Origin of the sequence: Acinetobacter sp. BMW17, from assembly GCF_001592855.1 — a bacterium.
GTDB classification, from domain to species: Bacteria; Pseudomonadota; Gammaproteobacteria; order Pseudomonadales; family Moraxellaceae; genus Acinetobacter; species Acinetobacter johnsonii.
Window position 1 is genome coordinate 57,371 of sequence record NZ_LSOD01000045.1, and the last position, 57,671, is coordinate 115,041.

A 57,671-nucleotide genomic window follows, 5' to 3' on the forward strand; every position below is an offset into this window, starting at 1 on the left:
CCAATCTCAGCATCGAGCAGATGGATGTGATTGAACTGAATGAAGCCTTTGCAGCACAGGCACTGGCCGTTACCCGTGACCTAGGTCTGGCAGACGATACGACCCAAGTGAATCCAAATGGCGGTGCAATCGCGATTGGTCATCCACTGGGTGCATCGGGTGCACGTTTGGTGACAACAGCTCTAAACCAGTTAGAACAAACGGGTGGCACGTATGCCTTGTGTTCGATGTGTATTGGGGTCGGTCAAGGCATTGCAATGATTATTCAGCTTGTTTAATCCTCCTTCTAATCTGACGTGGTGTTTCTGCTCATAACGCTTTTTGCTGAGAATAACAGTGGAAACACTCAAAATTTTTAATGAATTAAGGAAAAGCATATGCCAAGGTTTACTTCAAACAATGCCGAAATTCACTATCAGACCTTTGGTGACCCCAAAAATCCTGCGATCGTTTTTTCAAACTCGCTAGGCACAAACTTCAACATGTGGAAACCACAAATTACTTTTTTCCAGAAAAACTATTTTGTGATTTGCTATGACACTCGCGGGCATGGCCAGTCTTCCGCACCTCAAGGGCCTTATGATATTGAACAACTTGGTCTAGACCTGATACATTTATTGGATCATTTAAACATTGAGAAAGCCATTTTTTGCGGTATCTCAATGGGCGGACTTACAGGTCAGTGGTTAGTTATTCATAAACCTGAACGTTTTCACCGTGCCATTGTATGTAATACCTCAGCCAAAATTGGCAATGAACAAGCATGGAATGATCGCGCGTCGTTAGTACGTACCCAAGGTCTAGAACCCATTGCATCGACGGCTGCGAGCCGTTGGTTTACCGAACCCTTTATCCAAAGCAACGCAGCAACTGTAGCAGCGCTTTCAAACGACTTAGGTGCTGGCAGCCCAGAAGGTTATGCGAGTTGCTGTGAAGCTTTGGCTAAAGCGGATTTACGTGAAAAACTCGAAAGTATTCACGTACCTTTACTTGTTATTGCTGGGCTTAAAGACCCCGTAACAACAGTCTCAGATGCACAGTACATGGTGAATCACATCCGAAGTAGTGCCCTATTTGAAATCGATGCCTCTCATATTTCAAATATCGAACAGCCCAAAGCCTTCAATCAGGCCATTTTAGATTTTATTGCTTAATGGTCTAGATCTGAACTCAAAACAGCCCTACATGGGCTGTTTTTTCTTACCTATTTAAAGAAAGCGATAGGAATGCGTAAAACTCATCATTAAAAAGATAATGGCTTTAGCTCATTCTGTTTTTCATCTTAAAATCATTAAAACTCAAAAATTGTATATAAAACAAACTGAAATTATTATGATTTCAAAATCATATCTTCGGAATTTCACTTATTGCCAATCCTAAACTCACTAGATCCCATCATGTAAAGCCGAATCTACACAGCTAAAATGAGCAAAATAGCCAATCGTTTTCTTTTATAAATTTTCTCGCACAGCAAAAGCCAATACTCAACAAGAGGATATTTTTTCAGTACTTTCTACTACTCAGCAATTTTTCTACAGTCTTTTGCTTATTTAACGGCAAAGTTTCTCAACCAAAAGGATGCTGAAAAGCACCGTTAAAAACCTGAATTTTTCTCTTACTGTTTCAAGTTTTTCAGTTTTTTGCTAAAAGTTAATGACATCAGCTAAATAGATGTTAACAACAGACAAAAGTGTTCATCTACACTTTAATGTAACAAGTTAATGTTTTAATTGATGAAAGTGATATTTTCCAGTTCAATGTTGATCCAATAAAGCTTAGTAACTGAATTGATCATGGTCGTCAAGCCAGCCAAAATAGATAGAGTAAATTTATCAGATCATCTCCAGATACAAACCATATCAGACTCCAGTTTTATTTTGATATACACTTTAGCCATATAAGAATTAATCTAGATCTGATGCAGAGTGAGCTACCGACTAAGAAGTCTGAGTTGCCCTCTTTTCAAGACTTGAGTTGTACCTGTGGCACAAAACGAAAACAAATCTGCTGCTTTTGGTCAATTTGGCTTACAATGTAAAAAAGAGTAATAATCCGAAAATTTGTAATCTTTTAACATTGCCAATTCCTTGCAAAATTTACATTATATTGCCGAAGTTTGGCACTAAGCATCTACGTCAATTCAAACAAACTATAAAAAAAATGTAGAACTTTATGCCATAATACGCAAACTTTGCAGCCATCTTGCAAAGATTTATTGCAATTTATAAATGGAGCAAGCTAAATGAGTTCGACCATTTTGGTTATTCATGGACCGAATCTAAATTTGCTAGGAAAGCGCGAACCAGAAGTATATGGTTCTCTAACGCTGAACGACATCAATCAGCAACTCATTGCACAAGCTGAAAATGCTTCAATTTCTCTCGACACTTTCCAAAGTAATTGGGAAGGTGCCATTGTCGACCGTATTCATCAAGCCCAAGCGAATGGCGTCCAATTTATTATTATTAACCCTGCTGCACTCACGCATACCTCTGTTGCTCTACGTGATGCCCTGCTTGGTGTAGCCATCCCATTTATTGAAGTTCATTTATCGAATGTTCATGCGCGTGAAGCGTTTAGACATCATTCATATTTATCAGATAAAGCCGTTGGCGTTATTTGTGGCTTAGGTGCTCAAGGTTATAGCGCTGCGCTCAATTACGCTCTCACTAAAATTCAACCCTCTACGCAATCATAATTAGGAATACTGTCACATGGATATTCGTAAAATCAAGAAACTCATCGACCTGATGATTGAATCTGACTTACAAGCGATTGAAGTTAAAGAAGGCGATCAATCGATTGCGCTGACTCGTCGTAGTCCAGTTGTTGCAGCTGGTGCTGCTGTTGCTATGGCAGCTCCTGTTGCTCAAGCTCCAGCGGCTAAAACACCACGTGGTGCTGTAGAAACCTCTCCAATGGTTGGTGTGTTTTACGCGGCTCCAAGCCCAGGTGAAGCGCCATTTGTTAAAGTTGGTCAAACCATCACTGCTGGTGAAACACTTGGTATTATCGAAGCAATGAAAATCATGAACCCGATTGAAGCAACGCAAAGCGGTGTGGTTGAAGAAATTTTAGTGAAAAACGGCGAAGTGATCCAATTCGGTCAACCATTATTCCGCTACCGCGCGTAATAGACGGGGACTTATAATGTTGCAAAAAGTTTTAATTGCAAACCGTGGTGAAATTGCCCTGCGCATCACCCGTGCCTGCAAAACTTTAGGGATTAAGACTGTAGGGATCTATTCAGATGCCGACAAAGACTTAATGCACCTACGTTTTGTAGATGAAGCAGTATGTATTGGACCGGGTGCAAGCAGCGAAAGCTACTTGAATATTCCTGCCATTATTACAGCGGCTGAAATTTCAGGTGCAGATGCCATTCACCCAGGTTATGGCTTCTTATCAGAAAATGCTGAATTTGCTGAAATTGTAGAAAACTCAGGTTTTATTTTTATTGGACCACGCCCTGAACATATTCGTTTGATGGGTAACAAAGTTTCTGCGATTACTGCAATGCGTAAAGCAGGTGTTCCAACTGTACCGGGTTCTGCAAATGCGGTTACACCGCAAAATGCACTGGCTGAAGCTAAAGAAATTGGCTTCCCATTGATCGTGAAAGCTGCTTCTGGTGGTGGTGGTCGTGGTATGCGTATTGTAGAACGTGTCGATACCCTGCTTGAATCCGTTCAAGCCGCACAGCGTGATGCTGAAATGTGGTTTGGCGATGACACGGTGTATATGGAACGTTTCCTACAAACACCTCGTCACGTTGAAGTCCAAGTTCTTGCCGACGGTAATGGCCACGCGATTCACCTCTATGACCGCGACTGCTCTTTACAGCGTCGCCATCAGAAAGTGTTAGAAGAAGCGCCAGCGCCAAATTTACCTGAACAAGCACGTGCTGACATTTTAGAAGCTTGCGTAAATGCTTGTAAATTAATGCAGTACCGCGGTGCAGGTACATTCGAGTTCTTGTTTGAAGATGGTGAATTCTTCTTTATTGAGATGAATACACGTGTTCAAGTTGAACACCCTGTAACTGAAATGGTGACAGGTATCGACATTATTGAACAACAGCTCCGCATTGCTGGTGGCTTAGGTCTTGAAATTGAACAAAATCAAGTTGAAGTCAAAGGCCATGCGATTGAATGCCGTATCAATGCTGAAGATCCAACGACCTTCTTACCTTCACCAGGTAAAATTGAGAATTTTTATGTGCCAGGTGGTGCAGGTATTCGTCTTGATTCACATATCTATCAAGGCTATAGCATTCCGCCCTACTATGACTCGATGATTGCAAAGCTGATCGCACACGGTAAGGATCGTAAAACATCACTTGCTCGCATGCGCCAAGCACTTGATGAAATGATTTTGACCGGTATTAAAACCAATATTCCATTGCATAAAGATTTGATTCTTCAAGATGAAAAATTCTGTGAACAAGCGATGGATATTCACTACCTTGAAAAGCACTTGTTAAAGCAAATTGAAGGCAATCAAGATAAGTAATTGTCTTGATCCTTAAATAAAAAAACCGCGATAAATCGCGGTTTTTTTATTTGTAAAACAACTAATTAAGGTAGTACACGACGTAGTGTTGCAAAACATTGTTGTGCCTTATCATTGGCACAAAAATTAATGGTCGATGGACTTTGCCATTTCACAAAATACTGAGACATTTCACCAGTCTGATCTTCTTGAGACCCAGAACAATCCACTTGGTTATTGTCAAATTTGACCTGTAAAATTAAAGCAGGCAGTTGCACATTTTTATCGGTAGATGGCTGGTAATCATAAATTCCCGTAGACCATTCTTCCCCACTTTTAATCACAACATCACTATTACTTTTAAAATTATAGTATTCAACGCATTTACGATTATTTGGAATTTCCATTCCCCATAAGCCCACAATTTCAGGGCGAGTCGTTACACGAATATTATTTTGATTTGATGCTTGAGTATCCTCAGCCTGACTTGGCGTATTTGCCATAAGCACTGATGAAGTTAACATGAATAACATGCCGAGTAATGTTTTTTTCATACAAGCCATAATGTTTTTTAAGCGTCCCACTAAATTAGCATATTTTGATTCAAAACATCATTTTATAACCATTTCATAACAATCTATTTTTTGCTATGCATTGCAATCTTAATTTAACAAAACGATTTATTGTCAGCACTAGACAAATCCTACTTTCAGAATCAAAAAAGACCGCTTAAGCAGTCTTTTTTGTATGTCGTGATATTTGAATTTAAGCTACCGGTGCCAGTGTAAACAGCACCTGACCTGTTTTTACCGTTTGCCCTTTTTCAATGGTAATGGTTTCAACCTTCATCCGCTCAGGTGCAATAATGGGAATTTCAATTTTCATGGCTTCAATCACGGCCAAAGTTGCCCCTTCTTCCACAATGTCTCCAGAGGTACATTCAATTTTCCAAATAGAACCCGGCATATGCGACTCGACTGCACAGCCACCTTCAGGAATTTGAATTTCACTGTCGTCTAACACCGCATCTAGACTATCAGAAACATGTTCAGCCAAACCTGCCTCATGCCAACGACGGCGTTCATATTCAAAGTTCGTTTGCTGTACCGCTTTAAAACTTGAAATGGATGCTGCATTTTCAATGAGGAAGTCATTGTATTCTTTTAGATTTAAAACCCCATCTTCTACACGAAGCTTTAAGCGCCCCGCTTTAAAGTCTTCCCGCATTTGCATCAGTTCTGTTTCAGACACTTCGTAAAATTTAATTTGATCAAAGAAGCGCAGTAGCCATGGTTTTTCTTGTTCAAAGTCTGGATTTTTGCGGTAACGACTCCACATTTGGGTTGTACGTCCAACAAACTGATAACCGCCCGGGCCTTCCATACCATAGACACACATATATGCGCCACCAATACCGACTGCATTTTCAGGCGTCCAAGTGCGTGCAGGATTATATTTGGTAGTTACTAAACGATGACGTGGGTCCAGCGGCGTTGCCACAGGTGCACCCAAGTACACATCCCCCAAACCCATCACCAAATAATTGGTGCTGAATACGATATCCTTCACTGCTTGCTTTGAGTCTAGACCATTGATACGACGAATAAACTCAATATTGTCAGGACACCACGGCGCATCTGGACGGACTGTTTGCATATAACGTTCAGTCGCCAACTGAGTTTGTGAGTCCTCCCAAGCCAAAGGCAAATAGACTGTGCGCGAAGGCACTTCCATTGCGGTCACATCAGGCAATTCACTTTCTGCTTGCTGTAAAAGGCATAATAAATGTTTTTGATCTAGCACCAATGAATCAAAATGAATTTGCAGTGAACGAATACCCGGTGTTAAGTCTATAATCCCTTCGATACTTTGGTCTTTAACCCATTGCATTAAAGCATGAATACGGAAGCGTAAATTGAGATCTAAAACCAACTCTCCATATTCAACCAACAGATAACTATTACCTGCGGGACGATAGCTTACATCAGGTCTAGCGTTCTCACCTTTTAATGTCGCTAAAACGGCATCTGATAAGGTCTCCATTTCAGCATGAAGGCTTGGAGAAAATTCTACATTTTCAGTCGTATCCGCTGTTAACGCTGCGCTATATTTTTGATTTAATACTTGTGCTTGATCATAAGAAATTGGGATAAATTTAACTTTATCGCCCGCTTTAAGCTGACCAATTTTCCATAGTTCTGAGCTAACCACCACCGCAGGACAAACAAAACCACCCAAGCTTGGACCATCGGGTCCTAAAATAATTGGCATATCTCCAGTGAAATCAATCGCGCCAATGGCATAAGCATTATCATGAATATTCGAAGGGTGCAGCCCTGCCTCACCACCATCGGTACGTGCCCATTCAGGTTTTTCACCCACTAAACGAATGCCTGTACGGCTTGAGTTAAAGTGAATTTCAAATTCTTGCTCAAAGAAGCGCTCAATATCTCGTTTGGTGAAAAAGTCTGGCGCACCATGCGGTCCGTACATCACTGCAATGTTCCAAGTCTGGCTAAAGCTCGGCACCTGTGCTGCACTAAGTGCAACAGTTTCTACCGAGCTATAAGCCGTAATAGGCAACATATCTCCAATGAGTAAATTGCGTCCTGCATGACCACCAAACTGACCTAAAGTAAAAGTCGCTTGCGAGCCTAAGTATCTAGGTACATTAAATCCGCCTTTAATGCCAATATAACTGCGACAACCTGTGGTGATTTTACCCGTTTTAAGAATTTGCCCTTTTTTAACATTAAAGGTCTGCCACATGGCAACATCAACACCATCCAATGTCGCAAGCATGTCGCCACCCGTAATCACGATTTGACTATCACAGTGAAACTTTAAAGTTGGGCCTTGTAATGTACATTCTAACGCCGCGTTATTAAATGGATTCCCCAATAGTTGATTGGCTACATTTAACGATAGTGGATCAATCGCACCTGATGGTGGAACACCAACATCCCAATAACCCAAACGACCCGCCACATCTTGTATTGACGTTTGAATACCGGACTGTAATACCTCAACTTTTTGGGTTTTCCACTCAAAAGTATTTAAGAAACGTGTAGTCTGTGTCCCTGCTTTAAACACTTCACAGTCAATAATATTTTGTAAATACTCAAGATTGGTTTCAATTCCTGCCACTGAGGTTTTTGCCAAAGTATCGCTCATGGCCTGAATTGCACTTTCACGGTTCTCGCGGGTCACAATGATTTTGGCAATCATCGGATCATAAAAGGAAGACACATTTGAACCCGTTTCTACCCATGTTTCATTACGCGCTTGTGGGTCAAACTCGACATAGGTCAGTAAGCCAGCACTGGGTTGAAAGTTCTTAATTGGATCTTCGGCATATAAACGGACTTGGATCGAATGGCCTTTAGATCTAAGCACCTCTGTTGGTGCAGTCCAGTCACCACTACCTAAAGTGACCATCCATTCCACAAGGTCTACACCAAACACTTGTTCAGTCACGCCATGTTCAACTTGTAGACGTGTATTCACCTCTAAGAAATAGAATTGCTGGGTGTCAGTATCCATCACAAATTCAACCGTACCTGCCGAACGGTAATTCACCGACTGCATCAACTCAACGGCAACAGCTTGAATATAAGCACGTTGTTCATCATTTAAATGTGGTGCAGGAGTTTCCTCGATTACCTTTTGGTTACGGCGCTGTACTGAACAGTCCCGCTCTCCCAAAGCCAGAACCAAACCTTGACCATCACCAAAAATTTGGACTTCAATATGACGCGCATTTTCCACAAACTTTTCTAAATACAAACCTGCATCTTTAAAGTTCGCTTGTGCCAAATAAGATACCGTTGCATAAGCATCTTTAAGCTCTGCTTCATTCCACACCAAACGCATACCAATACCGCCACCACCTGCGGTACTTTTCAGCATCACGGGATAACCGATACGCTTTGCTTCGATCAGTGCTTCCGCTTCGTCTGCTAAAAGTTGGCTCCCCGGTAACAATGGCACGTTCGCCTGAATGGCAAGTTCGCGCGCAGTATGCTTTAAGCCAAAACTACGCATTTGTGCAGAATTCGGCCCTAGAAACACAATGCCCTGTGACTCGCATAAATCACAAAACTCCGCATTTTCAGATAGGAAACCATAGCCCGGATGAATGGCTTCAGCACCTGCTTCTTTCGCGACCTGTAAGATTTTTTCAATATTTAAATAACTTTGACTGGCTGGGCTATCACCAATAAATACCGCTTCATCAGCCAAAGTCACATGTAAGGAATCACGATCTGCTTCTGAATACACCACAACAGACTTAATGCCTAAATTCTTTAATGTACGAATTACTCGGCAGGCAATTGCCCCACGGTTAGCAATGAGAACTTTTTTAAACATGCTGATTACTCCTTGCCTTCATGTACAATCAGTTGAATTTTAGTCGGGTTATAGGCATTACAGGGGTTGTTCAGTTGTGGGCAGTTAGAAATCAGCACGATGAGATCCATCTCTGCTTGAATTTCAACATATTTACCCGGCGCCGATATTCCATCGTCAAACTTGAGATGCCCATCACTACTCACGGGTACATTCATAAAGAAGTTAATATTCGGCCCAATATGACGAACATTTAGTCCATGTTTTTTCGCGATAGGGTGCAAAGCCAAAGCTGTCATAAAGTTATTACGGCAACTATGCATCGGAAATGTGTCATGTGCATAACGTACGGTGTTACTCTCACATGAACAAGCACCGCCCAAGGTGTCATGACGACCACAGTTATCATCATGGATCGTGGCGATTTTGTTGCCATAGTTGGTATATAGAGCTGTGCCTTTTTCGAGATAAATCTGCTGATTAATGGCTAAAGTATCGGTTGCGCTGTAACGTTCTTCAGGATTGTTCGCAGAAATAAATAAAGTATCGACTGCTTGGTTGCCTTCGAGGTCAATAATGCGGAAATATTGCCCTTTCTGGACTTCACACATCCATGCCTCACCCGCTGGACATACTTCATTTAAAACGGTTTGATCAAATGCTTGTAAACTGGTCATGCGTATTCTCCTTGGGCTTAAGCAGCATCAAATGCGTAATAACGTGCGTTGTTTTGAAAACCGCGTTGGTTTTGTGGGCATGAGTCACGACAGACATCGTGTACTGCTAAAGTGGAGGCTTTGAATAAGCGCATTTGAATATCGGCAGGCTGATACTTTGCTGCTTGGCTCAAACTATGTGGCGCAGCAGATAAGAACACCAGACAGTCCATCTCAAAACGCAGTTCAATAGTTTGATGGGTATTATCGACATCGATATAAGATAAGTTGCCTGCATCATCAGGGCGAACTTTAGAGAATAGGTTGACCGTAGCTGACAGGTCGGCTTGACCTAATGAATACTTGGTCATTTCAAGTAACAGGCTGTCGCGTCCACTCCGAAACATCTCATTTCGTGTATCTTGGAAAGTTTGAGTGCCGAATTGTTTTTGGATCTGTTCTGTGCGGCTCGGACCACTTAAGGCATCATTCCAACCATGATCATCGTGAACAATTGAGGCCATAACCCGACCTAAGTCTGAATACAACACATGTCCTGTACTTAGAAATGCTGTGTGCTGTGCCTTTAAGCTATCGGGCATATTAAAGCGTTCGAGCTTGTCTTCGCTGTTGACACAGAAAAGTGAAACGTTGGCTTGTGCTCCCAATGCTTGGAACTGTAAAACGGTGCCGCGTTGAATACGCCCAGACCAGTGATGCCCACCCGGTAAAAGTTCAGTCCATAGTGCGTTATCGTCGTGATAAGTTATTGTGCTCATGCGCCTCTGCCTAAATCGTAACTGTTTACCTCCCGGGCTTTTATCCCTCCGTGTAGCTCTTTCGAACCGTGAACTCTCGGTCGCAGACATACATAAAATAGATATGTATCGGAACCCTAGATCACTCTTTCAGATTAGACGATGCAAAGGCTGTGCCAATTTAGTATTACGATTTTTAAACTTCGTAACACTATTTATGAGCAATAAATGGGCACTTTAGATTTCAAGCACGCATATTTTTGCTATGCGCACTAAAAAGCATCAAACTTTAAGAATTACTTCATTAAAATTTCATGGAACATGTGACGCAGCCACTGATGACTGGTTTTGTGATGACAAGACATATGCCAATACTGTTTCACCCCATAACTTGGGAAGGCAATTGGCGCATTGAAGATCTTTAAATTGCCACGTGAAAGCAGCACTTCACTTAAATAATACGGGACTGTCGCAATTGCATCGGTTTCTTGTACCACCAAGCCTACCCCTAAATAGCTCGGTAAACGCATTAAAATGTCACGTTTTAGTTCTAAATTAAGCAGTTCGTTTTCAATATGGTAATGCCCCATGCCCGCATCAATATCGATATGTGACTCAGCCAAGTACTGTGCTGTGCTGATACTGTCACCTGTCAAACGCGGATGATCTTTGGCAGCAATCACCACATAATACTGCTCGAACAGTTGCTGTTGATAAAAGCCATTTTCCAATTGAGGTAAAAAACCCAGCGCCAAATCAATCTCACCATTTGCCATTTGATAACTGGTTTCAGAGGTGATCGGACGGATATTCAAACGAATATGCGGCGCATGTTTCTTTAAGTATTGCGAAATTTTCGGCAACAACACCAAATGTGAAACATCGGTCATGGCCAAACTAAACTGTTGCTGTGAAGTGGCTTGGTCGAAATCAATCGTAAAGTTATTGATGATTTCAACCTTGTTTAAAGCCTCACTGACCAATGGAAATAACTGTTTCGACAGCTCAGTCGGCACCATTTCATTGCCAATCCGCAAAAATAACGGATCATTATAATGTTGGCGAATTTTATTCAGAATGTTACTCACCGTCGGTTGACTCATTTCTAAATGATCAGCCGCCAGTGACACACTTTTAAACTTATAAACGTAAAAAAAGATACTGAGTAATTTACAGTCCAGTTCAAACACGAAAAAAATGTTCCTTATATGTATGGTGATGGTAGACGATCCATCATCTACCCATTATAGCGATGATCCAATGCTCAAAACTTACTTTTATAAGCATCTATGTCTAATATCAGACGTTTCAGCAATATAAGTACATTAATTATACCTTTAGTTATACTGAACAATGGATGCTTTTCCTGAAAGTATATGTCTCTTAATCTGCATGTATTTTACAAAACAAAAAAGGCCCGAATCAATCGAACCTTTGATGAAATCAACCATGCCGAATTATAGCTATTTAAATCATTTTCTTCACAGGCATAGCTAAGAATATTTACAGTTTTAGTCCAGCAGCTCGACGGCAATAGCAGTCGCCTCACCACCACCAATACATAAAGCAGCTACACCCTTTTTCCCACCAGTACGTTTCAAGGCATGCAGTAAAGTCACGATAATACGTGAACCAGACGAACCCAATGGATGACCAAGTGTACAAGCGCCACCATTCACATTGACTTTAGCAGGGTCTAAATGAAAACCATCAATTGCAAGCATTGTGACCATCGCAAATGCTTCATTGACTTCCCACAGATCTACATCACTCGCAGACCAGCCTGCTTTGGCTAAAACTTTCTCAATGGCACCTACAGGGGCAATGGTGAACTCAGATGGATGCTGGGAATTACTTGCATAAGCCACAACTTTTGCCAATGGCTTAAGACCACGTGCGTCAGCCACTTCGGATGAAGTTACAACCAATGCAGAAGCACCATCCGAAATAGAACTCGAATTTGCCGCGGTAATCGTGCCGTCTTTTTTAAATGCCGGACGTAAAGTTGGAATTTTATCCACTTTGGCATTGAGCGGCTGTTCATCTTGATCAACCACAACATCTCCTTTACGGCTACTCACCGTCACAGGCACGATTTCATCTTTAAAGAAACCACCTTGAATCGCAGCAACGGCTTTATTTAAAGAACCAATGGCATACTGATCTTGCTGCTCACGGGTATAGCCTTTTTTATCTGCCATTTCTTGAGCAAGTACACCCATCGACAAACCTGTTTCAGCATCTTCTAAACCTTCTTGGAACATGTGATCGGTGGTTTTACCATGTCCCATACGGTAACCCGCGCGTGCTTTTTCAAGTAAGTACGGCGCATTTGACATTGACTCCATACCACCGGCCACTACAATCTCAGCTGAACCCGCTTTAATCGCATCAGCCGCTTGCATGACGGCTTTCATACCAGAGCCACAAATTTTATTGATAGTTGTTGCACCCGTTGAGTCAGGTAGACCCGCCATACGCATTGCTTGACGTGCAGGGCCTTGTTTTAAACCTGCTGGAAGTACACAACCAAAGATCACTTCATCCACATCGGTCGGCTGTAAGCCAGAACGGTTTAACACTTCTTTAATTGTCACCGCACCAAGTTCAGGTGCGGTACAGCTTGACAGTGAACCTTGAAAACCACCCATTGCTGTACGTACACCGTCTACAATAACAATCATTTTCTATTTCATCCTTTTTTGCGGTTTATTTGCTTTAAGCCTAATTAAGAGACTTAAAAACATTCCCTATCTATTTTTTCATATTACAAAGGGGTTAATCGTTTCAGATCTTATTTTAATGTTTTTAATAGTGCTACCGTCTCAAAGCAAGTCATCTATAAAGACATTAAAATAAACACACGTGAATAAGACATCGATCCATACGACAGATGATCTATTTATCAACCCGCACTGCATTCGAGGCCTTAGCACTAAAGGTTCTCGTCTCTAAGAACACAGTGGCTATACTGACAATAGTGTAAAAATCACGAAAAAGGAATGCAATGGCCCAAATTTGATCTCTAGAGATCAGATTTATTGACAACGAAATGCGAAAATGCACCTGTATTTATTTCTATTGTTGAACAAGTGGATATTTTTAAAACGATTGTAGTAATATCCAAGACCTTAGTTGAATTTTCATTTTCAACCAAGTTCAATAGCCTCTCTATAGTTCTCATGGAATACACTGGAATAAGCCAATGACTTCAGTACGCCAACAAAATTTTCTATTACGCAAAGAGAAAATTTTAGCCATGGCTGAGACTTTATTATTAGACAATAATCAAGACATCACCTTAAGCGAATTAGCAACGGAACTCGATATTGCGAAGGGTACGATCTACAAGCATTTCAAAAGTAAAAATCAACTTTATTTAGAGCTGATTATCTTAAATGAAACTCGCCTGCTAGAGATTTCTCAAAAGCATAACAATGATATTAAAACGTATGTTTCCGAATACATGCTTTATAATATGTTGAACTCGAACCGTACGATTTTACTGCACGTTATTGAAGAACGTTTAACCAATAACGAACGTAAACTCAAAGAACTTTTTGAGAAGCTCTATCAAATACGTGAGCAACGTATTATCGAAATTAAAGACATGACCTCTGACTACTTAAAGTCTTTAGACAGCGCAATGTCCATTCGTGACTATTTATCTTATGTATGGACAGTGACCTACGGTGCGTCATTGTTACTCAATTCAACGCATTATCAAAAATCAATCGGTTCACGTGAGCGTCTGATTAAACTGTATGTCAACCAAGCCCTCATGACACCCGATAAAATTTCACATGCAGCCCTTTAAGTTTCTAAACGGTATAAAAAAAGCTAAACATTTTATGTTTAGCTTTTTTTTCATACAGCAAATTAGTCTGCAGAAATATCTTCAAACAAAACTGAAGATAAATAACGTTCACCACCATCAGGTAAAATCACCACAATGGTTTTACCTGCATTTTCAGGGCGTGCTGCAAGTTCAGCTGCTGCTGCCATCGCGGCACCACTTGAAATACCCACCAAAATACCCTCTTGGCTTGCTGTTTTACGCGCCCAATCAATTGCTGTTGCAGCATCAATTGGCATCACTTCATCGACCAAGTCCAGGTCTAAGTTTTTAGGAATAAAGTTAGCGCCAATGCCCTGAATCTTATGTGGTCCAGGCGTCAAAGTTTCACCACGTTTGGTTTGACCAATAATCGGTGATTCAGCAGGTTCTACCGCAACTGAGTACAGGGCTTGTTTTTTTACTTTTTCAAAATAACTTGAAATCCCTGAGATCGTACCGCCCGTCCCTACACCTGCAACTAAAATATCAACTTTACCGCCTGTTGCTTCCCAAATTTCTGGGCCAGTCGTTGCTTCATGAATAGCTGGGTTTGCTGGGTTTTCAAACTGTTGTGGCAAAAAATAAGTGTCTGGATTTTCATCCAACAAACGCTGTGCTTCTTCTACCGCACCGCGCATCCCTTTTGCAGGGTCGGTGAGAACCAAGTTCGCACCCAAAGCTTTCATCACCTTGCGGCGTTCGATACTCATGCTTGATGGCATAGTTAGAGTTAACGCATAACCTTTTGCAGCAGCAACGAATGCCAAAGCAATGCCTGTATTGCCACTGGTTGGTTCGACAATGTGCATTCCCGCTTTCAGCACACCGCGTGCTTCCGCATCCGCAATCAGCGCAGCCCCAATACGACATTTTACTGAAAATGCAGGGTTACGGCTTTCAACTTTGGCTAAAACGGTGGCTGGACTTTGTATAATTCGGTTAATACGAACCAATGGTGTGTTACCAATCGCTTCTGCATTATTACTATAAACCGCTATCCCTAAATTATTAGGCGTTGGAAAAGCTGAGTCAGTACTCATACCAATGTTTCCTATGTTGTTTTTAATGATCCACTCATTATCATACCCTGATTTTTAAATGCAAACTGACATTTGGTCGGGCTTATGTTTTTATTTGATAAATAAATCACTTAAACAGAAAAAGCATGAGTTTTCCCATGCTTTTCTCCCGCGCGACCAGCTTAAACGAGCCTTACACTATTCCACTTTTCTAACTGTGTAACGGCCGCGCTAAAATCTACTTGTGCAGCCTGTTCTCGATCTGTTTTTAAGAACAGTTCTTGTGCCATTTGAAAAATAGGTGTTTTCATCTGTCCTTCTTCGGCCAGATCCACCGCAATACCAATGTCTTTTTGCAACAGGTTTAAAGCAAAAGTTTTTTGAAAAGTGCGGCTCAAAACTTTTTGCGCCATCACCGTTTCAGACATGGTACTTTTACCACTGGAGTGATTAATACAACTCAATGCTCTAGCTAAGTCAACGCCTTGATGCTTCAAAATAGACATGCCTTCAGACAGTGCCCATAAATGCGTTGCCATAAGCGTATTATTTACCGCTTTGACCGCAAAGCCTGCACCACTTTCCCCGACGTATTCAATCAGCCCCGAAAATGCCTGAATAATAGGTTTTGCCCTTTCAAATCCAGCGATATTACCACCCACCATAACCGTCAAAGTACCGCGTTCAGCACCAATGGTTTGACCCGAAACAGGTGCATCTAAGTAAGTTACTCCACGTGCTGCCAAATCAGTGGAAATTCGCTGCGCAGACTCAGGCACGCCACTGGTACAATCCACCCATAAACTTCCAGATTTGGGTGGATGTAACGCAATTAACGCTTCAACATCTGCACTGGTCGGTAAGCATGAAAATATCACACCGGCTTGCATCGCTTGTTGAAGTTCAACCTGCAAAGTACCAAAGGTTTGCGCATGTGAAGACGCTTTTTCCGCTGTGCGATTCCACACCCAAACAGGATGACCCAGTTTTGGCAAATGGGAGGCCATGTGCCAACCCATTGCCCCAAGTCCTATAAATGCAATATTTAGACTCAAAACGTACTCCTAACTGTGTGCAATAGTGCTATTAATTTGATCGTCCGACTTTTCTACGACTGGCTCTTTCTCACTGCCTCGGTTCAAGAAAAGATTAAGCAGAATGGCTGCTAGTGTTGCAGTGCCAATACCACCTAGGTCAAAACTACCAATTTGTAAGCTGTAATTACCAGTTCCCATAATCAGACACACTGCACCAATCATTAAAGTACTGTTCTTGGTCAAATCAATTTTGTTATCGACCCAAATTTTTGCGCCAGCAACGGTAATCAAACCAAAAACCACAATGGATGCACCACCCAAGAGTGCAACGGGAATTGTGCTAATCACTGCGCCAAACTTAGGCGAAAGCCCCAGTAAAATCGCAAATACACCTGCAAAAACAAAGATTGTGGTTGAATAAACTTTAGTGACTGCCATCACTCCAATGTTTTCAGCATAGGTGGTCATCCCTGTGCCACCAACTGAAGCAGACAGTGTGGTACATACGCCATCTGCAAAGAAACCGCGCCCCATATAAGGAGACAAATTTTTCCCCGTCATCGCCGATACAGCTTTGAAATGTCCTAAGTTTTCCGCCACTAAAATAATCGCAACGGGTGCAATCAACATCATGGCGTTTACATCAAAGGTTGGGCTGTGGAAAGTTGGTAAACCAAACCATGCTGCTTGACCGACTTTTGCAAAGTCAATTGCAGTACCAAAACCCATGACATTAGTGAGTAAAAAATAAATAAAATACGATGCAACTAAGCCTAAAAGTAGCAGTAAACGGCGCACCATACCTTTGGTAAATACCGCAATGACACTGATACAAATAATCGTGATTAACGCCATCCAAGAGTCAAACTGATTGGCTGACACACTTTTGATCGCAACTGGTGCAAGGTGTAAGCCAATAATCATCACGATGGCGCCTGTCACAATAGGTGGCATCAGCTTTTCAATCCATGCCGTACCAGTGCGTATCACAATTAAGCCAATTAACGCGTACAACACTCCACACGCAATGGTTCCACCCAGTGCTAAAGAAAGATTTGGGTTTGCTCCAACACCTGTATAACCCGTAACTGCGACCACTGCTCCAATGAACGCAAAGCTTGACCCCAAATAACTTGGCATACGTCCACCGGTCATGAGGAAGAAGAGTATCGTACCAATGCCTGTAATGAAGATCGTTAGATTCGGATCAAAGCCCATCAGCAATGGGGCAAGTACGGTTGCACCGAACATGGCAAAAGCATGTTGTAACCCCAAAATAATGCTTTTTCCTGCGGGTAAATATTCATCTGTTTGCACAGGCGTTGTATCTAAATCGCCTTGATAAGGCTCAAATTTTGGAAACCACGATTCTTTTGTTTGCATGGGTTTCCCCTCCTTGTAAAAGTAGGAATTTTTGAATTAGCACATTGGTAATGGCTCACAGTAACCACGGTTAAAATACATCAGCGCATTTAGTCCATAACTTTGCTTCATGGCTTTGACTTGGCAAAACAGCACGTCATGGCTACCTACAGACATAGTCTGTACCACTTCACAATCAAAGCTCACCAAGGCATCCTCCAATACAGGTGCATTGGTCAACAGTGTGGACCATGTGCCTTGAGCAAAACGTTCGGGCATTGGCGTTTTCCCCCCAAACAGATTAGATAAGTGTTGTTGCTGACTCGACAACGTGTTTACACATAACACTTGATTGGTTTTAAACGTCTCAAACACCGAGGCTGAACGGTTTAAACACACCAACAACGTTGGCGGTGTATCGGTCACACTACATACTGCCGATGCCGTAAAGCCTGCCTGACCTGCCCCTCCATCTGTTGTAATCACATTGACCGCAGCCCCCAGATTCGCCATACCTTGACGAAACGTGTGTTGATCCAGCATCGACTCACCCATTGCCTCTGGTGCTTTGTTATTCAGCATGGTTTCAACTTGATCTTGATTCATCAGTTTTGCATTCATCGTATTCTCCATGCCCTAAAAAATCGTATATCAGGGCATTAAAATTTGATTATTCCACTTAAGCCACATGTGCAACCGAAGCGATTTCAACCAAAGCCTCTGGCTTGACCAGTCCAGTCTGTACGCAATAGCGTGCAGGTTTATCGTTTGGAAAATACTCGGCATATACAGCATTAATCGCGCCATAATCGGCCCAATCTTTCACAAAAACATGATTAAAAGTGACGTCATCCATTGTGCCACCTGCGGTTGCAAGGACTCGTTTAATGGTTTCTAAAATATGTCGAGTCTGTGCTGCTGCATCACCAACGTGAACAACGTTGTTGTGTTCATCAAAGGCCAAGGTGCCTGATACATAAACGATATTGTCAGACTTAGTTGCAGGTACAAATGGTGCAAGTGGTTTCGCTGTGCCTTCAGGCACAATAATTTCTTTAGGCATGAGGTTTCCTCTATCTTTCGTATGTATGACTTATGCTGTTTTTGCCAGTGTTTGACTGCCTGAAGTTTGAAAGGTATTCACAAAATTTTGTGTATCAGACACCCAACCAAAAAAGGTTTTGATGTTATAGAGACTTGCTTCTTGCACCTCGATAGGCCCAGCTTGATAGCACGCATCTTTAAGAGCGACTCCAAAATACTCCAAGAAAAAACCATCCCTTAAAGTCGACTCGACACAGACATTGGTCGCAATACCGACAAAAACTAAATTTCGGATTCCTCGCACCCGCAACATACTGTCCAACGCAGTATTAAAGAATCCACTATAGCGAGGCTTTTCTATGACTAAATCTTGTGGTTCAGGCTTGAGTGCATCAATCAACTCAAAATCCCAACCACCTTTTGCCAGTAGTTTTCCCTGCAGCTCTGGATTTTTGCGCATGGTTTTTAAAGCATTCGACTTATGGAAGTTTGGTGAATCACTCCCTCCTGCTTCACGGTACTGGTCATCCCAACCATTTTTAAAGTAAATCACCTGAATGCCAGCTGCATGTGCAGCAGTAATGGTTTTTTGAATGTTTTCAACCACAGGTTTGGTTTTAGATACATCAAACCCGGCCAAGTCCAAATAGCCACCTACTGAGGTATAGGCATTTTGCATATCAATCACAATCAATGCAGTGTGTTCAGGTGCTAAAGCAATCTGTTCGGGTTCTGCTTTTAATGTTTTTGCGTACAGGCTTTGTTTAGTAAATTCTGCACAGACTATAGATTCATTCATGCGCTTTTCTCCAAAACAACGCGTGGCGCATCCGCTTCAACCACGATATGTTCACGGCATTTCATCAAAGGTTGTATACGCTGACCAAAGTCTTCGACCCCTTGAACAAAGTCATCAAAGGTAAGCAAAATACCTTCAGTCCCCTGAATTTCACCAATTTCATCTAACATGTGTGCAACATGTTCAAACGAACCGACTAACGTTCCCATATTGATATTCACAGGCGAAACCGAAGAGGCCATTTGGCGAATATTGGTATCTGTTCCAGATTTGGTATCTTTACCACCTTGGTTCATTAGCCAATTAATCGCCTCCATATCCGCACCAGCGTTATATGTTTGCCATTTCGCATGCGCCTCTTCATCGGTTTCTGCAGCAATCACCATAAACAGCACATAGGTTTGTACATCACGCCCTGTTTTATCGGTTTGCTGTTTTAAGCGCTCATTGATTTCTGCATAGGCTGTCGGTGTATTCAGCCCTTTACCGAAAACAAAGTTGTAATCGGCATATTTGGCAGAAAATTCAAGACCTGTATCAGACTGACCCGCACAGATAATCTTCATATCCGCTTGTGGACGTGGGCTCACACGGCAGTCCTGCATAGTAAAATGCTCTCCTTTAAAATCTGAACGACCTGTCGCCCAGAGTTCACGCAAAATTTCTACATATTCAGAAAGATATTCATAGCGCTGTGCAAAATATTCATCTCCTGGCCACATCCCCATTTGCGTATATTCGGGTGCTTGCCAGCCTGTCACGACATTTAAACCAAAACGACCATTTGAAATGGAATCAATGGTTGACGCCATTCGTGCCACAATTGCAGGCGGCATCACCAACGTCGCAGCTGTTGCATAGATTTGGATTTTACTTGTCACCGCAGCGAGCCCAGCCATCAAGGTAAATGTTTCTAGGTTATGATCCCAAAACTCTGTTTTCCCGCCAAAGCCACGCAGTTTGATCATCGACAAAGCAAAGTCAAAACCATAATGCTCAGCACGTTGAACAATTTTTTTGTTTAGTTCAAATGAAGGCATGTACTGTGGCGCGGTTTCCGAAAGCAGCCAGCCATTATTTCCAATCGGGCAAAATACACCTATTTTCATCTCGTTTATCCTCTACACTTATTTCATTATTCGCAGAACATCAAAGGCTAAATACAGCAAGACTTTTAACCTTTAGTTTGATAAAAATATATTTGCACAAGCTATGCCAACTATTATTTATTATTATTTTTCAATATATTAAATATTTTTAATTAATTTTATTTTTTACCAAAAAGTAAAATTAGTTTTTATTTTATGCACTATCTCTGTGAGGAGTGATCAATGATTGTGCGGTAAGTGATCCAAACTAGAGTTTTTATATTTTTAGCCTAAATAAAAAAGGTGTATAGATTTCAAAACCTATACACCTTCAATTTATAAAGCCAAATTAAACAATCGATAATCTAAACTAAACTTTCCAGCACTGTTAAAAAAGCCAACATTTCCTTATTCATCACGACTGTTTCGGTTACAGTCGCTGCATGAGCGCCCTGCTTTAAAAGAGTCAACTGTGCATGCGGAAACAACCGTTTTAGGTTTTGTGAGCGTTGGTAAGGCACAAGGAAATCATCTTGGTTTGCAATCAAATGCATCGGTATATTCTGCAAAGCGGCTCGTACCTCCTCGCTCAGTTCAAAGTCCATTAAAGCACTTAGCCGTCGCAATACATTTTCATGCGGTGGAAAGTTTTGAATTTGAAACTGTTCTTGTTTTTGAATACTTTCTATATTTGCTGAAATCCAAGCTGGTGTATATAAAAACAAGGCCTGTGCTTTGACATAAGCCTCTGTGCCTGCACATGTTAAAAGATTAATTCGGGTTTCAAAGCATTTATAGGTATGCGCATCTAACGTGTCCCACCCATTTAAAATCGTGATTGACAACATCTGATACTCGGTCGATTGGCATAAGGATGCCAACTCCGCACCAATAAAACCACCCAGTGCATGGCCGATAAAATGAAACCGTTGAATATGTTGTTGCTTTAAAATCAGCAAAAGCTGCTGGCCCAAATCGCGTATACAATAATCTGGTTTTAATAATGTACTGTTTTCATGGCAACCTTCTTGATCGTAAGTTAGGACATGAAATTTGGTTTGTAGGTCTTGAATTTGTGGCTGCCAAAACTGCGCATGTCCACCTAAACCCGATGATAAGACCACATAATCAGCATCATCTATATGGGATGGAAAAATTTGTACATTCATCTCAAAGTTTACTTTTTGGTCAAAAATATTATCTAGCAATAATTATGCCTTTTAATAAATGTTTGTATTTTTTAAATTTATAATGAATTTTTTAAAAAGCTCTGTAATTATGATTTTAATGCTCTATATGATAAAATATTCAAAGCTTATTATAAATAATCATAAAGAATGAGTTTTTAATTTAAAAAATCGGCTTAAATTATATAAATATCGAGAACTTAAGTAATATTTCGAATAACTAATTTTGATGTAAATATTAAGTATATATAACTTTAGCTAATATTTTATTTCACTAAAAGCCATGCATATTGGACTTGAAAAGACAGCATTATGAACGGCTTGGTTTTATACTAAGCACACAGTTGTTTTGTTTTATGAGTAGGTTTTAAATGAACACAGGACTTGAAATAACGTCTATGCGCGACTCTGCTGAAGTTGTTGTGAGTATTTTAAAATCTCTAGCCAATACTGATCGTTTATTAATTTTGTGTCATTTGTCGCAACAAGAACTGAATGTTTCTCAAATTGAAGAAATTACCGACATCAAACAGCCGACTCTTTCTCAACAATTAATGATGTTACGTAAAAGTGATGTGGTAAATACGCGCCGTGATGGTAAGCAAATTTATTACTCCATTAAAGATGAACGCATGATTGAAGTTTTAAATACTTTGTATAGCTTGTACTGCCCAAAACCACGTCTCTAAACCAAATCACTCTATATTTTCTGTGCTATGAAAACGAATGCTAAGACTTCTTAGCATTTTTTATGCATAATATATCTATATTTATGATTTAGATTGTTTTATGTCTGATTGGAATCGTCGTCTAATCCATTATCTCCCCGCATGGCAGTGGCTTAAGCACTATGACGCGCCTACGTTTAAGTCAGATTTACTTGCATCTTTTATCGTCATTGCCATGTTGGTACCTCAAGGCATGGCCTATGCCATGTTGGCAGGCTTACCACCAATCACTGGGTTATATGCCAGCATTATCCCAATGATTATTTATGCCATCATTGGTGGCAGTCCCACACTTTCTATTGGCCCTGTTGCCATCATTTCGATGATGACCTTTGCGACTTTGAACTCGATGTTTGAAGTTGGTTCACCAGTTTATATACAAGCGGCATGTTTATTAGCACTAATGGTCGGTATCATTTCCCTACTGTTGGGTTTATTTCGCTTTGGTTTCCTCATCCAACTGATTAGCCACCCCGTCATCCAAAGTTTCATTATTGCATCTGCTTTGCTGATTGCGTTGGGTCAGTTGAAGTTTATTGTCGATCTGCCTTTAAAAGCCAATAATATCCCCGAGTTTGTGGTAAGTGTTTGGCAATACATCAGTTTGACTCATATAGGTACGCTGCTGTTTGGACTGTGCGCAATCGTATTTTTAATTTATGTACCAAAGCTGCTGAATACTAATACCTTAAAAGGTTGGTTCGGATCGACCGTATTACTTTCGCGTACTATTCCTTTATTTTTAGTGGTTGCCTCGATTGCCTTGGTCTATTTTTTCCAACTGCAAACGCTTGGAATCAAAACCGTCGGAATCATTCCATCTGGTATGCCTCCACTCGATATGCCGTATTGGAACTGGACTTTAGTTCTGCAACTTTTGCCAGGTGCAACCATGATCGCGATGATCAGTTTTGTTGAATCACTTTCCATTGCTCAAGCCACGGCTTTACAAAATCGAAGTCAACTCAATAGCAACCAAGAACTTATCGCTTTGGGGTTAGCCAATATCAGTGCAGGTTTCAGTTCGGCCTTTCCTGTAACAGGCAGCCTTTCTCGTACTGTCGTTAATGCAGATGCAGGCGCTCAGACCCCTATGGCGGGTGTGCTCTCTTCGCTGTTGATTATTGTAGTGAGCTTATACTTTACAGGTTTCTTTCAAGACCTTCCTTTAGCTATTTTGGCTGCAACAATTATCGTCTCCATATGGAAACTTGTGGACTTTAAACCCTTCATCGAAGCATGGAAGTATTCCAAAGCAGATGGTATCGCGATGTGGATTACCTTTTTTGGTGTTGTCTGTATCGATATTTCAACTGGCCTGATCATTGGCATGATCTCAACCTTTATTTTGTTGCTTTGGCGGATTAGCCGGCCACATATTGCTGTGATTGGCTTGGTCGAGGGGACGCAACATTTTCGCAATGTTGAACGCCATCAAGTTCAGACGACGGCACAAGTACTGTCAATGCGTATAGATGAAAGTCTAACCTTCTTAAATGCCAATATATTGAAAGGCGAGCTGATCAATGCTGTGAGCCAACAACCTGAGTTAGCTCATGTGGTGATTAATTGCTCCAGTGTGAGTAGTATCGACTTGAGTGCTTTAGAAATGCTGGAAGATATTAATCTAGAATTGGCCAAGCAAAACATTCAACTGCATTTGTCCGAAGTTAAAGGTCCTGTGATGGATCGACTGCAAAGCTCAAAACTATTGAAACATTTGAGTGGGAATGTCTTTTTAACTCACTATCAAGCCATTCAGACCCTTTCACCTCAGCTGCTTAAAACTTCATAAGAGACTGAATGCATGCTTGTACTTTTTCAATTTAGTGAGAAATATCAAGCAGGCATTTATGATAAAAATCCATTAAATATGTCGTTTTTATGAATTAAAATGAATAATAAAAACTGGAATTACAATAACTTAATTTTTATATTTAAATATTTTTCAGTCAGTTAGCAAATTAGGTATAAAATGGCGCACTTAAAATCCGTATTTTGTCCTCATAATTTCAACAAGGCGCCTCTATGTTTTCTGTTTTAGCGCGAATGAGTCTAGTTACTCGAATTATTATTGCCATTATTTTGGGTATTGGTGTAGCCCTTGTTTTCCCAGGCGTTGCACCTTATTTGAGCCTGCTAGGCGACTTATTTATTAAAGCGTTAAAATCTGTCGCGCCTGTACTTGTATTTGTCTTGGTTCTTGCTTCTATTGCAAATTTTAAAGTAGGTCATAGTGCGAATCTACGTCCTATCATCATCATGTATGCCGTGGGTATGTTACTGGCTGCTTTTTCAGCAGTTGCTGTCAGCATCGCTTTCCCAAGTACTTTGTTCTTAAACTTACCTGCAAATACTGACTTACAACCACCAAGCAGCTTGATTGAAATCTTTAAGAACTTACTGCTGAGCTTTATTGCTAACCCTGTAACTGCCATTAGTGAAGCAAACTTCATTGGTATTTTAGCATGGGCTGTAGCCTTGGGTGCTGCATTCCGTCATGCCAAAGACTCAACCAAAGACTTACTCAATGATACTGCACACGCAGTAAATAGCGTGATTCGTTTGGTGATTAACTTTGCGCCGATCGGTATTTTCGGTCTAGTGGCGGTAACCTTTGCAGAAACAGGTTTAAGTACCTTAGCAAGCTATGCACATTTATTGGCCGTCTTACTCGGTACAATGGCTTTCGTTGCCTTAGTCATCAACCCGCTTATGGTTGCTGTGGTAACACGTAGCAATCCATATCCTTTGGTATTTCAGTGTTTACGTGAAAGTGGTATCACTGCTTTCTTCACGCGTAGTTCTGCTGCAAACATTCCTGTGAACTTAGATCTTGCAAAACGTTTGGGTGTTGCTGAATCTACAGCGAGTGTAGCCATTCCACTCGGTGCGACCATTAACATGGCCGGCGCCTCAGTGACTATTACTGTGCTTACACTGGCAGCAGTCAATACACTAGGTCTTAATGTTGACTTTACCACCATGATGATTTTATCTGTGCTTGCAACAGTTTCAGCTTGTGGTGCTTCTGGTGTTGCAGGTGGTTCTTTGCTGTTGATCCCTGTGGCATGTGGCCTATTTGGTATTTCATCTGATATTGCAATGCAAGTGGTTGCAATTGGTATGGTGATTAGCGTACTACAAGACTCTACTGAAACAGCATTGAACTCATCAACTGACGTATTATTTACTGCAGCAGTTGACCGCGCTTCAAAATAATATATTGTAGAATCAGTATATTATTTCTTTTTTGAAGTTATGCCATTTCAACACTTACCACTTTGGATTCAACTGGGGGCATTCTTTCTTGCAGTCAATGCAGGAATGATTAATGTCTTAGGACTGGTGACTGTTTTACACCAGTCTGTTTCCCATATGACTGGTAATGTAAGTGTTTTGGCGATGTCGCTTGTACATTGGCAACCCGAAAGCATTTTATATTTGCTATTAGTAACACTCTGCTATGTCATCGGTTCATTTTATAGCGGTGTAATTCTGGGAAATAGTCACTTTCGATTGGGACGCCGCTATGGCGTACCACTCACGTTAGTGGCTTTTTTTATTTTTTTGTGTTGGTTCTTTCTGCCTTATTTTCCACGCTATGCTTTACTCTGGGCCTGCGTCGCAATGGGTGTGCAAAATGCCATGGTGAGCCATTATAAAGGCACCATCATTCGCACCACACATTTATCGGGTGTTCTTACCGATCTCGGCTTAGCGCTTGGTTATCGTGTGCGCGGACTCGTGGTTGAGCGTCGGCGTGTAGTTTTACATCTTTTGATTTTAAGTGGCTTTTTGATCGGTGGACTCTGTGCAAGTTGGATGTATCCCTATTTAAAACTCAATTCTTTTTTAGTTCCAACAGCATTAAGCTTGATCCTTAGTGTTGTATATTGGATCATTTACTTTCGTTATCGTCGTTTTTAAACGCAGTTGTGGAATTCGCTATGGTAAAAAATGCATTACAGGCTCAGTTACTCAAAGCCGGTTTAGTTGACAACAAAAAGGCCAAAAAACTTTCTAAACAAGCAGTGCATGAGCAAAGAACAGGTCAAAGCAGTGAAGCAGAGATCAAGGCAAAAATTGCACAAGACAAACAGCAAAAACAGGCCAAAGATCAGGCTATTGAACTTGAGAAGAAAGCGATATTGCAAGAAAAAGAGCTCAAAGCGACGATCATTCAAATGATCACGCAACATAAAATCCGGGATACCGATGGTGACGTGGCCTATCAGTTTATTGACGATGGCAAAATCAAAAAACAATATATCAATCAACAAATTTACAATGCCTTGGTTGCTGGTAGCCTCGTGATTGCACGTGATCATGAAAGCTACGCCTTCTTACCTAAAGCTTTAGCTGATCGTATTAATGCCAAACTTGAAGGCTTTATTATCATAAATACCTCTGAGAAAAATGAAGCAGTCACCGATGAGGAAGATCCATATGCTGCGTACGTGATCCCTGATGATCTCATGTGGTAATTTGAACCATCAGAAGCTTCCATATTGGAAGCTTCGTTTTTTCCTAGTTCATTATAAAACTAATTTACCATTCCACTGCTCTGACATATCCCGACCATTAACAATTTATGCTTCATGACATTCAAATATCGATTTAAAAAACAAATCTACGAGAGTAAATAAACAAGTCGTTGAAAACATGTATAAACTTAGTGACACAATTTGCTTAATTCGTATAGCTGATTACACTATTTACAGTGTTTTAATCAAAAGAAGATCGCATTTTGGATAATTTTCATTTCATACAGAGTTTAAAAGACTGGTCAGATCAGTATCCTTGGATCGAAATGTTGACAGGATTCTGCATACTCATTCTAGTGGCTATACTGGCGTATATTATTGCCAAGCATGTTGTCGTTCGTGGTATTCGGCATCTCATCACTAAGCTAAAATTTGCCAATCACGACATCATGTCGCAGCATAGTGTGATTCGTCGAATTGCGAACATTGTCCCAGCAATCGTCATTATGAATGGTATCGTTACCGTTCCTCACCTATCTACGAAAATGGTCACCTTTGTCCAAATGGCGGCACAGGCCTTTATTTTCTTAACCATTGCGCTGGCGATTGGTGAATTACTGAATATCTTCAATTTGGTTTATCAACGTAATCCAAAGTCTAGAAATAAGCCCATCAAAGGCTATTTACAGCTGATCAAACTCATTATTTTCATCGTTTGTGGCCTGATGATCTTAGGGACTTTCTTGAAGAAAGATGTCTTCACCTTGCTAGCGGGCTTTGGTGCAATGGCGGCAGTGCTGATGTTGGTCTTCCAAAACACCATTTTGTCTTTGGTGGCTTCTGTTCAGATTTCATCCTATGACATGGTTCGCATTGGAGATTGGATTGAAATGCCATCTCTGAATGCAGACGGTGATGTCATTGATATGTCATTACATACCATCACTGTACAGAACTTTGATAAAACCTTTACCACAATTCCAACCAACAAATTGGTCACAGATACTTTTAAAAACTGGCGGGGTATGTCACAGGCAGGCGTACGTCGTATCAAACGCTCACTTTATATTGACCAAAGTAGCGTTCACTTTATGTCTGAAGCAGAACAAAGCAAACTTAAAGAGTTTTTATTATTAGACCAATATTTGGATCACAAAAGCACAGAGCTGGTTGAGTTTAATCAAAAACTGAGCAATACATCTCCTTGTAATCAGCGACGTTTAACCAATATCGGGACCTTCCGTGCGTATGTTGAGCTGTACCTTAATCAGCATCCGAACATTTCAAAACACCAGTCTTTAATCGTGCGTCAGCTACAACCGACTGAAAAAGGTTTGCCGCTGGAAATTTATGCATTTAGCAATCAAATTGCATGGAAAGATTATGAAGCGATTCAGTCGGATATCTTCGATCATTTAATTGCCATTCTTCCCGAATTTGGTCTCAAAATTTACCAAGCTCCATCGGGATATGACATGCAAATCGCACTATCAAACCCGTAATTTTTTTCACTTTGGTATGCTAAAACCACTCTAGGTTTAGCATACTAAGGTTTTAAAAACGCAGAATAAGCGTTTCAACATATGTTCTAAATCACCCACTCTAGAATAAAGATTCTGAAAAATACATAACATTAGTTTTTCAACAACTGTGTTATTTACGTTGTGTATTATGTAAGTCAATTATGTGATCATTTACATGAAATATACCGCAATATCACAATATCAACCTTTTCTCTTCATTAAATTAGCCACTCCTTTTCACTTTGTAAGACTTTCTAAAATGAATACTTTAAATAAATCTTTATGTGCTGCCCTTTTAGCTGTAGCAGCGACATCTTCTTTTGCAGCAGAAACTCAAGTTGTAGAAACCACTCAAGCTGCTGTTGCAACTGAAAATGCAGCACCTGCTTCAGAAGCTGCTGCATCTGATGCGGTTGCGACATCAGAAGCTCAAGCAAACTAATGCTTTAAGCATCTTGGGGGATTCATTTGCTTGGATTCCCTTTTATCACTCTTCTCTATATCAGACTTTTATATCTATTCATCTACATTTCTTGCTATCCATACTGCTACAACATCGTTTAGTCTCTCGCAATTTACACAGACCACTGAGGTCTTTTCATGCTAAAATTTTCAAATTCTGCTTATTTATAAAACAAGCCATTACCATTATAAATGGCTTATTTTTAGAAGGTTTTATTCATGTTCAAATGGTTTGAAAAACGTGTTGATCCCTATCCAGAAGAAGGTTTAAACCAACCTTTACCGACCACGTTCTTTCCGTTTGTATGGCAGGCCGCTAAAGGTGTGCGTGGCTATTTGCTGATTTTGGTTTTATTCACGGCTGGTGCTGCCAGTTTTGAAGCCTTGTTTTATGCCAAAATTGGTGACTTAGTAAACTGGCTCAGTAAAAGCCAGCCAGAAACATTTTTAGCAGAACATGGTTCAAATTTAGTCCTGTTATTCTGTATTTTATTGGCCAATATTTTATTTGCCAGTTTACAGTCGATTATTAAACACCAAATATTATTTAGCACTTTTCCGATGCGTCTGCGCTGGCGCTTTCATAATTTACTGCTGAAGCAAAGCCTCGACTTTTTTCACAATGATTTTGCAGGAAGACTCTCCGCAAAAGTCATGCAAACTGCACTGGCAATACGTGAGTTTTGGGTTATTTTGGGTGACATGTTGGCTTATGTGCTGATTTATTTTGTCACGGTCAATCTGGTGCTTGCCGCTATCTCCCCGCTCCTAATATTACCTTTACTGGTCTGGTTGGCTTTGTTTATCTGCGCTGCGTATTACTTCATTCCACGTTTGAGCAAAGTTTCAAATGAACAAGCCGATGCCCGAGCTGTGATGACTGGCCGTGTTACCGATGCTTATACCAATATTCAAACAGTAAAGCTTTTTGCCCATGCAGGACGAGAAAGCTTATATGCCAAATCCTCGATGCAAGAGTTCATGGTCACCGTTTATAAACAAATGCGTTTAGGTGCTAAGTATGAAATCAGCATCCTGTTTTTAAATATAGTGCTGTACGCAGGCGTATTGGGCACTGCAGTTTGGTTATGGATGAATGGGCGAGTTGAACTCGGTGTTATTGCTGCTGCAACGGCTATGATTTTAAAACTGAGCAGTATTGCTGAATTTATCATGTGGCAAACCTCAGCACTTTTTGAAAGTGTCGGCACCATTCAAGACGGCATGAAAACCCTCGGTCGTTCGATCACGATTCAAGACAAACCTGATGCCAAAGACCTTGAGGTTAAACAAGGCGTGATTGAATTTAAAGACGTAACTTTTGCGTACAACAGTAAAAATGTCATCGACAATTTAAACCTACGCATCCGAGCTGGTGAAAAAATTGGGATCGTTGGCCGCTCTGGTGCAGGGAAATCAACACTGATTCAACTATTGCTGCATTTTTATCAATTGAAACAGGGTGAAATTTTAATTGATGGACAGAATATTGAAGATGTCACCCAAGACAGTTTACGTCGTAATATTGCCTTAGTGACTCAAGACACCTCCCTGCTACACCGTAGTGTCGCAGAAAATATCAAATATGGCCGTCCCAATGCCAGTGATGAAGAAATGTATGCTGCTGTACGTAAAGCCAAAGCCGAAGAGTTTATTCCTCAGCTGACTGACTTACGTGGTAAATCAGGTTATGAAGCCTATGTTGGTGAACGTGGAGTGAAACTTTCAGGTGGCCAACGCCAGCGTATCGCCATTGCTCGTGTGTTCTTGAAAGATGCACCAATCTTAATTTTAGATGAAGCCACCAGTGCCCTAGACTCAGAAGTTGAAGCTGCAATTCAATCTAGCCTTGATGACTTAATGCAAGATAAAACGGTGATTGCGATTGCACACCGTCTTTCAACCATTGCTCAAATGGATCGTTTGATTGTGCTTGATGAAGGTCGTATTGCAGAACAAGGGACACATGAAGAGCTGATTCAAAAAAATGGTATCTATGCGCACCTTTGGCAGCGTCAAACAGGTGGATTTTTAACGGAACAACATCCAATTAAAAAGAAAGAAGCCTAATTTTACTTCCCGTCCTCAGCACGCTTAGATCATTATCATCAATGATTTTAGCGTGCTGATTTTGAAAAGATTTTACTTAACTTTTAGCATCATTTGCTGAGCCTTGATTTTTATCGAGAGTCTTATATTTTTGCTCAGAAATTTATGATATTTATAATATCGTTCCACTAAATCAAAAATGTAAAAGATACTGAATTGATATAGGCTCGGAACATATTGTCCAACAATATGCTCCATGAATTTGAAATATTCATGCCAATATAACTTCAGTTAGAAAAGAAAGAAAAATGCAATGGATCGCGCATGAAAACAGTTTCACTTCGCCAAGATCAAGGAATTCCTGGTGTTTATGGCTTATTGTTGTTAGATGTTGTGTCTCGTTGGGGCTATAACGCAGAGACGCTATTTTCCCCTTTTCAACTCACGAGCGAACAACTCGCAGAGCCGGACTTTCGCATACCTGTTCATACTGCCAATGAACTTGTGAAGTTGGCCAGCCGTCTCACTGGTGAGCCCACGCTTGGCTACCATCTAGGCACGCAAATGCGTATTTCAATTCATGGCTTCATTGGCTATGCCATTATGACAACTCATGATATTGGCGAAGCCTTGGTACTTGCTAACCGCTTTATTCAACTGCGCATGCCTTTTTTGCAGCTTTTCTTTTCCACCTTTGGCGAAAAAGCGACTTTACAATTACGCTGTGATGTCGATATAGAACCGTTGCGTACCGATATTGCGATCAGTATTATTTTTGGCATTGTTTCGATGAGTAAGGCGCTCACTGGTATTGAAAATCTGGCTGGGGAAATTGATTTCGATTTTCCAGAACCCGAAGGCTTTGATCGCTATCGTGCAAAGCTACCTAACCATAGTGTTCGCTTTGATCAACCACATTTACTTTTGAGTTTTGATAAGCATTATCTCGGCTTTAAAATGGTCAATGCTGACCCACTTGCAAGCCAAATAGCCATTAATCAGTGTGAAGCTGAGCTCTCAGCCATGGGCGAACGCCGAAGATTATCGATGCGTGTACGTGACATTTTGACGCGCTCAGAACAACACTATTTAAGCATCGAGCATGTCGCTGACCTCTTACACATGTCTGATCGAACACTGAAGCGCCAACTGGCTGCTGAAAGCACGTCTTTTTCAACCATTGTGGATGAAGTGCGTTACCGTCATGCCACGTCACTTTTGTCACGTACAGACTATAGCTTAGAGCAAATCGCAGATGAACTGGGATATAGTGATGTGGCAAATTTCAGCCGAGCATTTAAGCGTTGGAGTGGCCGCAGCCCGAGTAATTGGCGTAAAGATCCGTATTTATAGATCTTTTGTTTTGATAAAAAAGCATGTATAAATCATGCGAAAAATGATTTTTGTATTTTAAGGAGTTATTCATGAATCATCCTTCAGAATTGAAGTATGCAAGTACACATGAATGGGTGCGTATTGAAGGTGATCTTGTTGTAACTGGTATTTCAGACCATGCACAGGATGCCTTAGGCGATTTAGTCTACGTTGAAACACCAGAAGTTGGTCAACAAATCACTGCAGGCGAACAAGCGGGTGTGGTTGAATCTGTAAAAACAGCTTCTGATATTCATGCACCAGTTTCTGGCACCGTGGTAGAAATCAATGCCAATCTGGAAGATGATCCTGACTTCGTCAATGATGACCCCTACGGCAAAGGTTGGATTTATAAAATCAAACCAGACAATATCGCAGATGTAGAACAACTCCTTTCAAGCACAGCCTATGAAGCAGGTCTATAAGCCTAGTATTCATATTTACGGCTCAAAAAATCAGTCTGCGGACTGATTTTTTGCAACTATCCTCTTATTTTGATAAATTAACTTAATATTTTTCAGTTCAACTCGCTTAAATACCAGCATTTATTACTATAATTATACTTTTCACGTGCATTATCTTATAATTTGGTTATTCTAATTTCACAGCCGTGACCTAGCTTCTGCATAAAATAATAGCAACAGCTCACGCCCTGTGGCCTCTTCTTCGAACCAAAGGTTCTGCATGTCTGCTCTTAATACATCGTCGCTATGGAATAAGTCTTTTATTCTTTGCTTAGTGAACAATCTGTTTTTGTTCATCTTTTACTTTGCGCAGACCTCAATCCTCCCAATCTATATTTTGAATGATTTGGGTGGAAGCCTTGCACAAGCAGGCTTAGCCATGACTTTGTTCATGGCATCGTCTATCGCAGTTCGCCCTTTTAGCGGACTCATTATTGAAAAATTGGGAAATAAGAAAACGCTTTTTATCGCGGAAGCCCTATTTTGTTTGTTTTCCTTGGCCTATTTGTTTGCTGATAATTTACAACTGTTGTTACTGGTTCGTTTTCTACATGGCATTTGGTTCAGCATCGTCACCACAGTTGCCGTACCTATCGTCAATGAGTTTATTCCAGAAAAACGTAAAGGCGAAGGCATGGGCTATTTTGTCATGTCCATTAATCTGGGGATTGTACTTGGGCCATTCCTCGGTTTAACCCTGATCCAGTCTGTATCCTATCCAATGGTCGCAGGAATTTTAGCGTTTAGTGTCTGTCTCGGTTTCTTGTTTTGCTTCTTTATCCCAATTCAGCAGACCACTCAAAAATTGACACCACCCGTGAAGCGCAAGCTCAGTATCCATGACTTTGTTGAAACTAAAGCCTTGAATATTTCAATTATGGGTATGATCGTTTCTTTTTCCTATGCCAGTATTATGTCGTTCATTTCAACTTATGCAGAGTCTAAACATCTGCTGAACTACGCGAGCTTGTTTTTTATCGTCTTTGCGATTTCCATGATGAGTCTACGCCCGATTACAGGTAAAATTTATGACCGTCGCGGAGCGAGCTATGTGATTTACCCAGCGATTATATTATTTAGCTTAGGACTTGTGAGTCTCAGTCAGATTCAATCTCTGACGGGTTTATTGGTTGCGGCAGTATGCGTTGGCATGGGCTTTGGTTCTGCACAGCCTTGTCTACAAACTTTAGCTATTCAAGGTGCGGAAAAGCATCGGATTGGCCATGCGACCTCCACGTTCTTTACCATGTATGACTTAGGTATTGCTCTTGGCTCTGTATTGTTGGGTCTACTCATTTCTAAGCAAGGTTATAGCTTCACCTATTTATTCTGTGCACTGACAACCATTTTAAGTTTATTGTTCTATGCCGTATCGCGAATAGAAAGAAAACCGCTTAAAATATCAGTCCGTATGCGCATCGCAATGAACATACGGACTCAGAAAATTAGGCGTCGGCCTTCTCTTCTTCAGCGTCTTTGGCTTTTTCAGCAACCGCTTGATCAAAAGACAAAGCACTATTTGAGCTTAACTGCGGGTTGTCACGACTACTCTTTAACTTAATCTGTAGACGTAATTCATTGACCGAGTCTGCATTTCGTAGCGCCTCTTCATAAGCAATTGCACCTTGATTGTATAAATCAAACAAAGCCTGATCAAAGGTCTGCATACCTAGCTCTCGTGACTTCGACATCACTTCTTTGAGTTCATGGAAATTCCCTTTAAGTATCAAGTCTGACATCAACGGCGTATTGAGCATGATTTCCACTGCTGCTCGGCGACCACGCCCATCTTCAGTTCGCACCAGACGCTGTGAAATAATCGCCTTCATATTGGAAGATAAGTCCATCAAAAGTTGATTGCGACGTTCGTCTGGGAAAAAGTTAATAATTCGATCTAAAGCCTGATTTGCATTATTAGCATGTAATGTGCCTAGGCATAAGTGGCCTGTTTCTGCAAAAGCTATGGCATGCTCCATAGTCTCCGTGTCACGAATCTCACCAATTAAAATGACATCAGGTGCTTGGCGCAAAGTATTTTTCAAAGCATTGTGCCAAGAGTGACAGTCCACACCTACTTCTCGATGAGTAATCATCGATTTCTTATGCTTGTGAACATATTCCACTGGGTCTTCAACCGTAATAATGTGCCCTGCCGAGTTTTCATTTCGATGATCAATCATGGCCGCCAAAGATGTCGATTTACCCGACCCTGTACCGCCAACTACCAATACTAAACCACGTTTTTCCATAATCACGTCTTTTAAAGACGTTGGAAGTTGTAACTTGGTGAAGTTAGGAATTTCCGCGGTAATCGTACGAATCACCATACCTACATGTAGTTGCTGCTGAAAAACATTGACGCGAAAACGTGAGACATTGGGAACGCTAATTGCAAAATTACACTCCAGCTCAGTTTCGAACTCTAATCGTTGCTTTTCGTTCATTAAACTATAAGCAAAGAGTTTGGTCTGATCAGATGGCAAGTTTTGTTGACCCAATGGCTTCATAAGGCCCTGATGCTTAATACTTGGCGGAAAGTCTGCAGATATAAATAAGTCTGAACCACCATACTCAACCACTTTGCTGAGCATGTGAAACATCATCCGACGGGCTTCTTCTAAAAGTTCTGCAGAATACATAGTGTTCTCTAAAAATTAGTGCAAATAGCTGACTTTAAAAAGCATTTCTTTTCTTCAAAATACAATTTTTTATCGTGTTCTTTCAGGCTTCTGATTTTGCATAAGTTTCTGCTCTAGCTCAACCTAATTTATCGTTTGATAAATAATTTTTAGCTTATTTTTCAATTTATTATCTTCATTTATTGAACTACATCACAAAAAAAAGACCTTTCAATGAAAGGTCTTTTTGGCTGCGTTGATTAAGCACTACGTTGAACAGCGTGGCTGCGTAATGTGTCGGCAACCTCTAAAAGTACTTGCTCGGTTTTTTCCCAGCCTAAACAGCCATCCGTAACAGACTGACCATAGACCATGTCATCTGAAATTTTCTGATTACCATCAACCAAATGACTTTCAAGCATGACACCACACACATTGCTTTGCGTACGTTCTGCAACAATGCTACGCAATACATTAGGTTGATTGAGTGGATTTTTACTACTGTTACCATGACTACAGTCAATCACCAAAGCAGGTAATTCATCTTTGACTTTATCTTGCATATGACGAATATCGGCTAAAGCATAGTTAGGCCCCGAGTTTGCACCACGTAAAATCAAGTGTGGCTTCGGATTTCCTTGGGACTGAAGCATACATGCCATGCCTTGCTGCCCAATTCCCATGAACTGGTGAGGGTTTGATGCAGACTGAATCGCATCCAGAGCAATTTGAATTGAACCATCTGTGCCATTTTTGAAACCAATACTAAACGGCATATGACTCGAAATTTCACGATGAATCTGCGACTCGCTGGTACGCGCACCAATAGCTCCCCATGCCAACAGATCGTCGAAATAAGCAGTCGCCATCGGGCTTAAAATTTCTGTAGCAATCGGCAAACCCATTTCAATAATCGCTAAATACAATGCTCGAGACTGCTCTAATCCCAACTGCATATTGGAAGATCCATCAAGTAAAGGATCGTATAAAAAACCTTTCCAGCCCACCGTAGTCCGTGGTTTTTCAATATAGGCACGCATTACGAAGAAAATCTGATCTGAAACTTTGGTTTGTAATTGTTTTAACTTTTCAGCGTATTCTAAAACCGCAATAGGGTCGTGAATGGAACACGGGCCTGTAATGACCATTAAACGATGGTCTTTGCCTTCTAATATATTTTGAATGGTTTGACGCTGTTCAGCAATTTGTAGTTTTAATGGCGTTGAAAGTGGCAACTGCGCTTTGAGTTGCTGCGGCAAACTTAAAAGTGTTTCTTGAACTGTCGTTTGAGTACTTTGTAGTACAGTATTTAGAGCATTCATTGGTTTGTATCCTTTGGACTGTGGTGTTCAGTCCGATCTTTTATTTGAGCGTTATGGGTCTAATGGATTGCTGGGCTAAAGTCATAAATTGACTAAAGTAAAACCAATAAAAGTTGCTAAAGTATGAATAGTTAGTTGTTTTCATGAAGTACTCCAAAATTTATTAAAACAGCAGATATAAAAAAACCTGATCAGGGTTGCCGATCAGGTATTAACTAGGTGGGCAACCTCTTGATGCCCGAACGCGTTCAGGCAATTATCTAAATTGCCAGAAGTAATAATTTGCGTTAGAGATTACAGGTTGCTTTAACATTTTTATATCTTCAAAAAATATGTTATCTGAAATTTAAAATACGCTGATTTTTTTGCTTTTACAACACTTTTTTATACAAAAAATTCAGTTCTATCCCGTCTAAGCTACTGCTTTCGCCTTTAACTCAATGGCCTAATCATGTTTGAGTTCATGAGAACAGTCGCTATTGAAGCCATGCCTAGTGTAGTTTTAGCAACTGCATTTCTGCCTGCTGAGCACAAACAGGTGGACTAAACAGATAACCTTGCCCAATATGACAGCCCATATCTCTTAAAAGCTGCAATTGCATTTCAGTTTCAATCCCTTCAGCAACGATATCCATCGATAAAAGCGGACCAAGTTTGGCTAACCCTTCGACAATGGCATAAATCGATTTATCATCACTTAAACGTTGTACAAAAGAGCAGTCAACTTTAATAATATCAACGGGATAGTCGCGTAAATGAGTCAGAGACGAATGCCCTGTACCAAAATCATCCAGTGCTATTCGCACACCATTTGCTTTGAGTTTTTTTAAGGCGCGAACCACGTATTCATAGCCGCGTTCAGCCAAATGATATTCAGTAACCTCGATTTCAACAAATTTCGAGGGGATGCGATAGGCTTTGAGACGTTTCAAAAAGATCTCTGCAAAATTATCACGCATAAACTCAACAGGTGCTGCATTAATTGAAATAGGCACAACTTGTAAGCCTTTTGCACGCCATTCAGTAATCTGCTTGAAAACCTGATGCTGCATAATCTCACCAATACGGCTGGATAACTCATAATCATTAAAAGCTGCTGCAATTCGTGCAGGGCTTTGAATGTTATTTTGATCATCACGCCAGCGTAATAGCGCTTCATAACCAATAATTCGTTCTGAATCTAAACACACTTTCGGTTGGAAGAACGCCTCGATGGCAACATTACGAATAATTTGGTGCGCACAATTCAGTTGTTCTGATTGTTCCCGTACTGCATTAAACATATCCTGATCAAACATGCGCATACCGCCACGGCCTTGTGCTTTAACATCATTAAGTGCTGTGTCGGCACATTTGAGTAACTCACTGAGGTCATTCGCATCATCTGGATATAGACCACATCCAATGCTCATGCCACCATTGATGTAATTACCCGAAAAAGTAATGGGAAACTCAAGTTGTTGCAAAATCTGCTGGGCAATCTGATTGAGTTCGCCTATATCCTGCACATGTGGAATAATCACCCCAAATTCATCCCCACCAAGGCGTGCCAAGAAAGCTCGCCCTTCTAGAATTTGTTTTAAACGTTTCGATAAAATCCTTAACAAGTGATCGCCTGCGGCATAACCCAGTGTGTCATTGATGGTTTTAAAGTGATCTAAGTCCATCAGCATGACGGCTAACTTCTGCTTTTTGTCACGTGCATTGTTATACAGTTTTCTGATTTTTTCTTTAAACGCACGTCGGTTATTTAAACCCGTTAATTCATCACGCTCACTGCCTTGTTTTAATTTTTGTTCGGTCAGATATTGCAGCGTGATATCACGTGAAACACATAAAATACTCTGGGTCTCTCCGTCAACATCAAGTACAGGTGTCAGAACATTATCCCAATAATAAACTTTACCGTCCGATAAACTCATGCCGTTAAAACGGGAAATTTGGCCTTGGCCTGCATCATGCAATGCTTTTTTGGCTTTTTTACGCACCGCAGGAGGCAAAAGTTCGACCCAAGACATACCAAAGTCCTTAGCATCTGCACTTCCCAATAACATGACACATGCCGACTTATTCATATGTGTGACCATACCATCTGGCTCAACCACAATAATGCAGTCTACGCTGGCATTTAACATATCTGAATGCGCACGTAACAGCGCCAAAGACTCGATATAAATTTTCATGCCCTGATGAATATCAGTGCAACTCAGCTGAAATCCAACCGTAGAGCGATCCATTTCACCTTGGACTAAGAACCAATGATACTGGCCCTGATGATTACGAATACGGCAGGTTTTTTCAAATGTGAGCTCGGCAATTATCGGTTGATGCAAAAATTCATCTAATGCTGGTACATCTTCTGGATGAATATATTCGACCAAATTGAAGCTATCTGCAGATAAATCCATTCCTCCTACATACTGACGTAAGGGTAAATTTATATATTTGCAGAGGTCATTATGAATCCAAAAAAGCTGAGGAATAATATCAATCAGATGGTGGTCTTTTTTTAAAGTAGAACGCTTTCCTGCCTGTTGATCATAGGCAATATTTTTAGATTTAATTTTAGGCTGTGAATGGGTTCGAGACATAATAATTATCTGCAACTTAAACTCGCTGGTTTAGTCCATAACCAGACATATTGTTTAAAAAGAAATCAAGCAAAGTCATGAAAAAACAGTGAAAACAAAAAAATAAATATAAATATAACGACAGTGCGTGATTACCATCACAATATGCATCATATACAACTTATATAAGCGTATACCAATGAAAATTTGCAACTATTACACAATTCAGACAAATAACTGAGCGCGGCTTTCAATAGCACATGAGCATGCATTTAAGCAACATAACTAAGCCAAACAAATTTCAGTGAAAAACTAATAATAACAATACATTATTTTAAGTAAAGACCGATAATTCACATAATGATTAAGTTTATTCTATTTACATAAAGACGTTATTCATAGGAGCTTTACGCCCTACTTTTGTGCAAAAAAATCAGAAGCCTGATTGGTAAATATTATCCAATCAGGCTTCTGATTTAGTAGATAGTTGCAAGCTATGATTTAACGATTTTTTTCTTCAATAAACTCAAATTGTGTTTCAGAAAAGACTGTGTAGGGTCACTTTTTTCATAACATTCATTTGGCAGCGAGTATTTAGCCAACTTCACCCAAACAGATGAAAACTGTTTGATAAAGCTCGCTTCATTGTAATGAATTCCATACTCTGCACACAGTGCTTTAATTTTGGGTGCGACTTGTGCGTAGCGATTGGCTGGCATGTCCGGGAAAAGATGATGTTCGATTTGATGACTCAAGTTCCCGCTTAAGATATGCAAGGCCTGTGTCCCACTAAAATTACTTGAGCCTCGAATTTGGCGCAGATACCACTCGGCCCGTGTTTCATTGTCAATATTGTCCATTTCAAAGTTTTCAGCATCTTCAGTAAAGTGACCATTAAAAATCACCGCGGATGCCCATAAACTACGAATAACATTGGCTACTGCATTTCCTGCAAAGACTGGCAGTGCATTTGGCCCAGCAATCATGGGGAAAAAGACATAGTCCTTAATCACTTGGCGTTTCATTTTCTGCCTAAAATCATATGACTCTACCCAAACTTCACGCCAAGTTTTTGTTTTATAGACCACCACATCTTCTATATACAGATTTTGTATACCAACATACCACTCAAAAAACACCATCAACTGTGCAGCTAAAGGTAGATTCAACAAAAAGCGCGGTTCCCAGACCTGTGCATCGCTCACACGGACTAAGCCATAGCCGACATCATGGTCCATACCAACAATATTGGTGTAGGTATGATGGATATAATTATGCGTATGTTTCCAGTCGGGGCCTGTGGCCATAGTATCCCAGTCATAATTTGCCCCATTGAGACTCGGGTCATTTAACCAGTCAAACTGACCATGCATGACATTATGCCCAAGCTCCATATTTTCTACGATTTTAGATACTCCCAATAAACCTGTGCCCAAGAGCCATACTGGAGGTAACCATCCTGCAAACATGAGTATTGCACGTGCGCTTATTTCGCTATAGCGCACAAAATTTCGAATTTTGTAAATATATTGAGCATCTTTTTCATTGAGACTTTCCATCACTTCACGACGGATTGCTTCAACTTTCGCACCAAACTCTTCGACTTGTGCAGGACTTAAATATTTGGATTTACTGCTTTCACTAAAATAAACGGGAAGATTCATATCTATGCCTTCTTATAGGTTGATCACAACAGGACTAACCGCCTGTGAAATGCATAATTTAATTTGTGTGTTATTGTTTTGATCAAGCTCACCTGTGAGCAGATTCCGCACCACACCCTGAACTTTGGTACATGAACAAGTATTACAAATGCCCATACGACAACCATGTGCGGGACGTAAACCCGCCTGTTCTGCACTGTCTAATAAATTGCTTTTGGCCTGAAACTGTTGCTGAGAACGTTGAAACGTGACCACTTGAGCACTTTGGGTGTGATCGACAACAATTTGAAAGTATTCGGTATGCAGATAGTCAACTAAGTCTAGAGCCTGATAAATTTCTGTCAGGCTTTGCATCATATTGGCAGCACCGCAGGCATAGCATTCACGTTGTTCAAGACCTTCAATCTTTTGGCTAAGCAAGTCTTGGCTCAGATGTTGTTTATGGGTCAATGTATTGATATGGTGATATTTAAACTGCGGATAATGTTCGACCAGACTTTGCAGTTCTGCGCGAAAGGCATCATCCCGCGTAAAGTAAATGAGATCGATATTGGAAACTGTTTGTGGGCATTTTAATGCAGCCTTAATCAATGCGTAAATTGCGGTAATACCACTCCCCGAGGCAATCATCAATGCAGAGTGAAGCTGACTTTTTAAAACAAATTCGCCTTGCGTTTGGGAAATTTCAACTACACTTTTCACAGGCTGTTGAGTGAGTGCATTTGAAACTTTGCCCTGTTGTTTGACAGCAATCACAAGATTACCATTTTCTAAAATCTCAACAATCGAATAGCTTCGCTGCCAACGTACACCAGCAATGAGTACTGTCACTAAGATACTTTGCCCAGCTTGATAGTCGGTTGCTTTAAAATGATGATTTGGCTGTAACTGCATGTACACGAAGTCATCTGATAAGTGATGCTTTGCAACAATCCGCGCTTTGGCTTTTTTCCATGCCCATAGCGGATTTACTTTTTCAGCCAGAAAATCAATGAAATCTTCACGTACCCATTCAGGACGGTATTCAACATGCTTTCCCATAGTCACCCTCTGCTTTAGTTTATTTTTATACAAGTGTGCATTATTGAGCCATCAAGATAAGGTCAGAACCTATTTTCGACTATGTCATAAAAGGACAAAATCTAACGAATTGACATTTTTTATCATTTTTGTCTAACAACATGAACAGTTTTGCCAATTCACTTTTCTTCTAATCAAAAACAAAAAACCAAGCCGCAGCTTGGTTTTTTAAACATATTACAGCGAATTAGTCTTCAAAATGAATCACAGTACGGATTGATTTTCCATCATGCATTAAGTCAAAGGCTTCATTGATTTTGTCGAGACCCATGGTATGTGTAACAAATGGAGCTAAACGAATGTCGCCAGTCATGGCTTCTTCAACCATACCAGGCAGTTGCGAACGACCTTTTACACCACCAAAAGCTGTCCCTTTCCAGGTACGGCCAGTGACCAGTTGGAATGGACGCGTTGAAATCTCTTGGCCTGCACCTGCCACACCAATAATCACCGACTGTCCCCAACCACGGTGTGCACATTCAAGTGCTGAGCGCATGACATTGGTGTTACCAATACATTCAAATGAGTGATCAACCCCCCAACCAGTCATTTCAACAATGACTTCTTGTACAGGACGGTCATGATCTTTTGGGTTTACAAAATCAGTTGCTCCGAATTCTGCTGCTAATTTATATTTGTCAGGGTTCGTGTCAACCGCAATAATACGGCTGGCTTTGGCTTTTTTTGCACCTTGTACAACAGCTAGACCAATACCACCTAAACCAAAGACTGCAACGGTATCACCCTTTTGTACTTTGGCTGTATTTTTTACTGCACCTAAACCAGTGGTCACGCCGCAACCCAATAGGCAGACGTGTTCAGGGTTAGCATCTGGATTGATTTTAGCCAAAGACACTTCTGCGACAACGGTATATTCAGAAAAGGTTGAACAGCCCATGTAGTGATAAATCGGTTGTCCATTATAAGAAAAACGCGTTGTACCATCGGGCATCAGACCTTTACCTTGTGTAGCTCGAACTGCAACACATAGATTGGTCTTGCCTGACTGACAGAATAAACACTCGCCACACTCAGCCGTATACAGTGGAATAACATGATCACCCGGCTGAACGCTAGTTACGCCTTCACCGACCTGAACTACGATACCCGCACCTTCATGGCCTAAAACTGCTGGAAAATCACCTTCGGGATCATCACCAGATAGAGTAAATGCATCGGTATGGCATACACCTGTATGGGTAATCTTGACTAAAACTTCACCTTTTTGCGGTGGAGCAACATCAATTTCTACAATTTCGAGAGGTTGTCCAGGTCCAAAGGCAACAGCTGCACGTGATTTCATTTTCGCTATCCTTAAGGAAGTCTTTAACAGATGCGCTACAGTAACCGCTTATTTATTCTTTGTTTCAACCTATAACATGTGAAATATATAACTTATAAAAATTAGGTCTTTAAAAGAAATATGGCGATACCAACTCATTGTCGACCTCTGATTTTGCTAAGCACCGTTTTAACACTCGCGGGATGCCAGCTCGCCCCCAATCAGGCTAAGCCTTCAGCCCCTGTAGAGGTATATGCAGAGCATTGGCTCAAGGGTCAAGATGCATCTGCACAGAAAAAAACAGGGACTTACGGCTTATTTGGCGTTGGACGAAGCATTTATGAGCATTGCCTCACGCTTACACTTGATACGAGAGGCCAAGCACAGTCTAGATGTCCAATACTATATCTGGGGAGATGACTTTATAGGCCATATGATGTTGCACGAACTGCTGAATGCTGCGGATCGTGGGGTGAAAGTACGTTTATTAATTGATGACCAAAACGGCACGGCACTTGATGAAACTTTCAAAAAGCTGAGCGCTCACCCCAATTTTGAAATCAAATTATTCAATCCTTACAAATACCGTCATTTACGTGTGATTGATTATGCTTTCCGCTTCAATCACATTAACCATCGTATGCATAACAAACTGATTATTGCTGATGGCGCAATAGCAGTAACTGGCGGTCGTAATATCAGCAGTGAATATTTTGACGCCAGTGAAAAATTCCAATTTACCGATTTGGACATTTTGTTTTATGGGCAAGCTGTAGAGCATGCTAACAGTGTATTTCTAAATTTTTGGAATAATAATCTCAGTTATACCATTCCCCAATTAGTGGGTCGTGGGACAAAAGAAGAACTGGATCAATTAAAACAGCACTATGAAGCGGATGCCTTAGATAAAAATGTGATTGAACAGAAAATTGATTTGGCTCGTATACAAGTCGATTCAGAGCTAACCAAACATCCTGTTAACTGGGCAAAAGCTCATTTTATTGCCGATTCTCCCAATAAAATTCGTGGTGAAGCAAAACCTGATGAAATCATTGTCAAACAAATGTTCGATTTGATGAGCAAGCCTGAAAAGCACATGGAATTGGTCTCCGCATATTTTGTTCCAACCACAGCAGGTGCCGACTATCTCTCCAATTTGGCAAAAAATGGAACTCGAGTTCGGGTCTTAACCAATTCGTTATTGGCTAATGATGTTGCCATTGTGCATGCATTTTATAAAAAATATCGCCGTGGCTTGCTCAAAAATGGCGTCAAATTATATGAATTTAAACCCTATATCGAACGAGAAAAATACACATGGTATGAAGTGGCAACTGGTCATGTGATTCCAGCTAAAGGTCGAAGTTCCTCACGGCTCAATGCCAAATTTTTTGATATAGATGGAAAAGTCTTTGTCGGTTCGTTTAACTTTGACCCGCGCTCAGCCCATTTAAATACAGAAGTAGGCTTAGTGGTAGAGTCAGATCAATTGCAAAATGCAATCTCACACAAGTTAGATGAATTTCTCCCGCATATTGCATATGAGTTAAAGCTCAACTCTCAAGGCGATATCATTTGGCTTGAACATCAAAAAGATGGAAGTGTCATTGAACATCAAAAAGAACCCGAAACCACAAAATTTCAGCGTTTTATGATGAAAGCTGTATCATACCTGCCCATTGAATGGATGATGTAATTACAGGTGAATGACATTATCCACATTTTCTAATGTACGATAGCTTTCTGTTTAGGCAGAGTTGCTTTGTTTTTAGGCTCAGCTTAAAAATACTTTATCTATTGCTATTTTTAATAAACAATTTTGAATATAAGACTCGAACAGAATAATTTGATCTCATACCTAAATTCACTCAAAGGCTTGAAAAGTTTTACTCAGTACACACTTTGATTTAACATGCAGCCCTCCTTTTTTATCTCTCCTTTATAAAGTTTAGTAATGCAATTTTTTGATTTAAGTCGTCAGTTTAATCTCAGCAATATTTTACCCCCCTACAAAACACTAGAAGATCTTGCTCGACAAGAATGGTTTCTAAGTAAAGTACGTGTAGAACATGACTGCTTGAGTGACAATGACATGGTTGAAGGACAAGTTGTTTTAAAATCCAATCAAAATATCCAAATTGAACTGGAGTGGCTAATCCAAGATACAGGCCATGAACTTTTAGTTCAGTTTAAAGGGATCGAAACAGCTGCAAGCGAAGAGACTTTTGTTTTGGTGAAAGGTGCACAATTGATCAATGAATCGCAACAACCACTTTCGGCAAGTGCACTCCGCCTATGGATTGATGGAACATTATTTCCTATGCTGCCACAACTGCGTAAACAGATTAAAGTTCGGCTGAATCTCTGGGACTATGTTGAGTACGAAGACTAAAGCAGACCAACCATCTACGAATGGCTGGAAGATTCAGTCATGTGGATAATCCAAATAGTTACCTAAAGTAAGCCTATTTCAGAAAATAAGTTTTGATAAGCCTCGGCTTTTTTCTCTAAAGCCAAAGGATAGGCACGAGAAGAAGATGGCATCCGATAAAGCCTCAGCTCTCGTCCAGCAAAATGTGTCTCGGACTTCATGCCAATTTGTGGTTTTAACGTACCTGTAGGCATAGACAGCATGAGCGTATCAGTAGCTTTATCGCCAGTCGTCATCACACTATGACATTCGGGCATTTTTTCAAGTAAATGTTGTATATTGGTTGGGGTAATAATGTGCAAAAACTTATCTGAAGCATTTCCTTTTTGGCGAATCACGTCATAGGCCGTATCAAAAATCGCAATGCCCCGTTCATTTAAAAATGTACGGATCTGTTGTTCTTTAAATATCTTCTGCTCGATATTGAGAAAATAATTTTTATCTTGGAAAAAACACAGGCCAAATATTTTCCACATATCATTTTGAAAATTTGGATAGTAAAAGTCCATTTTCCAGCGGATCTTGGGCGGCGGAAAGCTGCCCAGCATCAATAATTTGGCATTAGCCGGGAGGAACGGTTTAAGTGGATGTTTTTCGATTTCAACTGAATGTGTCATAAGCTATAAAAAATTGTCTTTATTGCATTTTAAAAAGATTGGCGTATTTTTTCAGCCACTTGTTTACCCCAAAATTGATAAATTTCTTTGCTAGGGTGGAAACCATCTTCGGCCATAGCTAAGTTTAAAGCCAAAAACTTCTTTAGATCGTAATCTATCCACTCCATCTGATTTTGCTGTGCGACAAATTGGCCTAATTCTAAGTTCATCGCTTTGGCATATTGACCGAACAACCATGCAAGTGGGTTTGGAAGTGCAGGAAACTGATCCATCGGTGGTACACCTGATGCAATTGTCAGTTGTGGACTAAACTTATGTTTGAGTATGTCATAAAGCTGCTTCTGTTTTGCGATCCAAGCCTGCGGCGATGTAAATTTTGTAATGTCATTTACGCCCACAGAAGTAATGATGACATCAAAATGCTGTGCCTCAAGCGTTTGGATGGACTGAATGACCTGATCTGTGGTGAATCCCGTCGTTGCTTGTAAATAAAATTGAATACTAAACTCAGATGACAGTTCTTTTAAAATTGAACCCAATAACGCATCATCTTGAGCATTTACACCAACACCTGCCGCTGCTGAATCCCCCAAAATGAGCAAAGCAAGCGACTTACCCACGCCCTTTTGTCCTATGCGCTCTCCTTCGGGTTCAGCCAATCTTGGTGTATTTTTTTTGACAGCATAGCCCTGAAAAAGAATGACTGGAATTAAAGCCAGCGTATAAATTTTTAATCGCATATTCAGTGACTGGGTCTAAGCTAGCTAAGAGATGAAAATAGTATACGTTGAATTGCGTCTATACACTGACTTAATATAGTCTTTAGAAATATTGCTTTAAAGTTAATGATAAAAAATACAATCATAAAGTTATAAGACTTAACGTTATTCTAACAATTTAAGTCTTTGTCTTCGGCTATTTTTCTAAGTGACAAATATAATCTACGACTTCACTTGCCATCATACTGAAGCGACTGTTGGCAGGAACATCAAAACTTTCACCTGCATGATACAGCCTCATTTCAGTCTGTAGGCCAATTTTAACTTGGCATTGACCTGAAACGATTTCAATATGCTCTGCGACATGCGTTTCAAAAGTCAGCGGTTGATCTGTAGGTAAAATAACTCCAAGGGTCTTTTGTGAACCATCTTCACATTGAATAACATGACTAATTGAGCGCCCACCAAAATGAACATTGGGCTTTTTTCTGACTGAAACAAAGTCGAATTGTGTGGACATCTTGATCACCTTTTTCTTCAATGCTACCTCGGTTTTATGACCAATTCATGAATGCACTCAAATGATCATCTGGAAATAGCAACATATGTTTAGAAGGCAGTGGCATAGTTAAAAATAAAAAGGCTGATTTACAGCCTTTTTATTTCAATCATTAACCCAGTTTATTGACCAATTTCAGCGGTAAAATTTTCATCGCCAAACCTAGTGGTAGCCACGGCCATTTTGGAACATAGGCTTTTACAGGAGCTTTTTCAATTTCTGCGGCCAACAGTCGTGAACCTGTTTTTTCATCCACTTCAAAAGGTAGTGGTTTTGCACCCTCATTGATTTCTGTACGAATATAGCCAGGGAAAATCGTGGTGACTTTAATTGGGGTATTGAGCAGTTCTGCACGAATACCTTCGGCCAAATGTGCAACACCTGCTTTACTTGCACCATACGCTGTCAAATGTTTCGGCATACCGCGGACTGCACTCATAGAAGAGATAACAACCAAATGCCCTGCATTTTGCTCACGGAAAATTTCAACTGCAGCTTCACACTGCGCTAGAGCTGAAATAAAGTTGGTTTCAACAGTGGCTTTATTAATCGCAAAACTGCCTTTACCAATTCGACGTCCATCTCCAATTCCAGCATTTACAATCACACGGTCTAAATGGCCAAATTCTTGTTTAAATGCACGAAAAACTTCAAACACTTGATCGTAATTGGTCACATCTAAAACTTTAGGGATGACTTTTATCCCGTACTTGCTTTCAAGTTCCTGCTTTAAACTTTCAAGGCGATCTAAGCGTCGTGCACAAATTGCCAAGTTATAGCCTTTTTGTGCAAATTCGCGTGCCATACCTGCACCAATACCAGAACTTGCCCCTGTAATTAAAATTGTTTTAGCCATGTCTTAATCCTGTCCTTAGATCCATGTCAGTAAGTTTGAGTTTTCGGCTTTAATAAAATGATGTTCATTGAGACTTAAAAGTTGCGGCTCATTTCCCACCAGTCGTAATGTGGTCATGCTGCTGTTGGCAATGGCCCAATTAAGCGCAAAGGTTTTATTCGGACTTAAACCTAAAAGTTTGCCTGCAACCACTGAAATCACACCGCCTGAAGTAAACACCACAGCATAACGGGGTTTAGTTTGAGCCAGTTCATCACACAAATCTTGTAAAGCGACTTCAATTCGGCTTTTAAATTCAGGCCATGATTCATCGTATTCATGGTGATAGTCGCCACCTGTCCAGCGTTCAATTGCCCCTTCAAATATCTTGCCCAAATATGCACGTGGATTGGATTCTTTAGCCACATCGGCTTTTAGTAAATGTGGCTCGTTAAAACGCGGTTCGTAATGGGCAAAGACTTGCTGATGATTGAACTCATTCCATGCAGAATCTGTTAAAACATCTACTTCAGGAAAGCATTCAGCCAAAGAAATACATGCCGTTTGCTGATGTCGCTGCATGGAGCCTGATACCACCACAGGCGCTTCTTTTAAGATCTGATCAAAATATTGACCCAAAATTTTGGCTTGGAGTTCACCATTGGGAGAAAGTTGATCATAACTTTCTGCACCAAAAGATGCTTGCCCGTGGCGAATGAAATAAATAGTGGTCATTTGCCTAATATTTCCTTCATTTTAACAATGTATTTTTGAGCAACTTCATTGGCTTCAATTTTCTGTAAACCAATCAATTTAAGTGCGCGAATATGGAGAGCGTGAATTAAAATCCAAAAATCTTTGAAAGCTGGGTTATTGGTCTGTTTATGGTGATAGCGATAATAAATTTGTTGGGCAATCACGGCTAAACGGAAAATGCCAAAGACTTCATAAAAGGTCCAATTCTCGACGTCTAAACCCGTTTTTTCTAAATAATAATCGACTACTTCTTTACGTGTGAACATGCCTTTAAGATTTGTCGGTTGACGACGTGTCGCTTTAAAAAGTGCACTATCCGACTCTTCAACCCAATATGCCAAGGCCGAACCTAAGTCCATCAGTGGATCACCAAGCGTTGCCATTTCCCAATCCAAGACACCAATAATTTGTGTCGGATGATTCGGATCTAAAATAATATTATCAAAGCGCCAATCGTTATGAATTACACAAGTTTTTGAGTCTTCTGGAATGTTATCCTTCAGCCACTTACGTACATATTTAAATGAAGGGACGTTAATGGTTTTGGCTTTTTCAAAACGAGCGTCCCAACCTTCCACTTGACGACGGCAGTAACCATCACCTTTACCAAGGTTCTCAAGTTCTGTGCCTTGGTATGGGACTTGATGAAGTTCGATCAGTTTATCAATCACATTGATACACAACTCACGAACTTGGGTTTCTTTAAAATCTAACTCTCTCGGTAAGTTGGCCCGTGGAATAATGCCTTCTACGCGTTTCATCACGTAGAAGTCACAGCCAAGAACAGTTTCGTCCTGACACAATGCAACCATTTCGGGAAGTACAGGATAAAAAGGGGTTAAATTCTTTTGCACATAATATTCACGTGCCATGTCATGTGCAGATTTAGCTTTGGTACCTTTGGGTGGGCGGCGTAGAATTAGATCTACATTGTCGTATTTCAATCTATACGTCCAGTTAGATGCACCGCCTGAGTATTGCGTGACTTCAACCTGCCCTTGTAGATCGACACCTTGTGCTTTGAGCCAGTTTTCTACGGCTACAGCATCCAGTTCTTCACCCGCCCGAACTGTTCCACCTACATCAATCGCTGACATTCTTTTTTCCCAAACTATCAATCTTTTCTTTATAACTTAGAAGATCATCTATTCTTATTTCAACACGATGAATTAAAGAGATGATCTTCTCCTCTATTATTTTTTACGACGCGTACTATAGCCACGTTTTGCCAGTTCTAATTTTGCAATCATGCCTTTATGCACTTCATCTGGTCCATCGGCCAAACGCAGTGAACGTGCTTGAGCGAAGAAACCTGTCAAAGGTGTATCACGCGACACACCTGCTCCGCCGTGAATTTGAATCGCCATATCAACCACTTTTTCAAGCACACTTGGCGCAACGACTTTAATCGCAGAGATTTCGGTTAACGCTGCCATATTCCCTAAAGTATCCATTTTATACGCAGCATACAAGGTTAATAAACGTGCTTGATCAATTGCAACACGTGCATCAGCCACTCGCTCTAGGTTCCCGCCTAATTTTAAAATCTCTTTCCCAAATGCTGTACGACTTATGCCGCGATCAATCATCAACTCTAAAGATTTTTCCGCAGCACCAATACAGCGCATACAGTGATGAATACGACCCGGCCCTAAACGACCTTGGGCAATTTCAAAACCTTGACCTGCACCACCAATAAAGTTGGAAACAGGAACACGAACATTACTAAAGCTAATTTCGCCGTGACCATGGGGAGCATCGTAGTCACCAAAGACTGGTAACATTCGTTCTATTTTGACTCCAGCCGTTTCAACAGGCACTAAAACCATCGAGTGTTGATGGTGGCGATCTTTAGTTTCATCTGGTGTATGTGCCATAAAAATAATAATTTTGGCATTGGGGTCACCTAAGCCTGAAGACCACCATTTACGGCCATTTAACACAATTTCATCGCCTTCGATCACGGCTGTTGCTTGCATATTGGTCGCATCGGATGAAGCAACAGCTGGTTCTGTCATGCAGAAAACAGAGCGAATTTTTCCATCTAAAAGCTGCGTAAGCCACTCTTGCTTTTGAGCTTCAGAACCATAACGCCACAATACTTCCATATTGCCACTGTCTGGTGCATTACAATTAAATACGGTCGGCGCAAGAAGACTCCGACCTGTGAGTTCTGCAATATGAGCATACTCTTGAACCGATAGACCTTGACCAAATTCAGGACATGGCAAAAACATATTCCATAAACCCGCAGCTTTGGCTTTGGCTTTGAGCGTTTCAAGTTGTGCAGGCCACTGCCATTTGGTCCAGTCGCCACCTTGGTTTAGTTCATGTACCTCATGCCAAAAGTCGGTTTCGATCGGCTCAATTTCGTTTTGAATAAATTGTTTGGTACGTTCTACATAATCTTGAGCACGTGCTGAAAGTTCAAACATGGCTGCTTCCTTCGATCTATTTTGATATTTTCGCTTTACATCAACATAACCTGAAAACTAATATGAACAAAATGATTTTATTTTATAGATCAGCATGAACAGCATTCATAGTAAGTCGCCCATTGATATGGGACTTTTTCATCGCATCGATATCAATTTATACCCACTTTTTATTGCGATTTATGAGCAAAAAAGTATTTCAAAAGCAGCTCAAATCTTGTCGATTACGCAGTCTGCTGCCAGTCATGCCTTGCAGCGTCTACGTAGCCATTTAAAGGATGATTTATTTGTTCGCTCTGGCAGCCAAATGCTTCCAACACCTTTTTCAGAACAAAATTACTTAATTATTAAAAATGCTTTAATTGCGATTCAAAGTATTTCCATGCAGCAGCAAAGCTTCGACCCTAATATGGTTCAAAGCCTAAAAATTGCGATTCATGATGAAATCGAGCCTATTATTTTCCCAAAGTTAGTTGCTCACTTTCAGAAACTTAGATTAAGTATTCAGTTTATGAGCAGCAAGCTTGACCGTAAAACGGTAGATGCCGATTTAGTTTCTCAACAAATTGATTTTGTGATTGATTTGGAACAAAATTTTGGCGATAAAATTCAATTTGAGAGCTTGGTCAAAGACCAGTTTGTGGCTTGTACTCAGCTCCAGAAAATCAATGCTGAATTGTATTTGGCTGCACCGCATATTGGTGTATCTTCGCGGCGTACCGGTGTTTTAGTTGAAGATGTTCATTTAAATCGTAAGCAACTGTCTAGGCAGGTTTTTTTGCGTTGTCAGCACTATTCTACTGCGCTACAAATTCTAGAGCAATATCCCAATGCAATTTTAACGATTCCTCAAAATATTTTGAGCCATTTGCATGTTTCCCCTCTGCTCAATATTTTTGATGTTCCTGTGAAACTGCCGCAGATGAATATTGGAATTTATTGGCATAAAAATTTAACTGAAAATAAAAGACACCTTTTTTTGAGAAACGAAATTTATGAAATTTTTGCTTAGGCTATTTCTAAATAGACTAGCTATTGGCTTTTTTACTTCGTTAAAAATTTGTTCCAGTTTACTTGTTTAATTAAACATCTACTTTCTTATGAAAAATAGACACTTGAGACCACTTAAAGCATTCTAAATAGTGTATCTGCCATACAATGTCTTTTTGATATTTTTATTTTCCATTGCTCTCCTCTATGTTTGATCACCTGTCCAATAGCTGGCTCATCGGTATTGGCTTCGTCCTTTGCCTGATACTGGTATTTACTTTTTATAAAATACAAAATGCTCTCAGCCAATTTCTTCATCCTTTTAAAAAAGGTAAAACCTATTGGTGCCGAATTACGGCTATAAGTGATGGTGATACACTGACATGCTATCGGTTTAACTTCCGACGCTCTGAAACCAAATTGCGCTTTGCCTATATTGATGCGCCTGAGTCGACTCAAAGCTATGGGCCTGAGTCCAAACGCTTAATCAAAAAAATGGTTTATCGGAAAGTGGTTCGTGTTCGCATTACAGACATTGATCGTTACGGTCGTTGTGTAGGTGAAATCTATCGTTTTCGAAGAAGTATGAATGAAGAGATGGTCAAACGTGGTGCAGCATGGGTCTATGAGGACTATATAAAGGATAAAAAGCATTTGAAACATATGAATGCTTTACAAAGTCATGCGAAAAAGCATAAGAAAGGTTTATGGCGCGGCACTCGCCCTATTCGCCCGAGTGACTACCGAAAAATGAAGAAGTAGCCGATCTGTAAAAACTAAGCCGAAAAAGCCGCTCCATATAAAGCGGCTTTTTTATTGATTATTTGAAGACTTTAAAGCGTACAGCATCATCCACGAAGCCTTTTTCTTTAGCTTCCCCCTCAACTGAGCCGAAGACCAGTTGTGCACGCAGTTTCCAACTTGCAGGCACATCCCACTCAGCATGGACTTCTTCATCTACAATTGGATTGTAATGCTGTAAAGATGCACCTAAACCTAAAGTATGTAATGTAGTCCAAGTTGCAAACTGCGCTATTGCTGTTGAATGCTCTGCCCATACTGGGAAATTTTCAGCATAAGATGGAAATTGCTCTTGTAGACCCTGAATTACATCCAGATCTTCAAAAAATAAAACCGTTCCTACACCTGCTGCAAAACTGGCCATTTTTGCAGTTGTTTTAGCCGCGCTTTCTTCATCCTTAGCATAAGACTTCAGTTTTTCAGCCACAAAAGTCCAGAACTTTTCATGTTGCGTATTAAACAAAATCACCGCCCGAGATGACTGTGAATTGAACGATGATGGGCTTTGTTTAATGGCAGTTTGAATCAAATCAGTTAAAAATTCAGGGCTGTGCTCGACCTTTTTACCAATAGCATAAATGGTACGACGCTTTGTGATTAAGTCGATGAACTGATTTGACATATTATAAAATCCTTACGGTTATACGGTGAATGATGACGCAATGTATTAAGCAATATTAATTCCAATATTTGACCAAATAATAAAATTTAGTGCTTTAGATGCAGTTTAAATACTTTCTTGTGCTCGCAAATACATAGTTTTGCTATCGATATAAAAAATCCTCCATTTGGAGGATTTTTAAATGACTTAAAATTTGGCTTCTAAGACTTGAGTGGAAATTTTATTTTCCCATAATTCACGAAGAATAGGTAAATAGAACTTTTCACCTAGTTCAACCAATTCTGCATCGATCAATGCATGAATCTCATGCATAAATAAATAATCAAGTTCAACTGTTTTCAACTGTTGCTGTGCTTTTGCAAAGTCTTTGCGCTTTTGTTGTGCACGTTTCACTAGAGCATCTGCAAAATCTTTATCTTTAAACTGTTTGATCGCGTTTAAACGTAGCTCAATCACGCCCCAACCACTCAACAACAGTTTGAAAAGTTCAAAGTCAGTCGTGGTTGATTCCCATGTCATTTCTTCAAGATTTTCATTTTCAGGTAGAACAGGAAGTAATAACTCCATAACACTTGGAAAAATCTTTTTGAAATTTAAAACAAATTTAACAGGATGTTCACCCGGATAATCGTTAAATTGCACGTTTTTCTGAACATCTGTCAAATAAATATCAAGCATGGTAACTCATCAGCAGTTTTATCTTTAGTCGACCATTGTACCGACTTCACCCAAAGATAAAAACTGCTGATGTTCATTTGCTCTTTAGTTGAGCATCTGGACCAAGGGCTATTTTACATTTGGGGAAATCATTTGCTCTGGACGTACCACTTCATCAAACTGCTCAGCAGTGACCAAGTTCAACTCCACAGCCACTTGTTTTAGGGTTTTGCCTTCTTTATACGCTGTTTTGGCAACTTTCGCTGCATTTTCATAGCCAATCACTGGGTTTAAAGCCGTAACTAACATTAATGAGTCATGTAAGAAGTGGTCAATTTTTTCGCGGTTTGGCTCAATACCCACTGCACAGTGATCATTAAAGCTATTACATGCGTCACCCAAAAGCTGAATCGACTGCAACAAATTAAACGCAATCACTGGCATGAATACATTCAACTCAAAGTTACCCGATGCGCCCGCAACATTAATCGTGGTGTCATTGCCTAAGACTTGCGCCACCACCATGGTCATCGCTTCACTTTGAGTCGGGTTCACTTTCCCTGGCATAATACTTGAACCTGGCTCATTTTCTGGAATACGTAACTCGCCAAAACCACAACGTGGGCCACTTGCCAACCAGCGGATGTCATTGGCAATTTTGTTCAAGCTTACCGCAAGTGTTTTTAATGCACCTGAGGCAAACACTGCTGCATCACGCCCAGCCAATGCTTCAAATTTATTTGGTGCAGTCACAAAAGGCAATCCAGTCAACTGTGCCAGTTGTTCCGCTGATTTTTCTGCATAATCAGGATGAGCATTCAACCCTGTACCTACAGCAGTTCCACCTAAAGGTAGTTCATACAAACCTGAAAGTGCTTGTTGTAAACGCTTTAAGCCGTGATCGAGCTGAGAAACATACCCGCTAAATTCTTGGCCTAAGGTTAAGGGTGTCGCATCTTGTAAATGAGTTCGGCCAATTTTAACGATGTCAGCAAATGCTTGAGACTTTGCCTCTAAAGTATCTCGAAGCTGTGTCACCGCAGGAATCAGTAATTCATTGATCTGAATACTTGCTGCGACATGAATCGCCGTTGGGAACGAGTCATTGGTCGACTGAGCACGGTTCACGTGATCGTTCGGGTGTACAGGTTTTTGTGCACCTAAGGGATTGCCGAGTTTTTGATTAGCGATATTGGCAATCACTTCATTACAGTTCATGTTGCTTTGTGTGCCTGAACCAGTTTGCCATACCACCAATGGAAACTGACTATCCCACTGCCCTGCAATCACTTCATCCGCAGCACCGACGATGTATTGCGCCAATTCTTGTGGAATTTGGTTGAGCTCAGCATTGGTCAATGCTGCTGCTTTTTTCACTAAGCCCATGGCACGAATCATTGGACATGGTAGACGTTCACTACCAATTTTAAAGTTTTGCAAACTACGCTGAGTTTGAGCACCCCAAAGTGCTTCACTCGGTACTTCAACTTCGCCCATCGTGTCATGTTCAATACGTGTTTGCATTTTAACCTCTTCCTTTTTAAGTGAATTGCAAAATGATTATTTTGCGCTTGTTTTCCTTATCTTAATGATTAAGCAAAAATATGTAAATGATAATTGTTATCAGTAAATTAATTAACGGCCATTTAGACTTTGTCGGTAGAAACGCCATCCATCTTCAAGGGTTTGTTCTAAACTGCGCTTCGCTTCCCAGTGTAAAACGTTTTTCGCTTTACTACACTCGGCTGCGACCTGATCTAATTCCACGATGTTCGAATCCACAACATCGACTGTAGCAATATCACTTTGCGTCACATTTTCAACTTTTTCAACCAACTGCTGTATCGACACACTTTGACCTGCAATATTAAAAGCTTCACAGGCAAATTGTTGAGTACTTAACCATTGTAACGAAGCCGCAATCGCATCACAGGCATCGAGGATATGTAAAAAACTACGCTCTACGGTATGGTCTGTGGTTTGTGCACTTTTTCTAAGTTCAATATGATCACGCTGTTTTGCAGCGACTTGCATCAACAGTGGAATAATATTTTTCGGTAAAGGCGGAAACAGTTCTCCAAGCATCGCATTTTCAAATGCACCTGCAACATTGCCCATTCTTAAAATTGCAATTTTCCATTCATTATCCGTTTTTGCTGTATCTCGAATAATTTCTTCGACCATTTGTTGCGATTTGATATACGGGTTTGGATAGCCGTAATTCAGTTCTAAATCTTCTTCTAAATGTAGGCTGGATTCACCATAGACTGCAAGACTGGAAAGATGAACCAAAGTTCGGACACCTGTGCGCTGCATGGCACGCAGTAAACTCATGATACAACTGACATTGTCATTATAGTATTCCAAAGGCTTCAGTACCGATTCTTCAAGCGATTTAAAACTTGCTGCATGCACCACCGCATCGATGGAATACTGCTCAAAAACTTTGTTTAAAGCAGGCGTATTTCGTATATCAATTTTGACAAAAGGCACGTACATGCCGCTGATGAATTCTAATCGTTCAAGAGTTTGTAAGTTCGCATTGGATAAATTGTCTACAATAATGACCTCTTGCCCATGCGCCATAAAGCTCAAAGCAATATGAGAGCCTATAAAGCCTAAACCACCAGTCACTAAAATCATTGTATAGATACTCCTTATAATAATCAGCAAGTTGTGATTTATTGGTGTATTTATGGTGTTCCAAATGACTTATCCACAGATATTAAACGCAAAAAACCGACTCAAAATTCTCTTGAGTCGGCCAATCTGCAAGAGCACTATACCACCATATTATAGGTTCGGAATATTGCATGTGTTACAGTTATACCTATGAACTGTATACCGTTTATGAAAAGAAAAAGCTTATTGAATAAATTGTGAAGCTTTAAATTAGGATGTACGGTCCATTCAAAGTGTCTGTAAGGAGAAAATTATTCATTCTTCGTCTTTTTTAATTTAGATTACGTTTTATACAGGTTCTAGCGCACACGATAG

Annotated in this window: 51 protein-coding genes, 1 pseudogene and 1 riboswitch; of the genes and pseudogenes, 21 read left to right on the forward strand and 31 right to left on the reverse strand. The window is 40.5% G+C overall.

Features of this window, described 5'->3' with window-relative positions:
• From AXW61_RS14120 to accC, 5 genes and pseudogenes are all read left to right on the forward strand, one after another.
• A pseudogene (locus tag AXW61_RS14120) lies at nt 1–278 on the forward strand (acetyl-CoA C-acyltransferase); the annotation flags it as partial.
• Nucleotides 279–377: 99 nt separating this feature from the next.
• Entirely contained in the window at nt 378–1,154 is a 777-nt protein-coding gene (gene pcaD / locus AXW61_RS14125) for a 3-oxoadipate enol-lactonase (protein WP_062034806.1), read from the forward strand.
• 1,088 nt (nt 1,155–2,242) lie between these two features.
• A complete protein-coding gene (gene aroQ, locus AXW61_RS14130) occupies nt 2,243–2,698 on the forward strand; it encodes a type II 3-dehydroquinate dehydratase (protein ID WP_062034807.1) in 456 nt (151 codons plus the stop codon).
• 16 nt (nt 2,699–2,714) lie between these two features.
• Nucleotides 2,715–3,134 carry an acetyl-CoA carboxylase biotin carboxyl carrier protein gene (gene accB / locus AXW61_RS14135; protein WP_062034808.1) on the forward strand — a complete coding sequence of 140 codons (420 nt, stop codon included), beginning with the start codon at nt 2,715–2,717 and terminating at the stop codon, nt 3,132–3,134.
• Nucleotides 3,135–3,150: 16 nt separating this feature from the next.
• Complete coding sequence (accC, locus tag AXW61_RS14140) at nt 3,151–4,512, forward strand: acetyl-CoA carboxylase biotin carboxylase subunit (protein WP_062034809.1); 1,362 nt, start codon at nt 3,151–3,153, stop codon at nt 4,510–4,512.
• Nucleotides 4,513–4,577: 65 nt separating this feature from the next.
• On the opposite strand, the gene AXW61_RS14145 is transcribed toward accC, so the two are convergent.
• From AXW61_RS14145 to AXW61_RS14170, 6 genes are all read right to left on the reverse strand, one after another.
• A complete protein-coding gene (locus AXW61_RS14145; RefSeq protein ID WP_224469288.1) occupies nt 4,578–5,015 on the reverse strand; it encodes a hypothetical protein in 438 nt (145 codons plus the stop codon).
• Nucleotides 5,016–5,256: 241 nt separating this feature from the next.
• Nucleotides 5,257–8,862 (reverse strand): urea carboxylase, encoded by a 3,606-nt coding sequence (gene uca, locus AXW61_RS14150; protein WP_062034810.1) that lies wholly within the window; start codon nt 8,860–8,862, stop codon nt 5,257–5,259.
• A 5-nt stretch (nt 8,863–8,867) separates the two neighbouring features.
• Nucleotides 8,868–9,518, reverse strand: coding sequence for an urea amidolyase associated protein UAAP2 (locus tag AXW61_RS14155; RefSeq protein ID WP_062034811.1), 651 nt, complete (start codon nt 9,516–9,518; stop codon nt 8,868–8,870).
• A gap of 17 nt (nt 9,519–9,535) precedes the next feature.
• Complete coding sequence (locus AXW61_RS14160; protein WP_062034812.1) at nt 9,536–10,276, reverse strand: urea amidolyase associated protein UAAP1; 741 nt, start codon at nt 10,274–10,276, stop codon at nt 9,536–9,538.
• A gap of 27 nt (nt 10,277–10,303) precedes the next feature.
• A riboswitch (guanidine-I (ykkC/yxkD leader) is annotated at nt 10,304–10,407 on the reverse strand.
• Nucleotides 10,408–10,551: 144 nt separating this feature from the next.
• On the reverse strand, nt 10,552–11,445 hold the full coding sequence (locus AXW61_RS14165; RefSeq protein ID WP_004979763.1) for a LysR substrate-binding domain-containing protein: 894 nt from the start codon (nt 11,443–11,445) through the stop codon (nt 10,552–10,554).
• A gap of 321 nt (nt 11,446–11,766) precedes the next feature.
• The gene (locus AXW61_RS14170; protein ID WP_062034813.1) at nt 11,767–12,939 is read right to left on the reverse strand and encodes a thiolase family protein; all 1,173 of its coding nucleotides are present in this window, start codon (nt 12,937–12,939) and stop codon (nt 11,767–11,769) included.
• Nucleotides 12,940–13,460: 521 nt separating this feature from the next.
• On the opposite strand from AXW61_RS14170, the gene AXW61_RS14175 reads away from it, so the two are divergent.
• On the forward strand, nt 13,461–14,072 hold the full coding sequence (locus AXW61_RS14175) for a TetR/AcrR family transcriptional regulator (protein ID WP_004693224.1): 612 nt from the start codon (nt 13,461–13,463) through the stop codon (nt 14,070–14,072).
• Nucleotides 14,073–14,134: 62 nt separating this feature from the next.
• Here the strand turns inward: AXW61_RS14175 and cysK are convergent, their stop codons facing one another.
• The 8 genes from cysK to rutD form a co-directional block, all read right to left on the reverse strand.
• Nucleotides 14,135–15,133, reverse strand: coding sequence for a cysteine synthase A (gene cysK, locus AXW61_RS14180; RefSeq protein ID WP_062034814.1), 999 nt, complete (start codon nt 15,131–15,133; stop codon nt 14,135–14,137).
• A gap of 161 nt (nt 15,134–15,294) precedes the next feature.
• Nucleotides 15,295–16,167 carry an NAD(P)-dependent oxidoreductase gene (locus AXW61_RS14185; RefSeq protein WP_081408311.1) on the reverse strand — a complete coding sequence of 291 codons (873 nt, stop codon included), beginning with the start codon at nt 16,165–16,167 and terminating at the stop codon, nt 15,295–15,297.
• 9 nt (nt 16,168–16,176) lie between these two features.
• A complete protein-coding gene (rutG, locus tag AXW61_RS14190; RefSeq protein WP_062034816.1) occupies nt 16,177–17,532 on the reverse strand; it encodes a pyrimidine utilization transport protein G in 1,356 nt (451 codons plus the stop codon).
• 36 nt (nt 17,533–17,568) lie between these two features.
• Complete coding sequence (gene rutF / locus AXW61_RS14195; RefSeq protein WP_234956366.1) at nt 17,569–18,093, reverse strand: NADH-dependent FMN reductase RutF; 525 nt, start codon at nt 18,091–18,093, stop codon at nt 17,569–17,571.
• A 97-nt stretch (nt 18,094–18,190) separates the two neighbouring features.
• Nucleotides 18,191–18,574: a pyrimidine utilization protein C gene (gene rutC, locus AXW61_RS14200; protein ID WP_062034818.1), complete on the reverse strand. Its 384-nt coding sequence runs from the start codon at nt 18,572–18,574 to the stop codon at nt 18,191–18,193.
• A 30-nt stretch (nt 18,575–18,604) separates the two neighbouring features.
• Entirely contained in the window at nt 18,605–19,354 is a 750-nt protein-coding gene (gene rutB, locus AXW61_RS14205; RefSeq protein WP_062034819.1) for a pyrimidine utilization protein B, read from the reverse strand.
• Entirely contained in the window at nt 19,351–20,463 is a 1,113-nt protein-coding gene (rutA, locus tag AXW61_RS14210; protein ID WP_062034820.1) for a pyrimidine utilization protein A, read from the reverse strand. Before rutA ends, rutB begins: the two co-directional genes overlap by 4 nt.
• A gap of 344 nt (nt 20,464–20,807) precedes the next feature.
• Entirely contained in the window at nt 20,808–21,611 is an 804-nt protein-coding gene (gene rutD / locus AXW61_RS14215) for a pyrimidine utilization protein D (RefSeq protein ID WP_062034874.1), read from the reverse strand.
• Nucleotides 21,612–22,000: 389 nt separating this feature from the next.
• On the opposite strand from rutD, the gene AXW61_RS14220 reads away from it, so the two are divergent.
• The 11 genes from AXW61_RS14220 (at nt 22,001) to AXW61_RS14270 (ending at nt 34,277) form a co-directional block, all read left to right on the forward strand.
• Complete coding sequence (locus tag AXW61_RS14220) at nt 22,001–22,318, forward strand: metalloregulator ArsR/SmtB family transcription factor (protein WP_004693230.1); 318 nt, start codon at nt 22,001–22,003, stop codon at nt 22,316–22,318.
• A 100-nt stretch (nt 22,319–22,418) separates the two neighbouring features.
• Nucleotides 22,419–24,152 carry a sulfate permease gene (gene sulP / locus AXW61_RS14225; RefSeq protein WP_062034821.1) on the forward strand — a complete coding sequence of 578 codons (1,734 nt, stop codon included), beginning with the start codon at nt 22,419–22,421 and terminating at the stop codon, nt 24,150–24,152.
• A 233-nt stretch (nt 24,153–24,385) separates the two neighbouring features.
• On the forward strand, nt 24,386–25,579 hold the full coding sequence (gene sstT / locus AXW61_RS14230; protein ID WP_062034822.1) for a serine/threonine transporter SstT: 1,194 nt from the start codon (nt 24,386–24,388) through the stop codon (nt 25,577–25,579).
• A 39-nt stretch (nt 25,580–25,618) separates the two neighbouring features.
• Nucleotides 25,619–26,287, forward strand: a complete 669-nt coding sequence (locus AXW61_RS14235; protein WP_062034823.1) for a YoaK family protein — start codon at nt 25,619–25,621, stop codon at nt 26,285–26,287.
• Nucleotides 26,288–26,307: 20 nt separating this feature from the next.
• Complete coding sequence (locus AXW61_RS14240) at nt 26,308–26,844, forward strand: DUF2058 domain-containing protein (protein ID WP_062034824.1); 537 nt, start codon at nt 26,308–26,310, stop codon at nt 26,842–26,844.
• 263 nt (nt 26,845–27,107) lie between these two features.
• On the forward strand, nt 27,108–28,346 hold the full coding sequence (locus AXW61_RS14245; RefSeq protein ID WP_062034825.1) for a mechanosensitive ion channel domain-containing protein: 1,239 nt from the start codon (nt 27,108–27,110) through the stop codon (nt 28,344–28,346).
• A 280-nt stretch (nt 28,347–28,626) separates the two neighbouring features.
• Entirely contained in the window at nt 28,627–28,809 is a 183-nt protein-coding gene (locus tag AXW61_RS17640) for a hypothetical protein (RefSeq protein ID WP_010326649.1), read from the forward strand.
• A 239-nt stretch (nt 28,810–29,048) separates the two neighbouring features.
• The gene (locus tag AXW61_RS14255) at nt 29,049–30,899 is read left to right on the forward strand and encodes an ABC transporter ATP-binding protein (protein WP_062034826.1); all 1,851 of its coding nucleotides are present in this window, start codon (nt 29,049–29,051) and stop codon (nt 30,897–30,899) included.
• Between the two features lie 303 nt (nt 30,900–31,202).
• Complete coding sequence (locus AXW61_RS14260) at nt 31,203–32,231, forward strand: AraC family transcriptional regulator (protein ID WP_004979806.1); 1,029 nt, start codon at nt 31,203–31,205, stop codon at nt 32,229–32,231.
• Between the two features lie 71 nt (nt 32,232–32,302).
• Nucleotides 32,303–32,677 (forward strand): glycine cleavage system protein GcvH, encoded by a 375-nt coding sequence (gcvH, locus tag AXW61_RS14265; protein WP_004693240.1) that lies wholly within the window; start codon nt 32,303–32,305, stop codon nt 32,675–32,677.
• A gap of 259 nt (nt 32,678–32,936) precedes the next feature.
• Nucleotides 32,937–34,277 carry an MFS transporter gene (locus tag AXW61_RS14270; RefSeq protein WP_155858681.1) on the forward strand — a complete coding sequence of 447 codons (1,341 nt, stop codon included), beginning with the start codon at nt 32,937–32,939 and terminating at the stop codon, nt 34,275–34,277.
• Here AXW61_RS14270 and AXW61_RS14275 read toward each other — a convergent pair.
• The 6 genes from AXW61_RS14275 to AXW61_RS14300 all read right to left on the reverse strand — a co-directional run bounded on the left by AXW61_RS14275 (nt 34,162) and on the right by AXW61_RS14300 (nt 43,273).
• Complete coding sequence (locus AXW61_RS14275) at nt 34,162–35,355, reverse strand: PilT/PilU family type 4a pilus ATPase (protein ID WP_062034827.1); 1,194 nt, start codon at nt 35,353–35,355, stop codon at nt 34,162–34,164. The two genes, AXW61_RS14270 and AXW61_RS14275, sit on opposite strands and share 116 nt — an antisense overlap.
• A 239-nt stretch (nt 35,356–35,594) precedes the next feature.
• On the reverse strand, nt 35,595–36,656 hold the full coding sequence (locus tag AXW61_RS14280) for a 3-deoxy-7-phosphoheptulonate synthase (RefSeq protein ID WP_062034828.1): 1,062 nt from the start codon (nt 36,654–36,656) through the stop codon (nt 35,595–35,597).
• A 491-nt stretch (nt 36,657–37,147) separates the two neighbouring features.
• Nucleotides 37,148–39,247 (reverse strand): EAL domain-containing protein, encoded by a 2,100-nt coding sequence (locus tag AXW61_RS14285; RefSeq protein ID WP_062034829.1) that lies wholly within the window; start codon nt 39,245–39,247, stop codon nt 37,148–37,150.
• A gap of 473 nt (nt 39,248–39,720) precedes the next feature.
• On the reverse strand, nt 39,721–40,890 hold the full coding sequence (locus tag AXW61_RS14290; RefSeq protein WP_062034830.1) for an acyl-CoA desaturase: 1,170 nt from the start codon (nt 40,888–40,890) through the stop codon (nt 39,721–39,723).
• Between the two features lie 12 nt (nt 40,891–40,902).
• Nucleotides 40,903–41,931 (reverse strand): FAD-binding oxidoreductase, encoded by a 1,029-nt coding sequence (locus tag AXW61_RS14295; protein ID WP_062034831.1) that lies wholly within the window; start codon nt 41,929–41,931, stop codon nt 40,903–40,905.
• 226 nt (nt 41,932–42,157) lie between these two features.
• Complete coding sequence (locus AXW61_RS14300) at nt 42,158–43,273, reverse strand: S-(hydroxymethyl)glutathione dehydrogenase/class III alcohol dehydrogenase (RefSeq protein WP_062034832.1); 1,116 nt, start codon at nt 43,271–43,273, stop codon at nt 42,158–42,160.
• Nucleotides 43,274–43,532: 259 nt separating this feature from the next.
• On the opposite strand from AXW61_RS14300, the gene AXW61_RS14305 reads away from it, so the two are divergent.
• Both AXW61_RS14305 and AXW61_RS14310 read left to right on the forward strand, forming a co-directional pair.
• Complete coding sequence (locus AXW61_RS14305) at nt 43,533–44,948, forward strand: phospholipase D family protein (protein WP_240487476.1); 1,416 nt, start codon at nt 43,533–43,535, stop codon at nt 44,946–44,948.
• Nucleotides 44,949–45,206: 258 nt separating this feature from the next.
• Nucleotides 45,207–45,644, forward strand: a complete 438-nt coding sequence (locus AXW61_RS14310; protein ID WP_062034833.1) for a hypothetical protein — start codon at nt 45,207–45,209, stop codon at nt 45,642–45,644.
• Between the two features lie 62 nt (nt 45,645–45,706).
• Here AXW61_RS14310 and AXW61_RS14315 read toward each other — a convergent pair whose 3' ends face one another.
• From AXW61_RS14315 to AXW61_RS14345, 7 genes are all read right to left on the reverse strand, one after another.
• The gene (locus AXW61_RS14315) at nt 45,707–46,300 is read right to left on the reverse strand and encodes a uracil-DNA glycosylase family protein (RefSeq protein WP_062034834.1); all 594 of its coding nucleotides are present in this window, start codon (nt 46,298–46,300) and stop codon (nt 45,707–45,709) included.
• Nucleotides 46,301–46,329: 29 nt separating this feature from the next.
• Nucleotides 46,330–47,040 (reverse strand): SGNH/GDSL hydrolase family protein, encoded by a 711-nt coding sequence (locus AXW61_RS14320; RefSeq protein WP_062034835.1) that lies wholly within the window; start codon nt 47,038–47,040, stop codon nt 46,330–46,332.
• 175 nt (nt 47,041–47,215) lie between these two features.
• The gene (locus AXW61_RS14325) at nt 47,216–47,539 is read right to left on the reverse strand and encodes a pyrimidine/purine nucleoside phosphorylase (protein ID WP_004693265.1); all 324 of its coding nucleotides are present in this window, start codon (nt 47,537–47,539) and stop codon (nt 47,216–47,218) included.
• A 151-nt stretch (nt 47,540–47,690) separates the two neighbouring features.
• Nucleotides 47,691–48,434, reverse strand: a complete 744-nt coding sequence (locus AXW61_RS14330; protein ID WP_005399526.1) for an SDR family oxidoreductase — start codon at nt 48,432–48,434, stop codon at nt 47,691–47,693.
• 15 nt (nt 48,435–48,449) lie between these two features.
• Nucleotides 48,450–49,148: a histidine phosphatase family protein gene (locus AXW61_RS14335; protein WP_062034836.1), complete on the reverse strand. Its 699-nt coding sequence runs from the start codon at nt 49,146–49,148 to the stop codon at nt 48,450–48,452.
• A complete protein-coding gene (locus AXW61_RS14340; RefSeq protein ID WP_062034837.1) occupies nt 49,145–50,266 on the reverse strand; it encodes a phosphotransferase family protein in 1,122 nt (373 codons plus the stop codon). The genes AXW61_RS14335 and AXW61_RS14340 overlap by 4 nt, the downstream gene beginning before the upstream one ends.
• A gap of 96 nt (nt 50,267–50,362) precedes the next feature.
• Complete coding sequence (locus AXW61_RS14345) at nt 50,363–51,604, reverse strand: acyl-CoA dehydrogenase family protein (RefSeq protein ID WP_062034838.1); 1,242 nt, start codon at nt 51,602–51,604, stop codon at nt 50,363–50,365.
• 94 nt (nt 51,605–51,698) lie between these two features.
• Here AXW61_RS14345 and AXW61_RS14350 point away from each other — a divergent pair, with 94 nt between their 5' ends.
• Nucleotides 51,699–52,616, forward strand: coding sequence for a LysR family transcriptional regulator (locus AXW61_RS14350; protein ID WP_062034839.1), 918 nt, complete (start codon nt 51,699–51,701; stop codon nt 52,614–52,616).
• A 185-nt stretch (nt 52,617–52,801) separates the two neighbouring features.
• Nucleotides 52,802–53,356 (forward strand): thermonuclease family protein, encoded by a 555-nt coding sequence (locus AXW61_RS14355; RefSeq protein ID WP_004979847.1) that lies wholly within the window; start codon nt 52,802–52,804, stop codon nt 53,354–53,356.
• A 58-nt stretch (nt 53,357–53,414) separates the two neighbouring features.
• Here AXW61_RS14355 and AXW61_RS14360 read toward each other — a convergent pair whose 3' ends face one another.
• From AXW61_RS14360 to AXW61_RS14375, 4 genes are all read right to left on the reverse strand, one after another.
• Complete coding sequence (locus tag AXW61_RS14360) at nt 53,415–54,017, reverse strand: nitroreductase family protein (protein ID WP_062034840.1); 603 nt, start codon at nt 54,015–54,017, stop codon at nt 53,415–53,417.
• 186 nt (nt 54,018–54,203) lie between these two features.
• A complete protein-coding gene (locus AXW61_RS14365) occupies nt 54,204–54,695 on the reverse strand; it encodes a hypothetical protein (RefSeq protein WP_062034841.1) in 492 nt (163 codons plus the stop codon).
• A 108-nt stretch (nt 54,696–54,803) separates the two neighbouring features.
• Nucleotides 54,804–56,198, reverse strand: a complete 1,395-nt coding sequence (gene fumC, locus AXW61_RS14370) for a class II fumarate hydratase (RefSeq protein ID WP_062034842.1) — start codon at nt 56,196–56,198, stop codon at nt 54,804–54,806.
• Nucleotides 56,199–56,309: 111 nt separating this feature from the next.
• Entirely contained in the window at nt 56,310–57,317 is a 1,008-nt protein-coding gene (locus AXW61_RS14375) for an NAD-dependent epimerase/dehydratase family protein (RefSeq protein WP_062034843.1), read from the reverse strand.
• Nucleotides 57,318–57,671: the final 354 nt, after the last annotated feature.

Coding starts and splice junctions, on each gene's coding strand:
- rutD (WP_062034874.1), bottom strand. CDS start 21,611: ATGAATGTACAAATTTTTCCATCCCATATAGATGATGCTGATTATGTG.
- AXW61_RS14350 (WP_062034839.1), top strand. CDS start 51,699: ATGAACAGCATTCATAGTAAGTCGCCCATTGATATGGGACTTTTTCAT.
- AXW61_RS14345 (WP_062034838.1), bottom strand. CDS start 51,604: ATGTTTGAACTTTCAGCACGTGCTCAAGATTATGTAGAACGTACCAAA.
- AXW61_RS14340 (WP_062034837.1), bottom strand. CDS start 50,266: ATGTCAGCGATTGATGTAGGTGGAACAGTTCGGGCGGGTGAAGAACTG.
- AXW61_RS14330 (WP_005399526.1), bottom strand. CDS start 48,434: ATGGCTAAAACAATTTTAATTACAGGGGCAAGTTCTGGTATTGGTGCA.
- aroQ (WP_062034807.1), top strand. CDS start 2,243: ATGAGTTCGACCATTTTGGTTATTCATGGACCGAATCTAAATTTGCTA.
- AXW61_RS14280 (WP_062034828.1), bottom strand. CDS start 36,656: ATGAATGCTCTAAATACTGTACTACAAAGTACTCAAACGACAGTTCAA.
- AXW61_RS14175 (WP_004693224.1), top strand. CDS start 13,461: ATGACTTCAGTACGCCAACAAAATTTTCTATTACGCAAAGAGAAAATT.
- AXW61_RS14145 (WP_224469288.1), bottom strand. CDS start 5,015: ATGTTAACTTCATCAGTGCTTATGGCAAATACGCCAAGTCAGGCTGAG.
- rutA (WP_062034820.1), bottom strand. CDS start 20,463: ATGAAAATAGGTGTATTTTGCCCGATTGGAAATAATGGCTGGCTGCTT.
- accB (WP_062034808.1), top strand. CDS start 2,715: ATGGATATTCGTAAAATCAAGAAACTCATCGACCTGATGATTGAATCT.
- rutG (WP_062034816.1), bottom strand. CDS start 17,532: ATGCAAACAAAAGAATCGTGGTTTCCAAAATTTGAGCCTTATCAAGGC.
- AXW61_RS14220 (WP_004693230.1), top strand. CDS start 22,001: ATGAACACAGGACTTGAAATAACGTCTATGCGCGACTCTGCTGAAGTT.
- AXW61_RS14375 (WP_062034843.1), bottom strand. CDS start 57,317: ATGATTTTAGTGACTGGTGGTTTAGGCTTTATAGGCTCTCATATTGCT.
- AXW61_RS14285 (WP_062034829.1), bottom strand. CDS start 39,247: ATGTCTCGAACCCATTCACAGCCTAAAATTAAATCTAAAAATATTGCC.
- AXW61_RS14315 (WP_062034834.1), bottom strand. CDS start 46,300: ATGACACATTCAGTTGAAATCGAAAAACATCCACTTAAACCGTTCCTC.
- AXW61_RS14270 (WP_155858681.1), top strand. CDS start 32,937: ATGTCTGCTCTTAATACATCGTCGCTATGGAATAAGTCTTTTATTCTT.
- AXW61_RS14355 (WP_004979847.1), top strand. CDS start 52,802: ATGTTTGATCACCTGTCCAATAGCTGGCTCATCGGTATTGGCTTCGTC.
- rutC (WP_062034818.1), bottom strand. CDS start 18,574: ATGCCTAAAGAAATTATTGTGCCTGAAGGCACAGCGAAACCACTTGCA.
- AXW61_RS14300 (WP_062034832.1), bottom strand. CDS start 43,273: ATGAAATCACGTGCAGCTGTTGCCTTTGGACCTGGACAACCTCTCGAA.
- AXW61_RS14325 (WP_004693265.1), bottom strand. CDS start 47,539: ATGTCCACACAATTCGACTTTGTTTCAGTCAGAAAAAAGCCCAATGTT.
- AXW61_RS14305 (WP_240487476.1), top strand. CDS start 43,533: ATGCATCTGCACAGAAAAAAACAGGGACTTACGGCTTATTTGGCGTTG.
- AXW61_RS14275 (WP_062034827.1), bottom strand. CDS start 35,355: ATGTATTCTGCAGAACTTTTAGAAGAAGCCCGTCGGATGATGTTTCAC.
- AXW61_RS14160 (WP_062034812.1), bottom strand. CDS start 10,276: ATGAGCACAATAACTTATCACGACGATAACGCACTATGGACTGAACTT.
- AXW61_RS14335 (WP_062034836.1), bottom strand. CDS start 49,148: ATGACCACTATTTATTTCATTCGCCACGGGCAAGCATCTTTTGGTGCA.
- pcaD (WP_062034806.1), top strand. CDS start 378: ATGCCAAGGTTTACTTCAAACAATGCCGAAATTCACTATCAGACCTTT.
- rutF (WP_234956366.1), bottom strand. CDS start 18,093: ATGCTGAATAACAAAGCACCAGAGGCAATGGGTGAGTCGATGCTGGAT.
- AXW61_RS14320 (WP_062034835.1), bottom strand. CDS start 47,040: ATGCGATTAAAAATTTATACGCTGGCTTTAATTCCAGTCATTCTTTTT.
- AXW61_RS14360 (WP_062034840.1), bottom strand. CDS start 54,017: ATGTCAAATCAGTTCATCGACTTAATCACAAAGCGTCGTACCATTTAT.
- uca (WP_062034810.1), bottom strand. CDS start 8,862: ATGTTTAAAAAAGTTCTCATTGCTAACCGTGGGGCAATTGCCTGCCGA.
- AXW61_RS14365 (WP_062034841.1), bottom strand. CDS start 54,695: ATGCTTGATATTTATTTGACAGATGTTCAGAAAAACGTGCAATTTAAC.
- AXW61_RS14295 (WP_062034831.1), bottom strand. CDS start 41,931: ATGGGAAAGCATGTTGAATACCGTCCTGAATGGGTACGTGAAGATTTC.
- AXW61_RS14155 (WP_062034811.1), bottom strand. CDS start 9,518: ATGACCAGTTTACAAGCATTTGATCAAACCGTTTTAAATGAAGTATGT.
- AXW61_RS14235 (WP_062034823.1), top strand. CDS start 25,619: ATGCCATTTCAACACTTACCACTTTGGATTCAACTGGGGGCATTCTTT.
- AXW61_RS14240 (WP_062034824.1), top strand. CDS start 26,308: ATGGTAAAAAATGCATTACAGGCTCAGTTACTCAAAGCCGGTTTAGTT.
- accC (WP_062034809.1), top strand. CDS start 3,151: ATGTTGCAAAAAGTTTTAATTGCAAACCGTGGTGAAATTGCCCTGCGC.
- AXW61_RS14260 (WP_004979806.1), top strand. CDS start 31,203: ATGAAAACAGTTTCACTTCGCCAAGATCAAGGAATTCCTGGTGTTTAT.
- sulP (WP_062034821.1), top strand. CDS start 22,419: ATGTCTGATTGGAATCGTCGTCTAATCCATTATCTCCCCGCATGGCAG.
- rutB (WP_062034819.1), bottom strand. CDS start 19,354: ATGAATGAATCTATAGTCTGTGCAGAATTTACTAAACAAAGCCTGTAC.
- AXW61_RS14170 (WP_062034813.1), bottom strand. CDS start 12,939: ATGATTGTTATTGTAGACGGTGTACGTACAGCAATGGGTGGTTTTCAA.
- fumC (WP_062034842.1), bottom strand. CDS start 56,198: ATGCAAACACGTATTGAACATGACACGATGGGCGAAGTTGAAGTACCG.
- cysK (WP_062034814.1), bottom strand. CDS start 15,133: ATGAGTACTGACTCAGCTTTTCCAACGCCTAATAATTTAGGGATAGCG.
- gcvH (WP_004693240.1), top strand. CDS start 32,303: ATGAATCATCCTTCAGAATTGAAGTATGCAAGTACACATGAATGGGTG.
- AXW61_RS14255 (WP_062034826.1), top strand. CDS start 29,049: ATGTTCAAATGGTTTGAAAAACGTGTTGATCCCTATCCAGAAGAAGGT.
- sstT (WP_062034822.1), top strand. CDS start 24,386: ATGTTTTCTGTTTTAGCGCGAATGAGTCTAGTTACTCGAATTATTATT.
- AXW61_RS17640 (WP_010326649.1), top strand. CDS start 28,627: ATGAATACTTTAAATAAATCTTTATGTGCTGCCCTTTTAGCTGTAGCA.
- AXW61_RS14290 (WP_062034830.1), bottom strand. CDS start 40,890: ATGAATCTTCCCGTTTATTTTAGTGAAAGCAGTAAATCCAAATATTTA.
- AXW61_RS14310 (WP_062034833.1), top strand. CDS start 45,207: ATGCAATTTTTTGATTTAAGTCGTCAGTTTAATCTCAGCAATATTTTA.